Annotated in this window: 60 protein-coding genes and 1 tRNA gene (2 of these 61 running past the window's edge); 27 read left to right on the forward strand and 34 right to left on the reverse strand. The window is 61.6% G+C overall.

All coding sequences use genetic code 11. The features are described from left to right. The 9 genes from BLS51_RS13285 to gpmA all read right to left on the reverse strand — a co-directional run. Positions 1-30, reverse strand: the 5' portion of a protein-coding gene (locus BLS51_RS13285) for a PulJ/GspJ family protein (RefSeq protein ID WP_090189154.1). Its footprint begins 624 nt before the window's first position; the window shows 30 of its 654 coding nt (coding positions 1-30); the start codon lies at positions 28-30; its stop codon lies off the left edge, out of view. After that, positions 27-398, reverse strand: a complete 372-nt coding sequence (gene gspI / locus BLS51_RS13290) for a type II secretion system minor pseudopilin GspI (protein ID WP_139168701.1) — start codon at positions 396-398, stop codon at positions 27-29. The genes BLS51_RS13285 and gspI overlap by 4 nt, the downstream gene beginning before the upstream one ends. A 1-nt stretch (position 399) precedes the next feature. Beyond that, positions 400-870, reverse strand: a complete 471-nt coding sequence (gene gspH / locus BLS51_RS13295) for a type II secretion system minor pseudopilin GspH (RefSeq protein ID WP_090189150.1) — start codon at positions 868-870, stop codon at positions 400-402. Between the two features lie 21 nt (positions 871-891). Beyond that, positions 892-1,347, reverse strand: coding sequence for a type II secretion system major pseudopilin GspG (gspG, locus tag BLS51_RS13300; protein WP_090189148.1), 456 nt, complete (start codon positions 1,345-1,347; stop codon positions 892-894). Between the two features lie 143 nt (positions 1,348-1,490). Further along, positions 1,491-3,608 (reverse strand): amidohydrolase family protein, encoded by a 2,118-nt coding sequence (locus BLS51_RS13305; RefSeq protein ID WP_090189146.1) that lies wholly within the window; start codon positions 3,606-3,608, stop codon positions 1,491-1,493. Between the two features lie 23 nt (positions 3,609-3,631). Further along, entirely contained in the window at positions 3,632-4,381 is a 750-nt protein-coding gene (locus tag BLS51_RS13310; RefSeq protein WP_090189144.1) for a HesA/MoeB/ThiF family protein, read from the reverse strand. Between the two features lie 27 nt (positions 4,382-4,408). After that, complete coding sequence (locus tag BLS51_RS13315; protein WP_090189142.1) at positions 4,409-5,854, reverse strand: S41 family peptidase; 1,446 nt, start codon at positions 5,852-5,854, stop codon at positions 4,409-4,411. 15 nt (positions 5,855-5,869) lie between these two features. Further along, on the reverse strand, positions 5,870-7,312 hold the full coding sequence (locus tag BLS51_RS13320; RefSeq protein ID WP_090189307.1) for a murein hydrolase activator EnvC family protein: 1,443 nt from the start codon (positions 7,310-7,312) through the stop codon (positions 5,870-5,872). 40 nt (positions 7,313-7,352) lie between these two features. Beyond that, positions 7,353-8,099 carry a 2,3-diphosphoglycerate-dependent phosphoglycerate mutase gene (gene gpmA, locus BLS51_RS13325; protein ID WP_090189140.1) on the reverse strand — a complete coding sequence of 249 codons (747 nt, stop codon included), beginning with the start codon at positions 8,097-8,099 and terminating at the stop codon, positions 7,353-7,355. A gap of 99 nt (positions 8,100-8,198) precedes the next feature. Between gpmA and BLS51_RS13330 the strand changes: the two genes are divergently transcribed. The 5 genes from BLS51_RS13330 to BLS51_RS13350 all read left to right on the forward strand — a co-directional run bounded on the left by BLS51_RS13330 (position 8,199) and on the right by BLS51_RS13350 (position 11,059). Further along, positions 8,199-8,600: a rhodanese-like domain-containing protein gene (locus BLS51_RS13330; RefSeq protein ID WP_090189138.1), complete on the forward strand. Its 402-nt coding sequence runs from the start codon at positions 8,199-8,201 to the stop codon at positions 8,598-8,600. A gap of 13 nt (positions 8,601-8,613) precedes the next feature. Continuing rightward, positions 8,614-8,874: a glutaredoxin 3 gene (gene grxC / locus BLS51_RS13335; RefSeq protein WP_090189136.1), complete on the forward strand. Its 261-nt coding sequence runs from the start codon at positions 8,614-8,616 to the stop codon at positions 8,872-8,874. 137 nt (positions 8,875-9,011) lie between these two features. Further along, a complete protein-coding gene (gene secB, locus BLS51_RS13340; protein WP_090189134.1) occupies positions 9,012-9,485 on the forward strand; it encodes a protein-export chaperone SecB in 474 nt (157 codons plus the stop codon). A gap of 63 nt (positions 9,486-9,548) precedes the next feature. Further along, on the forward strand, positions 9,549-9,992 hold the full coding sequence (locus tag BLS51_RS13345; RefSeq protein WP_090189132.1) for an SH3 domain-containing protein: 444 nt from the start codon (positions 9,549-9,551) through the stop codon (positions 9,990-9,992). Positions 9,993-10,033: 41 nt separating this feature from the next. After that, positions 10,034-11,059, forward strand: coding sequence for an NAD(P)H-dependent glycerol-3-phosphate dehydrogenase (locus BLS51_RS13350; protein WP_090189130.1), 1,026 nt, complete (start codon positions 10,034-10,036; stop codon positions 11,057-11,059). An 86-nt stretch (positions 11,060-11,145) separates the two neighbouring features. Here the strand turns inward: BLS51_RS13350 and BLS51_RS13355 are convergent, their stop codons facing one another. From BLS51_RS13355 to mscL, 3 genes are read right to left on the reverse strand one after another with little or no spacing between them, the layout of a single operon-like run. Continuing rightward, positions 11,146-11,835 (reverse strand): DUF2461 domain-containing protein, encoded by a 690-nt coding sequence (locus BLS51_RS13355; RefSeq protein ID WP_090189128.1) that lies wholly within the window; start codon positions 11,833-11,835, stop codon positions 11,146-11,148. 8 nt (positions 11,836-11,843) lie between these two features. Beyond that, positions 11,844-13,004 carry a Do family serine endopeptidase gene (locus BLS51_RS13360; protein ID WP_090189127.1) on the reverse strand — a complete coding sequence of 387 codons (1,161 nt, stop codon included), beginning with the start codon at positions 13,002-13,004 and terminating at the stop codon, positions 11,844-11,846. Between the two features lie 36 nt (positions 13,005-13,040). Then, positions 13,041-13,478, reverse strand: a complete 438-nt coding sequence (gene mscL, locus BLS51_RS13365; protein WP_090189125.1) for a large conductance mechanosensitive channel protein MscL — start codon at positions 13,476-13,478, stop codon at positions 13,041-13,043. A gap of 345 nt (positions 13,479-13,823) precedes the next feature. On the opposite strand from mscL, the gene petA reads away from it, so the two are divergent. From petA to BLS51_RS13400, 8 genes are all read left to right on the forward strand, one after another. Continuing rightward, positions 13,824-14,432: a ubiquinol-cytochrome c reductase iron-sulfur subunit gene (gene petA, locus BLS51_RS13370; protein ID WP_090189124.1), complete on the forward strand. Its 609-nt coding sequence runs from the start codon at positions 13,824-13,826 to the stop codon at positions 14,430-14,432. Position 14,433: 1 nt separating this feature from the next. After that, a complete protein-coding gene (locus BLS51_RS13375) occupies positions 14,434-15,846 on the forward strand; it encodes a cytochrome b (protein WP_090189122.1) in 1,413 nt (470 codons plus the stop codon). Positions 15,847-15,867: 21 nt separating this feature from the next. Continuing rightward, entirely contained in the window at positions 15,868-16,632 is a 765-nt protein-coding gene (locus BLS51_RS13380) for a cytochrome c1 (protein WP_090189120.1), read from the forward strand. Between the two features lie 112 nt (positions 16,633-16,744). After that, positions 16,745-17,356, forward strand: coding sequence for a glutathione S-transferase N-terminal domain-containing protein (locus BLS51_RS13385; protein WP_072788101.1), 612 nt, complete (start codon positions 16,745-16,747; stop codon positions 17,354-17,356). 89 nt (positions 17,357-17,445) lie between these two features. Beyond that, on the forward strand, positions 17,446-17,919 hold the full coding sequence (locus BLS51_RS13390) for a ClpXP protease specificity-enhancing factor (RefSeq protein WP_090189305.1): 474 nt from the start codon (positions 17,446-17,448) through the stop codon (positions 17,917-17,919). A 26-nt stretch (positions 17,920-17,945) separates the two neighbouring features. After that, positions 17,946-18,021: transfer RNA gene (locus tag BLS51_RS13395), tRNA-Thr, on the forward strand. Positions 18,022-18,170: 149 nt separating this feature from the next. Then, positions 18,171-18,374 carry a DUF3800 domain-containing protein gene (locus BLS51_RS30215; protein ID WP_229207695.1) on the forward strand — a complete coding sequence of 68 codons (204 nt, stop codon included), beginning with the start codon at positions 18,171-18,173 and terminating at the stop codon, positions 18,372-18,374. A 34-nt stretch (positions 18,375-18,408) separates the two neighbouring features. Next, positions 18,409-18,951, forward strand: coding sequence for a DUF3800 domain-containing protein (locus BLS51_RS13400; protein WP_229207703.1), 543 nt, complete (start codon positions 18,409-18,411; stop codon positions 18,949-18,951). A 277-nt stretch (positions 18,952-19,228) separates the two neighbouring features. On the opposite strand, the gene BLS51_RS30570 is transcribed toward BLS51_RS13400, so the two are convergent. After that, positions 19,229-19,426, reverse strand: a complete 198-nt coding sequence (locus BLS51_RS30570) for a recombinase family protein (protein WP_307188151.1) — start codon at positions 19,424-19,426, stop codon at positions 19,229-19,231. 531 nt (positions 19,427-19,957) lie between these two features. Further along, positions 19,958-20,269 (reverse strand): carboxymuconolactone decarboxylase family protein, encoded by a 312-nt coding sequence (locus tag BLS51_RS13415; protein WP_090189116.1) that lies wholly within the window; start codon positions 20,267-20,269, stop codon positions 19,958-19,960. Between the two features lie 218 nt (positions 20,270-20,487). Here BLS51_RS13415 and BLS51_RS29330 point away from each other — a divergent pair, with 218 nt between their 5' ends. Further along, positions 20,488-20,691: a hypothetical protein gene (locus tag BLS51_RS29330; RefSeq protein WP_139168702.1), complete on the forward strand. Its 204-nt coding sequence runs from the start codon at positions 20,488-20,490 to the stop codon at positions 20,689-20,691. Positions 20,692-20,695: 4 nt separating this feature from the next. Here BLS51_RS29330 and BLS51_RS13420 read toward each other — a convergent pair whose 3' ends face one another. After that, entirely contained in the window at positions 20,696-21,484 is a 789-nt protein-coding gene (locus BLS51_RS13420; protein WP_139168703.1) for a substrate-binding periplasmic protein, read from the reverse strand. 63 nt (positions 21,485-21,547) lie between these two features. On the opposite strand from BLS51_RS13420, the gene BLS51_RS13425 reads away from it, so the two are divergent. Beyond that, on the forward strand, positions 21,548-22,429 hold the full coding sequence (locus BLS51_RS13425) for a dienelactone hydrolase family protein (RefSeq protein ID WP_090189111.1): 882 nt from the start codon (positions 21,548-21,550) through the stop codon (positions 22,427-22,429). Positions 22,430-22,494: 65 nt separating this feature from the next. Continuing rightward, positions 22,495-22,872 (forward strand): HVO_A0114 family putative DNA-binding protein, encoded by a 378-nt coding sequence (locus BLS51_RS13430; RefSeq protein ID WP_090189109.1) that lies wholly within the window; start codon positions 22,495-22,497, stop codon positions 22,870-22,872. Positions 22,873-22,905: 33 nt separating this feature from the next. Here the strand turns inward: BLS51_RS13430 and BLS51_RS13435 are convergent, their stop codons facing one another. Together BLS51_RS13435 and BLS51_RS13440 are read right to left on the reverse strand one after the other, a co-directional pair. Further along, a complete protein-coding gene (locus tag BLS51_RS13435) occupies positions 22,906-23,895 on the reverse strand; it encodes an alpha/beta fold hydrolase (protein WP_090285747.1) in 990 nt (329 codons plus the stop codon). Between the two features lie 128 nt (positions 23,896-24,023). Then, positions 24,024-24,998, reverse strand: coding sequence for an alpha/beta fold hydrolase (locus tag BLS51_RS13440; RefSeq protein WP_090285750.1), 975 nt, complete (start codon positions 24,996-24,998; stop codon positions 24,024-24,026). Positions 24,999-25,151: 153 nt separating this feature from the next. Here BLS51_RS13440 and BLS51_RS13445 point away from each other — a divergent pair, with 153 nt between their 5' ends. The 3 genes from BLS51_RS13445 (at position 25,152) to BLS51_RS13455 (ending at position 27,143) form a co-directional block, all read left to right on the forward strand. After that, positions 25,152-26,054: a LysR family transcriptional regulator gene (locus BLS51_RS13445; RefSeq protein WP_090189107.1), complete on the forward strand. Its 903-nt coding sequence runs from the start codon at positions 25,152-25,154 to the stop codon at positions 26,052-26,054. Positions 26,055-26,167: 113 nt separating this feature from the next. Next, positions 26,168-26,350, forward strand: a complete 183-nt coding sequence (locus tag BLS51_RS13450) for a hypothetical protein (protein ID WP_090189105.1) — start codon at positions 26,168-26,170, stop codon at positions 26,348-26,350. A gap of 25 nt (positions 26,351-26,375) precedes the next feature. Further along, positions 26,376-27,143, forward strand: a complete 768-nt coding sequence (locus tag BLS51_RS13455) for a GIN domain-containing protein (RefSeq protein ID WP_090189103.1) — start codon at positions 26,376-26,378, stop codon at positions 27,141-27,143. A gap of 90 nt (positions 27,144-27,233) precedes the next feature. Here the strand turns inward: BLS51_RS13455 and BLS51_RS13460 are convergent, their stop codons facing one another. From BLS51_RS13460 to BLS51_RS13505, 10 genes are all read right to left on the reverse strand, one after another. Beyond that, entirely contained in the window at positions 27,234-28,139 is a 906-nt protein-coding gene (locus BLS51_RS13460; RefSeq protein WP_090189101.1) for a type II secretion system F family protein, read from the reverse strand. A 12-nt stretch (positions 28,140-28,151) separates the two neighbouring features. Next, positions 28,152-29,129, reverse strand: a complete 978-nt coding sequence (locus tag BLS51_RS13465) for a type II secretion system F family protein (RefSeq protein WP_090189099.1) — start codon at positions 29,127-29,129, stop codon at positions 28,152-28,154. A gap of 5 nt (positions 29,130-29,134) precedes the next feature. Next, positions 29,135-30,478, reverse strand: a complete 1,344-nt coding sequence (locus BLS51_RS13470) for a TadA family conjugal transfer-associated ATPase (RefSeq protein ID WP_090189096.1) — start codon at positions 30,476-30,478, stop codon at positions 29,135-29,137. A 2-nt stretch (positions 30,479-30,480) separates the two neighbouring features. Continuing rightward, the gene (locus BLS51_RS13475; protein WP_090189093.1) at positions 30,481-31,653 is read right to left on the reverse strand and encodes a CpaE/TadZ family protein; all 1,173 of its coding nucleotides are present in this window, start codon (positions 31,651-31,653) and stop codon (positions 30,481-30,483) included. Next, on the reverse strand, positions 31,650-31,904 hold the full coding sequence (locus tag BLS51_RS13480; RefSeq protein WP_090189089.1) for a hypothetical protein: 255 nt from the start codon (positions 31,902-31,904) through the stop codon (positions 31,650-31,652). The genes BLS51_RS13475 and BLS51_RS13480 overlap by 4 nt, the downstream gene beginning before the upstream one ends. Continuing rightward, positions 31,904-33,340: a type II and III secretion system protein family protein gene (locus tag BLS51_RS13485; protein WP_090189087.1), complete on the reverse strand. Its 1,437-nt coding sequence runs from the start codon at positions 33,338-33,340 to the stop codon at positions 31,904-31,906. The genes BLS51_RS13480 and BLS51_RS13485 overlap by 1 nt, the downstream gene beginning before the upstream one ends. A 7-nt stretch (positions 33,341-33,347) precedes the next feature. Continuing rightward, the gene (cpaB, locus tag BLS51_RS13490; RefSeq protein ID WP_090189085.1) at positions 33,348-34,199 is read right to left on the reverse strand and encodes a Flp pilus assembly protein CpaB; all 852 of its coding nucleotides are present in this window, start codon (positions 34,197-34,199) and stop codon (positions 33,348-33,350) included. Further along, positions 34,196-35,563, reverse strand: coding sequence for an ATP-binding protein (locus tag BLS51_RS13495; protein ID WP_090189082.1), 1,368 nt, complete (start codon positions 35,561-35,563; stop codon positions 34,196-34,198). The genes cpaB and BLS51_RS13495 overlap by 4 nt, the downstream gene beginning before the upstream one ends. Positions 35,564-35,648: 85 nt before the next feature. Beyond that, a complete protein-coding gene (locus BLS51_RS13500; RefSeq protein ID WP_090189079.1) occupies positions 35,649-36,179 on the reverse strand; it encodes an A24 family peptidase in 531 nt (176 codons plus the stop codon). A 56-nt stretch (positions 36,180-36,235) separates the two neighbouring features. Then, the gene (locus BLS51_RS13505) at positions 36,236-36,415 is read right to left on the reverse strand and encodes a Flp family type IVb pilin (RefSeq protein ID WP_090189076.1); all 180 of its coding nucleotides are present in this window, start codon (positions 36,413-36,415) and stop codon (positions 36,236-36,238) included. A gap of 256 nt (positions 36,416-36,671) precedes the next feature. On the opposite strand from BLS51_RS13505, the gene BLS51_RS13510 reads away from it, so the two are divergent. Continuing rightward, positions 36,672-37,715 (forward strand): GGDEF domain-containing protein, encoded by a 1,044-nt coding sequence (locus BLS51_RS13510; protein ID WP_090189074.1) that lies wholly within the window; start codon positions 36,672-36,674, stop codon positions 37,713-37,715. Here BLS51_RS13510 and BLS51_RS13515 read toward each other — a convergent pair. Further along, a complete protein-coding gene (locus tag BLS51_RS13515; protein ID WP_090189072.1) occupies positions 37,712-38,932 on the reverse strand; it encodes an HD-GYP domain-containing protein in 1,221 nt (406 codons plus the stop codon). The two genes, BLS51_RS13510 and BLS51_RS13515, sit on opposite strands and share 4 nt — an antisense overlap. Positions 38,933-39,017: 85 nt before the next feature. Between BLS51_RS13515 and BLS51_RS13520 the strand changes: the two genes are divergently transcribed. The 4 genes from BLS51_RS13520 (at position 39,018) to icmF (ending at position 48,209) form a co-directional block, all read left to right on the forward strand. After that, positions 39,018-39,950 carry a LysR substrate-binding domain-containing protein gene (locus tag BLS51_RS13520; protein WP_090189068.1) on the forward strand — a complete coding sequence of 311 codons (933 nt, stop codon included), beginning with the start codon at positions 39,018-39,020 and terminating at the stop codon, positions 39,948-39,950. Positions 39,951-40,004: 54 nt separating this feature from the next. Then, positions 40,005-41,135: a hypothetical protein gene (locus BLS51_RS13525; RefSeq protein ID WP_090285753.1), complete on the forward strand. Its 1,131-nt coding sequence runs from the start codon at positions 40,005-40,007 to the stop codon at positions 41,133-41,135. A gap of 173 nt (positions 41,136-41,308) precedes the next feature. Next, positions 41,309-44,827 carry an indolepyruvate ferredoxin oxidoreductase family protein gene (locus tag BLS51_RS13530; RefSeq protein ID WP_090189063.1) on the forward strand — a complete coding sequence of 1,173 codons (3,519 nt, stop codon included), beginning with the start codon at positions 41,309-41,311 and terminating at the stop codon, positions 44,825-44,827. A gap of 88 nt (positions 44,828-44,915) precedes the next feature. Then, positions 44,916-48,209 carry a fused isobutyryl-CoA mutase/GTPase IcmF gene (gene icmF, locus BLS51_RS13535; protein ID WP_090189061.1) on the forward strand — a complete coding sequence of 1,098 codons (3,294 nt, stop codon included), beginning with the start codon at positions 44,916-44,918 and terminating at the stop codon, positions 48,207-48,209. Between the two features lie 19 nt (positions 48,210-48,228). Here icmF and soxR read toward each other — a convergent pair whose 3' ends face one another. Next, positions 48,229-48,660, reverse strand: coding sequence for a redox-sensitive transcriptional activator SoxR (soxR, locus tag BLS51_RS13540; RefSeq protein WP_175472573.1), 432 nt, complete (start codon positions 48,658-48,660; stop codon positions 48,229-48,231). 68 nt (positions 48,661-48,728) lie between these two features. Here soxR and BLS51_RS13545 point away from each other — a divergent pair, with 68 nt between their 5' ends. Then, on the forward strand, positions 48,729-49,133 hold the full coding sequence (locus tag BLS51_RS13545) for a RidA family protein (protein WP_090189059.1): 405 nt from the start codon (positions 48,729-48,731) through the stop codon (positions 49,131-49,133). On the opposite strand, the gene BLS51_RS13550 is transcribed toward BLS51_RS13545, so the two are convergent. After that, positions 49,127-49,408 (reverse strand): SH3 domain-containing protein, encoded by a 282-nt coding sequence (locus BLS51_RS13550; RefSeq protein WP_090189057.1) that lies wholly within the window; start codon positions 49,406-49,408, stop codon positions 49,127-49,129. The genes BLS51_RS13545 and BLS51_RS13550 overlap by 7 nt on opposite strands. A gap of 247 nt (positions 49,409-49,655) precedes the next feature. On the opposite strand from BLS51_RS13550, the gene BLS51_RS13555 reads away from it, so the two are divergent. Beyond that, entirely contained in the window at positions 49,656-49,895 is a 240-nt protein-coding gene (locus BLS51_RS13555; protein WP_090189054.1) for a hypothetical protein, read from the forward strand. Further along, complete coding sequence (locus BLS51_RS13560) at positions 49,879-50,310, forward strand: putative toxin-antitoxin system toxin component, PIN family (RefSeq protein ID WP_090189051.1); 432 nt, start codon at positions 49,879-49,881, stop codon at positions 50,308-50,310. Before BLS51_RS13555 ends, BLS51_RS13560 begins: the two co-directional genes overlap by 17 nt. On the opposite strand, the gene BLS51_RS13565 is transcribed toward BLS51_RS13560, so the two are convergent. The 4 genes from BLS51_RS13565 to BLS51_RS13580 all read right to left on the reverse strand — a co-directional run. Further along, the gene (locus tag BLS51_RS13565) at positions 50,291-51,310 is read right to left on the reverse strand and encodes a substrate-binding domain-containing protein (RefSeq protein ID WP_090189049.1); all 1,020 of its coding nucleotides are present in this window, start codon (positions 51,308-51,310) and stop codon (positions 50,291-50,293) included. The two genes, BLS51_RS13560 and BLS51_RS13565, sit on opposite strands and share 20 nt — an antisense overlap. A 97-nt stretch (positions 51,311-51,407) precedes the next feature. Beyond that, positions 51,408-53,219 carry a glycoside hydrolase family 15 protein gene (locus tag BLS51_RS13570; RefSeq protein ID WP_090189047.1) on the reverse strand — a complete coding sequence of 604 codons (1,812 nt, stop codon included), beginning with the start codon at positions 53,217-53,219 and terminating at the stop codon, positions 51,408-51,410. Next, positions 53,216-53,992, reverse strand: a complete 777-nt coding sequence (gene otsB, locus BLS51_RS13575) for a trehalose-phosphatase (RefSeq protein WP_090189045.1) — start codon at positions 53,990-53,992, stop codon at positions 53,216-53,218. Before otsB ends, BLS51_RS13570 begins: the two co-directional genes overlap by 4 nt. Before the next feature lie 2 nt (positions 53,993-53,994). Then, positions 53,995-54,819: the 3' portion of an alpha,alpha-trehalose-phosphate synthase (UDP-forming) gene (locus BLS51_RS13580; RefSeq protein ID WP_090189042.1), read on the reverse strand. The gene runs 1,443 nt beyond the window's last position; 825 of the gene's 2,268 nt are visible here — the last part of the coding sequence; the start codon falls outside the window, past its right edge; its stop codon occupies positions 53,995-53,997.

Consider the following 54,819-nt stretch of genomic DNA (forward strand, 5'->3'; position numbering starts at 1 on the left):
GCCGCGCGCTTTCGTGGAACGCGCCATCATGAGTTCAGCACCAGTTGCACCAGCTTGATGATGCGGCGTTCCGGATTGCGCGCGTCATACACGCTGACCTCGACCCGGCGGAAGCGCGGATTCGGGCTGGCGATGACTTCTTCCTCGCACATCAGTTGCAGCTCGCCCTGCGGGCAGTCGTAGGTGGTCTTGCCGATCGCCGGGAACACGCGCGACAGGCGCAGTTGCACCAGCCGGTTCTCGGCCGACCAGGTGGCCATCATGTGGGCGCGCAGGCCGTCGCTGTTGGAAGTCAGGCTGCCGACTGCGCGCAGCGACGCGATCAGCGCGGTGGCCACGATCATCAGCGCGACCAGCACTTCCAGCATGGTGAACCCGGGGGAGGAGCGGCGGCGCATATCAGTCCACCGTGAAATGGCCGATGCCGTCGGCGCGGATGGCGACACTGCTGCCGTCATTGGCGGCCATGGTCAGCACAAAGGGTTTGTCGACCGGCTCGCGGCCGAAGATGATGCGCAGCGAGCCATCCGCCACCGCCGGTTGTGGGTCCAGCATCAGCGTTACCGGCACGCGCTTGAAGTCGCGCTCGCGCAGCAAATCGTCCTGCGTCACCTGCTCCCATTCCTTGTTGTCGTTGCGGACCATGAAGCGGTATTTGTCGCTGCCGGCTTCGAAGGCGATCAGGCGATTGCGCACAATGGCTTCATCGCGCGCCAGTTGCAGCAGCAGCGCGATGCGCTTGGCGTCCTGCTCCAGCGACTGTTTCTGGCTGGGGGCGGCGCTAAGCGTGGCCACGCCCAGCGTGATGCCGAGGATGACCATCACTACCAGCAGTTCAATCAGCGTGAAGCCACGCTGCCTCGCGCCCATGATGCCAGCTCCCTTCTGTGATCAGTTGTCCCAGGAGCCGATGTCGGCGTCGTCGCCGGTGCCGCCAGGCTGGCCGTCGGCGCCATAGGAGAACACATCGATCTCGCCCTTGATGCCAGGCGACAGGTACTGATACTGATTGCCCCACGGGTCTTTCGGCATTTTCTCGACGTAACCGCCGGTCTTCCAGCCGTTGGCGGCCGGGCCGCCGCTTGGTTTCTCGATCAGCGCCTGCAGGCCCTGGTCGGTGGTCGGGTAGCGCTGGTTATCCAGCTTGTACAGTTTCAGTGCCTGCATGATGGTCGCGATATCGACCTTGGCGGCGGCGATCTTCGATTCGCCAGCGCGGTTCAGCAGCTTGGGCACCACCAGCGCGGCCAGCACGCCCATGATGACCACAACAACCATGATTTCGATCAGCGTGAAGCCGCGTTGAAGACGTTGCGAGGCACGGCGGCGAAGGTTCAGCTTTTTCATAATCTGATAACAAATTTAAAGAGTGCAGAGTATAAGACGGAATCACGGCGATGGCGACATCTGGCCACCATTTGGCCGTGATTTATCCGCTTTGGCGCTTAATGAACCCTTAATATGACAGTTTCTTTACAAGACCTTACGCCTTAATCGTGTTTTCTGGCGCTGCCTTCGATACGTACGCGCGCACCGTCATTGCTGCCGCCATACGTGTCGGCAACCGGCGTGGTGCTTTTGACCACCTTGGGCGCATCCGTCACGAACGGCGCGATGCCCAGCGTGGCGTCGATCTCCTGCGGATAGATCAGGAAGCCGCGCGTGATCACCGCCGCTACTTTGCGCACGTCGGCGATGTCCTTGGTCGGGTCGCCGTCCACCAGCACGATGTCGGCCAGCTTGCCCGGCGTGATGCTGCCGCGATCATTGCTGGTCAGCGTGTAGCGCGCGCCGTTGCGGGTCGCCACCTGCAAGGCTTGTGCCGGCGTCAGGCCGGCCTTGACCAGCAGCGCCAGCTCCGAATGCAGCGTGAAGCCGGGGATATCGTCGGTGCCGGCCACGATCGGCACACCAGCCTTGTACATGACGCCGACAAACTGCACCATCTTGGCATAGGATTTCTCGTAGCGCTTCAGCTGCGCGTCGCCATCGATCTTCATGGTGCCGACCTTGAAGCCGCGCGCCACGTCCGGCGGCATATGCGCCTCCACCGCCGCATACGGCTCGTTGATGTCGCCGTCACGCTGCTTGAGGAAGGCAAAGGTGGCCAGCGTCGGATCGATGGAGATCTGCTTCTTCGCCAGGTAGGAAACGAAGTCCTTCACCGGCCTGGAGTTGAAGTCCAGGTCCGCCACTTTTTCGGCCGGCAGCACGAAGCGGTTGAGATTACGGGTTTCAGTATCGGGCTTGACCAGGAAATTCAGCAGTACCTGATTGATGTGCTGGATCTCGTCGTAACCGGCATCCAGCGCTTCCTGCGCGCGCAACCCGGCCGGAATGTGGCCGGAAACGCGCATGCCGCGGCTGTGCGCGTACGCCACCGTGTCCTTCAGAATCGCTTTCGGGAAGGAGTTATAAATCTTCAGCTGCGGATAGCCGCGCTCCGCGTACCAGTCAATGGCGTCCTTGGCTTCTTTCAGGTCCTTGATGACAAAACCGTTGTTGGCGCTGAACGGGCTTTCGCCTTCCAGGAAACCGGCAGGCACCACCTGCGGCGCCAGCAGCTTGCCGGCGGCGGTTTCGTCCAGCATGGCCTGCAGCTGCTTGTTGTCGTTGCCCATGTCGCGCACGCTGGTGACACCGGTCGACAGGTTCAGCGCGCCGGACCAGCGGTCGACGTGGCCGTGCATGTCGAACAGGCCAGGCAGCACGATGCGGCCGGCGGCGTCAATCACGTTATCGGCTTCGCGCACCGGCGAGCCGGCCGGCTGCACCGAGGTGATACGGCCGCGCAGCACGTAGATGTCGGAAGGCTGGCCGACAGTGGCTTTCTCGCTGTCGAAGATGCGCGCGTTGCGCACCACGGTCAGGCCGGTCAGCGGATGCTGTAATTTGGCGGCGACATCGGCCAGCATCTGGTTCTCGGCCGCCTTCTGGCGTGCGGCCAGCGTGGCCGTGGCGTCCTGCCAGCCCTCTTCCAGCATGCTGGCGAAGCCAGGGATGATGACACCGAACAGGCGCGGTTGCTCACCCGAGGTGGCCCAGTAATAGGAAGGGGAGAGGCCAACGCCGGTCTGCGCCACCAGGCGCACCGTCTGCTTCTGGCCGGTGGCGCTGGTGATGTCAACCTTGTCCAGCTCACGTTGCGACAGCGTGCCGGATGGCAGCAGCGCCAGCTTGCCCTGCGGGTCTTTCGCCAGCGCGGCAATCGCCACCGAGGCGATTTCGAAGGAGCTGTTCAACGGCAGGTAGGCGGCCGGGCCGCTGACTTGCTTGTTCCCTTGCTCGCTGGTGGACTTCCATTCCGCGTGATTACCCTTGCGGCTGAACCGCTCGTCGACCACCGCGCCAAAAGTGGAGTTGCCCTTGACCGCGTACTCGGTCATGGTGCCGTCGGCACTGACACGGAATTGCTCCGTCAGTTCCGGGCCACGGCCATTGTTCTTGTAGATGAAGCGCACCTTGGTCAGGCCATCGTCCAGGCGTTCGACAAGCTGCTCGCCGATCTGCTTCTGGTTTTCCGAGATGATCAGGTATTTGGTGGTGGTGGCAGCTTGCGCGCCAAAGGCGGCGGCCAGCGCCAGTGGAATGACGGCCAGTCGTTTCATCAGCAAGATTGTTTCTCCCTTTTTTATTGATCAGCGCAAACCGGGCAGGCGCCGTTGCGGCCGACGCCTATGCTGGTCCACTCCATGTGCAAACCATCCAACATCATCAGGCGCCCGGACAGCGAGACACCCACGCCCATCAACAGCTTGAGCGCCTCGGCCGCCTGCATGGCGCCCACCACCCCCACCAGCGGCGCGAACACGCCCATGGTGGAACAGGCCACATCTTCAAACGCCTGGTCCTGCGGGAACAGGCAGGAATAGCAGGGCTGCGTTCCGCCGCGCGGATCGAAGACGCTGACCTGGCCATCGAAGCGTATCACGGCGCCGGACACCAGCGGCTTGCCGGCGGCGACGCAGGCACGGTTGACGGCATGGCGCGTGGCGAAATTGTCGGTGCAGTCCAGCACCACGTCGGCAGCGGCCACCAGTTGCGCCAGCCGCGCGTCATCGACACGCTCATTCAGCGCGGTGACGGTGATGTCGGGATTGATTTGCTGGAGTGTGATGCGCGCCGATTCGGCCTTGGGCTGGCCCACGCGCGCAGTGGTGTGGGCGATCTGGCGTTGCAGGTTGGTCAGGTCGACCGTGTCGTCGTCGACCAGCGTGATGTGGCCGACACCGGCCGATGCCAGGTACATGGCGGCCGGCGAGCCGAGGCCGCCGGCGCCTATGATCAGCGCATGCGCGGCCAGCAGCTTTTGCTGGCCCTCGATGCCAATTTCGTCCAGCAGGATGTGGCGCGAGTAGCGCAGCAGTTGTGAGTCGTCCATCTTCTCTATGCGGCGTCGCGCAGTGCGTTATTTGGTGTTGGGCGGCGTATCGGGCTTGCTCTCGCCGACGTCGTTGGCGGGTTTCGGCTCCGACTTCGACTGCTTGACCGGCAGGCCCTTGAAATGATTCAGCGCCTGCGCCAGCTGGAAGTCGTCCTTGGAGCCGAATTCCACCGGCTTGTATTTCTTCGACAGCGCGGCGATGCGTTGTTCATCTTCCAGCACATCGCGTTTGGCTTCGCCTTCCGGCTCCTTGTCGTTGCCCAGGTGTTTTTGCAGGTCCGCCTCGCGCACGCGCAGGCCGTTCAGGCCATCGCCCTCGGCGGTTTCATCGACCAGCAGGTCGGGCGTGATGCCGCGCGCCTGGATGGCGCGGTTCTTCGGCGTGTAGTAACGGGCGGTGGTCAGCTTGACGGCGGTATCGGCGGTCAGCTGGCGCAAGGTCTGCACCGAGCCCTTGCCGAAGGTCTGCTGGCCCATGATGGTGGCGCGCTTGTAGTCCTGCAGCGCGCCGGCGACGATTTCCGACGCCGAGGCGGAACCGGCGTTCACCAGTACCACCATCGGCACATCCTTCAATGCGGGCGGCAGCTTGGCCAGCGGATCGACCTTGGCGCGCGGCGCGTAGAATTCCTGGCGGCCGTAGAAGGTTTCCTTGGACGTTTGCAGTTGGCCGTTGGTCGACACGATGACCTGGTCTTTCGGCAGGAAGGCCGCAGAGACGCCGATCGCGCCCGGCACCACGCCGCCCGGATCATTGCGCAGGTCCAGCACCAGGCCCTTGATGTGCGGGTCTTGCTGGTACAGCGCGGCGATCTTCTTCGCCATGTCGTCGACGGTCGGTTCCTGGAACTGCGCAATGCGCACCCACGCATAGCCCGGCTCGACGATCTTGGCCTTGACGCTCTGGATGCGGATTTCCTCGCGCGTGATGTTGAACACCAGCGGCTTGTCCTCTTCCTTGCGGCTGATGGTGACGCTGACCTTGGAGCGTGGCTCGCCGCGCATCTTCTTCACCGATTCATCCAGCGACATGCCCTTGATCAGCGTACCGTCGATGCGGGTAATCAGGTCGCCAGCCTTGATGCCGGCCTTGAAGGCAGGCGTATCCTCGATCGGCGAAACAACTTTGATATAGCCGTCTTCCAGGCCGACCTCGACGCCGATGCCGACAAACTTGCCGGCCACCGTCTCGCGCATTTCGCGGAAGGCTTTCTTGTCCAGGTAGACCGAGTGCGGGTCCAGCGACGACACCATGCCGGAAATGGCTTCCGTCAGCAGCTTCTTGTCGTCGACGTTTTCCACGTAATCGGTCTTGATCAGGCCAAACACGTCTGACAGCTGGCGCAATTCTTCCAGCGGCAGCGGCGCGGCCGTGACTTTTTGCGCGATGGCGGAAAACTGGAAAGAGGCGGCAACACCCGCCACCATACCGAGGCCGATCAGGCCGATGCTCTTGACTTTGTTGCCCATGTTTTTCCGCGAACCTTAAAACTTGACCCAGCCAGCCGGATCGAATGCCGCGCCCTGATGGCGCAGCTCAAAGTATAGCCCCGATTCCTCGTTGCCGCCGCTGTTACCTGCGCTGGCGATGGCATCGCCGGCCTTGACGATGTCGCCGGCCCGCTTCAGCAGCGACTGGTTATTGCCGTAAATGCTCATGTACTGGCCGCCGTGGTCGACGATGATCAGGTTGCCGAAGCCACGCAGCCAGTCGGCAAACACCACGCGCCCGCCGGCCACCGAGTGCACGTCGGCGCCCTCGCTGGTGCGGATGAAGACGCCCTTCCAGCTCGGGCCGTCGCCGCGCTTGGAGCCGAACTTGGCAGCCACCTTGCCGCTGACCGGCGCCCGCAGCTGGCCTTTCAGCGCGGCAAAAGCACCGGCCGGCGCGGCGGGCGCCAGCGCGATGTCGGCCGCCTTGGCCGGCGGCGGCGTGTCCTCTGCCGGTGCCGGCGCTGGACGGACGGCGGCCACTTTCGGCTCGTCGGCGTCGATGGCGTCGGCAGGATTCGGTCGTGCCGGATTCGGCTGTGCCGGCTTGATGGTGCCGGACTTGCTGTTGTTGGCCAGGCGCTTGCGCTCGGCTTCGGCAGCGGCCCTGGCTTTGGCCAGTGCGCGCGCCTCGGCATCCGCCTTGGCCTTGGCGGCGCGGGCGGCTGCCAGCTGTTCCTGGCGTTTCTTCTCGGCAGCAGCAGCAGCGGCCTGTTCGGCGATCAACTTGTTCAGCTTGTCGACCAGGCCAGCCATGCGCTGCTCGTCTTTTTCCAGGTTGCCCGCTTCCTTGCGCTGGGCCACCAGTTTCTTCGACAAGGTGGACAGCAAGGCCGCGCGGCGGCCTTTTTCCTGCTCCAGTTTGGTTTTCTGCTGCAATTGCTCCTGGGCGATCTCTTCCAGCTCATCCTTGGCGTTCTGCGCCGCCTCCTGGTTGACCTCGACGGCCTTCAGGTTGCTGCGCAGCGACTCCAGCAGCCGCGCCTGCGCCTGCGAGACGTAGGCCAGCATTTGCAGCTCGCGGTTGATGCGGTTGGGATTGTCGCCGGACAACAGCAGCTTGATGCGGTCTTCATTGCCCGCCACGTACTGTTCGCGCAGCAGCTTGGACAGCTGCTGCTTCTGCTGCTCGACCGTGGCGGCCAACCGGTCGTGCTCGGACGACAGCTGCGTCAGCTTGACGTTGGTGTCGCCCTGCTCCTGTTGCAGGTCGCGCAGCGCGCGGTTGGCGTCGGAAATCGCCTGTTCGGACTCGGCCAGCGTGTCGGCCGCGTCGTCCTTGGCGCTTTCGGTCTTGCTGATGTCCTTCTTCAGCGTCGACAGTTTTTGCTGCAAGCCGGCGCGCTCGGCCTCGGCCGCCGCTTTCTGCTTGCTGCGCTCGGTGGTCTTGCCGAACGGCGCCGCCGATGAAACAGGCGCGGCGCCGAGCGACAGCATCAGCAGCAAGGCTGCTACGTGGCGGTGCAAAGAAGACAAATTACTTGGCCTTGCCCTGGTTGGCGACAGCCGCTTGCGCGGCAGCGATGGCATCGGCGTCACCGAGGTAGTAGTGACGGATCGGTTTCAGGTTCTCGTCCAGCTCGTAGACCAGCGGCGTGCCGTTAGGAATGTTCAGGCCGACGATGTCGCTGTCGCTGATGCCGTCCAGCATCTTGATCAGCGCGCGCAGGCTGTTGCCGTGGGCCGAAATGATGATTTTCTTGCCAGCCTTGATGGCCGGGGCGATTTCCTCGTCCCATACCGGCACCACGCGGGCGACGGTGTCTTTCAGGCATTCGGTCAGCGGAATCTGCTGTTTCGACAGGCCGGCGTAGCGCGGATCGTTGAACGAGGCGCGCTCGTCGGTGGCTTCCAGCGCCGGCGGCGGCGTGTCATAGCTGCGGCGCCAAACCAGCACTTGCTCGTCGCCGTACTTGGCGGCGGTCTCGCCCTTGTCCAGGCCTTGCAGCGCGCCGTAGTGGCGTTCGTTCAGGCGCCAGTCGTTCTTGATCGGCAGGTACATCGCATCCATCTCGTCCAGCGCCAGCCACAGCGTGCGCACGGCACGCTTCAGCACCGAGGTGTAGGCCAGGTCGAAGGTGAAACCGCCGTCTTTCAGCAGCTTGCCGGCCTGTTTGGCCTCATTGATGCCTTTGTCGGTCAGGTCCACGTCAGTCCAGCCGGTGAAGCGGTTCGACAGGTTCCAGGTGGATTCGCCATGGCGCATGAAAACGATTTTGTACATATAGCCTATCTTTTCAGGAAAAGTTGGAAAACCGGTAGTAAGAACTTCTAACAGCTTCTATTTTATAATGCGCGGATTAAGTTCAACCATTGGATTCCTGTGAAATTCTTCATTGATAACATTTTTCTGATCGCCATCGTGCTGGTTTCCGCTGGCGCCCTGCTGTGGCCGTCGCTGACAGTGCGCGGCAAACGCGGCAGCCCGCAAGATATCACCATGTTGATAAATCGCGGTAAAGCCACCATCTTGGATGTACGCGATGCCAAGGAGTATGCTGAAGGCCACCTGCCTGAAGCCCGAAACATCCCGCTGGCGGAACTCGACAAGCGTATCGGCGAACTGGACAAGTTCAAAAGCCGTAGCCTGATCGTGGTCGGCAAGAGCGATGCGCGCGCTTCGTCCGCTGCTGCCAAGCTGGGCAAGGCGGGCTTCGCCGATGTGGTCAATCTGGAAGGTGGCGTTGCCGCATGGCAAAAAGCCGGCCTGCCACTGGCCAAATAAACAGGAGGTCAACATGACTGCCGAAGTGATTATGTACACCACCGCTGTCTGCCCATACTGCATCCGCGCCGAGCGCCTGCTGGAATCCAAGGGCGTTACCGGCTTGAAGAAGATCCGCGTCGACCTCGACCCGGAGCAACGCATGACCATGATGCAAAAGACGGGCCGCCGCACCGTGCCGCAAATTTACATTGGGGAAACCCACGTCGGCGGTTTCGACGACTTGTATGCGCTGGATCAAGCGGGCGGGCTGTCTCCCTTGTTAAATGGCTAACGGACCTCATAATACAACGCGGGGCGGTAAAACCTTTAATTTCATAATGGTTTTGATACAATTGCCCTCGCGTTTGATTTGCGCTGTCTTCTCGCCATGCCAAGCAAACATCATTGAAACTACAACGAAAGCGTTCCATGTCTGAAGAAAATCTGCAACCAGTATTCCAAATCCAACGCGTCTACCTGAAAGACCTGTCGCTGGAGCAACCTAATTCGCCGGCGATCTTCCTGGAACAGGAAGCACCGACCATCGAAGTAGCGCTGGACGTTGGCGCCGAGCCACTGGCTGACGGCATCTTCGAATCGACCGTGACCATCACCGTGACCGCCAAAGTCAAAGACAAAGTAGCGTTCCTGGTAGAAGGCAAGCAAGCTGGCATCTTTGAAGCCCGCAACATTCCAGAAGACCAGCTGGACCCACTGCTGGGCATCGGCTGCCCGAACATCGTTTACCCATACCTGCGTTCGAACATTGCTGACGTGATCACCCGCGCCGGTTTCCCGCCAGTGCACCTGGCGGAAATCAACTTCGAAGTGTTCTACCAGCAGCGTCAACAAGCGATCGCTGAAGCAGCTGCCGCTGCCCCAGCCGCTGACGCGACCCACTAAGCAGTTGCCTGATCGCCGCCGGGCGCCTGTCCGGCGGCAGTTTCATCCTCTCAAGGTAATACCATGACATTTCCCCGTTTGATCGCTGCTCTGACCATGACGCTGGCCGCTGCCGGCAGCCAGGCATACGACTTCAAAACGGTCGGCACCGCGCCGGTGATCCTGTACGACGCGCCGTCCACCAAGGGGGGCAAACTGTTTGTCGTGCCGCGCGGCGCCCCGCTGGAAGTGGTGCTGGCTTATGGCGAATGGCTGAAAGTACGCGACGTCAACGGCGAGCTGGCGTGGACCGAGGCCAAGGGCCTGAGCGCCAAGCGCAACGTCATCGTCAAAGCACCCAATCTGAAAATCCGCGCCACGCCGGATGATGCCGCCACCGCAGTGTTCACCGCCGACAAGGGCGTGCTGCTGGAGCTGAGCGAATCGGTGGCTGGCGGCTGGGTCAAGGTCCGTCACCGTGACGGCCTGGTCGGTTTCGTCAAACAAACCGAAGTCTGGGGCATATAATTGCCGTAGCGGCGCCCTCCCTGCGCGCCGAATGAGATCCCATGCAAGAAAAGACTAGCAAACGTGCGGACAGCGTCCGCAAGGTGAGCGTGCTCGGCGCAGGCGCCTGGGGCACGGCCGTGGCCATGGCGCTGGCGCAGCGCCACGACGTGCTGCTGTGGGGGCGCAACGCCGCCGCGCTGGAGACCATGCGCACCGAGCGCGAAAGCAGCTACCTGCCCGGCTACCGCTTCCCCGAACGCCTGCAAGTGGCCGCCGATTTCGACGCCGCGCTGGCCCACGTCGCCGAGCCGGGCAGCCTGCTGATCGCCGCCTGCCCGGTGGCCGGCCTGCGTCCGCTGCTGGGGCAGTTGAAGGGTCGCGCGATTCCCAATGTGGTGTGGCTGTGCAAGGGCTTTGAATACGACACCGGCCTGTTGCCGCACCAGATCGTGCGGGAAGTGCTGGGCGACGCGGTGGCGGGCGGTGCGCTGTCCGGCCCCTCGTTCGCGCAGGAAGTGGCCAAGGGCCTGCCGTGCGCGCTGGCGATCGCCTCCAGCTCGGCCGAACTGCGCGCCTGCGTGGTGGAGACCGCGCACGGCGGCAATATGCGTGTCTATTCGAGCGAAGACCTGGTTGGCGTGGAAGTCGGCGGCGCGGTGAAAAACGTGCTGGCTATCGCCACCGGCGCCGCCGACGGCCTTGGCCTCGGCCTTAACGCGCGCGCCGCGCTGATCACGCGCGGCCTGGCCGAAATCACCCGCCTGGGCGTGGCCCTGGGCGGCAAAAACGAAACCTTCATGGGCCTGACCGGCATGGGCGACCTGATCCTGACCTGCACCGGCGACCTGTCGCGCAACCGCCGGGTCGGTCTCGGCCTGGCGCAAGGCAAGCCGCTGGACGTCATCGTCCAAGAGCTGGGTCACGTCGCCGAAGGCGTACCGTGCGCCAAAGCCGTGCGCGAGCTGGCCGCCAAGCTGGGCGTCGAAATGCCGATCACCAACGCCGTCGCTGGCGTGCTATTCGACGGCGACCAACCGCAAGCAATGGTCGCCCGCCTCCTCTCCCGCGACCCGCGCGGCGAATAAACTCCGGGGTCAGTTCTGCCAAACGTACACGGGCTCAACAGCAAAGCTGTTGAGCCCGTGTACGTTTGGCAGAACTGACCCCGGTTTTATGCTTCGGGCTCTTCCGATTTGGCTTCGCGCATCCACTGGACTAGCGGGTAGGCGTCTTTCAGGCCGGCAGCCAGGAGAGGGGCCAGCTTTTCCGGCTGATTCAGCGGCAGCTCGATCTCAGTCCAGATGAAGAAACTCTTCAGCTTGATGTATTCGATGTGCTCGTGCTCCGGGTCGAAACCTTTCGGCGGGCGCATCAGCTTGCCTTCGTTCTGGATGTCGCCGTAAGTGGCCACCAGTTTCTTGTTCTTCAGTACCTTGCGGAAGCCGGCCGCGTCCTCGACCATGTGCTGGCGCAGCGCTTTCAGGCGGTGCGGCGGCGGCATGTATTCGCCGGCGCCAAACAGCATCTTGCCGGTGCCGTCGATCTGCATGTAGTAGGTCGGGCCGCCGGCCTTGCTCGGGCGGCGCATGTCGTTCGGCGCCACTGCGGCCGAGAAGCGCGTCTTGTACGGCCGCTTGTCATGCGCAAAACGCACGTCGCGGTTGATGCGGAACATCGCTTTCTTCGGATTGCTGAACTTGACTTGTGCATCAAACTTGCCCAGTTCAGCAATCATCTGCGTCACCACCTGCAGGAATTCTTCGCGCAGGATGTCGTAGCGCGGCTTGTTCATGATGAACCACGGACGGTTGTTGTTTTCTTCCAGCTCACGCAGGTATTGGGTCAGGTCGCGCAGATGCATTGTGTTCCTTATTTCTGATTGGCCGGCCGCTTGCCGACCGTGACGTCCAGCGTGGTTTCCTTGTTTTTACGCAGGACCGTCATTTTAGCTTTTTCGCCCGGCGTCAGCTGGGCGATGAGATTCAGCATGCTGTTGGTGTCGGCCACCGGCTTGCCGTCTACCGTCAGCAGGATGTCGCCCGGCTTGACGCCGCCCTTGTCGGCCGGCCCATGACGCACCACGCCGGCGATGATGGCGCCGCTCTGGCGCTGCAGGCCGAAGCTGGCCGCCAGCTCGGGCGTGATTTCCTGGCTTTCGACGCCGATCCAGCCGCGCACCACGTGGCCGGTCTTGATGATGGCTTCCATCACGTTTTTCGCGGTCGATACCGGGATGGCAAAGCCAATACCCACCGAACCGCCGCTCTGCGAATAAATCGCCGAGTTGATGCCCAGCAGGTTGCCGCTGACATCCACCAGCGCGCCGCCCGAGTTGCCGAAGTTGATGGCAGCGTCGGTCTGGATAAAGTTCTCGAAATGGTTGATGTGCAGATTGTTGCGCCCCAGCGCGGAGATGATGCCCATGGTCACCGTCTGGCCGACGCCAAACGGGTTGCCGATCGCCAGCACCACATCGCCGACTTGCGCCTGCTCGGCCTGGCCCAGCACGATCACCGGCAGCTTGTCCAGCGAGATCTTGATCACCGCCAGGTCGGTCTCCGGATCGGAACCGACCAGCTTGGCGGCAGCCTTGCGGCCATCCGGCAGCACCACCTCGATTTCATCGGCAGCCTCCACCACGTGGTTGTTGGTCAGGATGTAGCCCTGCGCCGAGACGATCACGCCCGAGCCGAGGCTGGACTCGTCATCGTCGCTGTCCTCGCGCTCGCCGAAGAATTTCTTGAAGAAGGGATCGCGCAGCAGCGGATGCTTTTTGCGCTTGGTCAGCTTGCTGGTGATGATGTTGACCACCGCCGGCATGGCGCGCGACGCCGCCGCGCGATAAGAACCGCCAGCCGTCACCGGCGGCTTCGACGGTCCGGCCTCCAGCATTGCCGCCGGATGGTCGGTGCTGCCCATTTGCTGCACCCGCACCGGCGCCGGACGCTCGCCGCCCACCGCCTTGTAAACAAAATACAGTGCCAATACGACGGTCACCGTTTGCGCAAACAATAACCAGAGTCGTCGCATCGCAGTCCAGCCTGCCGCTCGTGAGGCGGCTTTCAATTATTTTTTCAGGGAATCGCGAATTTCGCGCAGCAGCACAATATCTTCCGGTGGTGGCGGTGGCGGCGCCGACGCGGCAGCGGCCTCTTCCTGCTTGTGACCCAGCGTGCGCGCCTTGTTCATCAGCCGCACCATCTGGAAGATCACAAACGCCAGGATGATAAAGTTCAGCAGGATAGTAGCAAAATTCCCGTAAGCGAACACGGCACCCAGTTTTTTGGCTTCCAGCAGGCTCAGATTGGGCGCCTGGCCATTCAGCGGAAGGTAGTAGTTGGCGAAGTCCAGGCCGCCAAACAGCTTGCCGATCGGCGGCATGATGATGTCGGCCACCAGCGAATCGACGATCTTGCCGAAGGCGCCGCCGATGATGACGCCAACCGCCAGATCGACCACATTGCCCTTCATCGCGAATTCTTTAAATTCCTTCATCATTGCCATATTTTTACCCTCGCTGTGTGGTCAATTGTGAACAAAACTGCGCTTGGATCATACTATTTTTTCAATTGGATTCCAAACACCCTTGTTGTTTACGCATTTACAAGCCGAATTACGATATAAATTGACCTACATCAATTTCTGCTCATCGCCCCAGCCTCTATCATCGCACCGGGAACGGTGTAAACCTGGACAAACTTGGGAACCGGGCAACGTTGGTGTAAAGAGTTGCATCGTGCATACCTTATAAGGTAAGGTGGCTCGATTTCGTGCTATCCAAGTTTTCAGCATTCAGGTTTGTACACAGTTCGCAAGATTTTGTTCGCACTTTGACTGATTGGGGTTTGTATGAGTAACGAAAAGCAGGTCGATTCGGGCCGTCGCGGCATATTGGTCGCGACCGGCGCCGCAGGCGGCGTGGTAGGCTTGGCCACCGCCGGCGCATTGGTAAGTACCTTCCAGCCGTCGGAGCGCGCGAAAGCGGCCGGCGCACCGGTCGAAGTGGATATCTCCACGCTCAACGCCGGCGAAATGACCACCGTCGAGTGGCGCGGCAAACCCGTCTGGATCATCAAGCGCACGCCGGAAATGATCGCGTCGCTGAAGAAAACCGACGGCAAAGTGGCCGACGCCGAATCCAAACGCAATCCCGAAGAATTCACGCCCGAATACGCCCAGAACGAATGGCGCTCGCGCAAACCGGAAATCCTGGTCGCGGTCGGCATCTGTACCCATCTGGGCTGCTCGCCCTCGTCGAAGTTCACTCCCGGCCCGCAGCCATCGCTGCCGGACGACTGGGAAGGCGGCTTCCTCTGTCCTTGCCATGGCTCGACGTTCGACATGGCTGGCCGTGTCTTCAAAAACAAGCCAGCACCGGACAACCTGCAGGTTCCGCGCTATATGTTTTTGAGCGACACCAAGCTGGTCATCGGCAAAGACGAGAAAGGCGAGGCATAACATGGGTGCATTCAAGGAGACCAAATTCCCGGCCGACGCACCGGCTGCACAAAAAGCCCTGGGCTGGGTCGATGACCGCTTCCCGCTGACCAAGCTGTGGAATGATCAATGGGGCAAATACTATGCCCCGAAAAACTTCAACTTCTGGTACATCTTCGGCTCGCTGGCAATGCTGGTGCTGGTGCTGCAGATCGTCACCGGCATCTTCCTGACCATGCACTACAAGCCGGACGCCAACCTGGCGTTCGCCTCGGTCGAATACATCATGCGCGAAGTGCCGTGGGGCTGGCTGGTGCGTTATATGCACTCGACCGGCGCCTCGGCCTTCTTCATCATCGTTTACCTGCACATGACCCGTGGCCTGCTGTACGGCTCGTACCGCAAGCCGCGCGAGCTGATCTGGCTGTTCGGCTTCGCCATCTTCCTGTGCCTGATGGCCGAAGCCTTCTTCGGCTACCTGCTGCCATGGGGCCAGATGTCGTACTGGGGCGCGCAGGTGATCGTCAACCTGTTCGGCGCGATTCCGCTGATCGGCCCTGACCTGTCGCTGTGGATACGCGGCGACTACGTGGTGTCGGACGCCACGCTGAACCGCTTCTTCGCCTTCCACGTGATCGCGATTCCGCTGGTGCTGCTGGGCCTGGTGGCTGCCCACCTGATCGCGCTGCACGAAGTCGGTTCGAGCAATCCGGACGGCATCGAAGTCAAAGAGAACCTGGGCCCGGACGGCCACCCGGTCGACTCGATTCCATCGCATCCGTACTACACGGTGCACGACCTGTTCGGCGTCTCGGTGTTCCTGCTGATCTTCAGCACGGTGGTATTCTTCGCGCCGGAAATGGGCGGCTACTTCCTGGAGTATAACAACTTCCTGCCGGGCGATTCGCTGAAGACCCCGCTGCACATCGCGCCAACCTGGTACTTCACCGCGTTCTACTCGGTACTGCGCGCCACCACCGCCGACTTCATGTGGGTGCTGATGTTCTTCGTCGCCGCCTACGTGGTGTTTGTCTGGCTGAAATCGCGCCTGGCGCGCACCACCAAGATCGCCATCGCGGTGATCGCGCTGGTGGCCATCATCGGCATGCTGCCGCAGATCCTCGACGCCAAATTCTGGGGCGTGGTGTTCTTCGGCGGCTCGGTGGTGATCCTGGCCTTCCTGCCATGGCTGGACAAGTCGCCGGTCAAGTCGATCCGCTACCGCCCGACCTGGCACAAATATGTGTACGCCGTGTTCTTCCTGTCGTTCCTGACGCTCGGCTACCTCGGCACGCTGGCGCCTACCGATGCCCGCACCATCGTTTCGCAAGTGTGCACCCTGCTGTACTTTAGTTTCTTCCTGTTCATGCCTTGGTGGAGCGCCGCCGGCACGTTCAAGAAGGTTCCGGACCGCGTGGTTTTCCACGCTCACTAATAAAGTACAAAAGGACAACACATGAAATTCCCGAAACGCCTGCTTGCCATTGTGGCATTACTGCCAGGTCTGGCCTTCGCCAACGAGGGTGGCATCGCCCTCGACAAGGCGCCGGACCGTTCCAATAACATGGCGGCGCTGCAGCACGGCGCCAAACTGTTCGTCAATTACTGCTTAAACTGTCATAATGCGTCCTCCATGCGCTACAACCGCCTGAAAGACCTGGGTTTGAGCGAGGAGCAGATCAAGGCCAATCTGTTGTTTACCGGTGAGAAGGTCGGCGAAATGATGACCACCACCATGAAACCGAACGATGCGAAAGCATGGTTCGGCGTGGTACCGCCGGACCTGTCGGTGATCCAGCGCGCGAAAGCGTCTGGTGCCGGCACCGGTAGCGACTACCTGTATACTTATTTGCGCACTTTCTACAAGGACGACACCCGCCCTACCGGCTGGAACAATATGGTCGTTCCCAATGTGGCGATGCCGCACGTCTTGTGGGAATTGCAAGGTGTACAGAAAGTGGTGATGAAAGAAGTGCCCGATCCGCATGCCCACGGCAAAATGATTCATCAGTTTGCTGGATTTGAGCAGGTCACTCCGGGTAAACTAAAGAAATTGGAGTTTGACACCGCCGTGGCAGACCTGGTCGGCTACATGGAGTGGATGGCGGAGCCTGCTGCGCAGACCCGCAAAAAACTGGGTGCCATAGTCGTGTTGTTTATGGCTGTGTTTGCCTTCCTGGCATGGCGCTTGAATGCGTCGTTCTGGAAAGAAGTGAAATAGACGAGAGCGCCGGCTGGTACGGCGCTTGTTTTGCGAAGCCCGCATTGACGGGCCGATATGGGGTGATCCGTTCGCGGCCCACCCCCTTTTGTTCTTCTAAGGAACGATAAACATGATGGTTCTCTACTCGGGCACGACCTGCCCATTCTCGCAACGCTGCCGCTTGGTCCTGTTTGAAAAAGGCATGGACTTCGAAGTGCGCGATGTCGACCTGTTCAACAAGCCAGAAGATATCTCGACCATGAATCCGTATGGTCAGGTGCCGATTCTGGTCGAGCGCGAACTGATCCTGTACGAATCGAACATCATCAACGAGTACATCGACGAGCGCTTCCCGCACCCACAACTGATGCCGGCCGACCCGCTGATGCGCGCGCGTGCCCGCCTGATGCTGTTCAACTTTGAAAAAGAACTGTTCGTCCACGTGCACACGCTGGAAAGCGAACGCGCCAAGGGCAACGACAAGAGCCACGACAAGGCCCGCGCAGAAATCCGCGACCGCCTGACCACGCTGGCGCCGCTGTTCCTGAAAAACAAATACATGCTGGGCGACGAGTTCTCGATGCTGGACGTGGCGGTAGCACCGCTGCTGTGGCGTCTGGATCACTACGGCATCGAACTGTCGAAGACCGCAGCGCCGCTGATGAAGTACGCCGAGCGCATCTTCTCGCGTCCGGCCTACATCGAAGCGCTGACGCCATCGGAAAAGGTCATGCGCCGTTAATCGGACGCTGGCTGTTTAGTCGAAGTATGACGGCGCGTTTGCCGGCCTTGGCCGGCGGCGCGCCGTGGTTCACCGCAGTCTGGAATCCCATGCCTGAAATCTCAACCAAGCCCTACCTGCTGCGCGCCCTCTACGAATGGTGCACGGACAGCGGCTACACCCCCTACCTCGCCGTCAAAGTCGACGCCGGCACCACCGTGCCGATGGAATACGTGAAAAAAGGCGAAATCGTGCTCAACATCAGCTTCGGCGCCACCTCCGGCCTGAAGATGGACAACGACAGCATCCGCTTCCACGCCCGTTTCGGCGGCGTTTCGCGCGAAATCTACATCCCCGTTAACAACGTGATGGCGATCTACGCCAACGAAAACGGCCAGGGCATGGCGTTCGAGCCGCAACTGGGCGAATCGTCGGCGCCAGCGCCGCAAGCGGTCGAAGAAGCGCCTGTCGCACCGGTATTGTCGGCGGTTCCGCCAGCCTCCAGCGAGACGCCAGGCACCCCGGACGACAACAACGAGCCCCCCAAAAAGGGCGGGCGCCCCACCCTTACGCGTATTAAATAGCGTATAATTCGCCCCGTAAAAGTTACGCCGGCTTAGCTCATTTGGTAGAGCAGTTGATTTGTAATCATCAGGTGGCCAGTTCGAAACCGGCAGCCGGCACCAGTAAAATCAAGCACTTAGCCCAACCTTGACAGGTTGGGCTTTTTGTTTTTCAGGGTCATGTAGGCGCTGTGTAGGCATTTTCCCGAATTCAAGGTACCTGCCTCGGGTGGCCTTATAATTGTCGAGAGATTTGATAATTTGAGGAAATAATGGCTGCTGATTTTGTCGCTTACATCGATGAGGCTGGAGACGAAGGATTTAAATTTCTCGAGGGCGAGCGCGGCAGTTCCCGGTGGTTCGTTTTGTCAGCGACGATTATTCGAAAATCAAACGACTTACAAATAGTGAGGGCCGCCCGTGAGGTGAGGCAGCTGCTAGGGAAGCCGGATAAAGTACGTATTGCACTTCCGTGAATTAAAGCACGAGCAGCGGGTTCCATACGTCCGCATGGTGGCTGGCTTGCCTGTACGAACGGTGAATATCCTCGTTCATAAGCCATCTATCAGAAATCCGGAAAATTTTCAGCAAGAGGCGCACAAACTCTACCGTTACTGCACTCGGCTGCTGCTAGAACGGGTAAGTTGGGTCTGTAGAGACCATGCAGTGGGCGGAGCGTGCAATACAGATTTGGTGTTTTCGAACAGGTCCGCGATGTCCTATGACGACCTAAAAGCTTATTTAGATGTGCTTCACAAGCAATCACAAGCCGGCGCCGACATCAACATCCACTGGCCTGCAATCAACTGTGACAACGTACGCGCGGTAAACCACGACAAGCTGGCCGGCCTGCAGTTAGCAGACGCTGTGGCATCAAGCATTTTCTTCGGGGTGAACAAAACACAATATGGTGAGGTAGAAAGTCGGTACTTGGAAATGTTGAAACAAACAATTTACCGAAGAGACCGCCGTGCGGATGGCTACGGTCTGAAGATGTGGTGTAACGATAACGTCGAAAAACAAAGGCTCACCGAATTGGTGAGCCTTGAGTAAAAGTAGACCCCAGGTTCGAGGTTCCCACCCGTTCGGGCTGCCGCCGTGAGGCGACCTCTACAACTCCTGCGCTTGTCTACACCCAAATAGTAACAAACTACTCAAAATTGAGCAATCGGCGTTTAAATCGAACACTGCGCACAAAAAGGTACATCGCTAAGCTTTCATGACGCCCAGAATGTTCGCGCGTTATACCGAATATATGCGCGCAAGCGAGCTGATGCTCTCGCCCGCGCTGTACTTGACGATAATTTCCGCCCGCTGCTCTGCCGTGGTCTTAGACGAGCGACCCAGCACCTTTGCCCTCGCTCTTCGCACGAGCTAAGCCGGCTTGCGTATGCTCCAAGAGCAAATCACACTCCATCTCCGCCACGGCGGCAAGCATCGTCAGCATCATCTTGCCGGTGCAAAACCTGGAGTGGAGCAGGAGGCGGGGCTGCGATAGGTGGCGGAATGGGCTATGCCGGCACCGCATATGACTATGGTTGGGAATGGGATCAATTCTAAAACCAGAGCCGAGTTCTAGTCTGGACTTGTCGCGGCGTGCAGACAGGGCAATTTGCTGAGCAACAGCATTGCAGTGGCAAACGGATGACTGATTGGAAGTGGCCCGGCAAATAAGGCGAGGGAGGCAGCGTTTCGCGCCACCTCTACAATCCAGCACCAGCGGTGGCTACACACACATGCGCCACTCGCCGCACGCGCGCTGGCCTTCCAGTACAGCTCCACAATGCGCTGCAGATAGTCCAGCTGACCTTTTATAACCGCCGCGAAGGCCACAGGGCCATGGATCTGTAGAACAATGCCCGGGTCAGCTGCGCTGACATCCAATGCGGAGACATGCATTCCGTGACTGACCTTCTACTTCTGCTTAGCCGAGAGCGCTTGCAGTATCGACTGCGGGATTTCGCGACAGCCGCAAGCTTTCGAGTGAGCCACGTGCCACTCGACGCGCTGCTGCAACGTCGGATTTTTCGGCATACGATGTTGCTCATGCCAAGCCCTATTAGTTTTCCCCATCGTAAGCCTCAAGAGCGGCGGGAAGTGCGCTAATCGCAACAGCGCCAACTGCGGGCAATCCAATCAACACAGCACTCAACACCTCCTGCCTCGACGCGCCGTGGGTCTTCGCTGACAGTACATGAAAAGGAATTCCCGAGGTATTGCCTGTCGCAGCAAGGACTGCAATATAGGCCAGTTCTTCGGTTTTCTTATCCAGGGTACTGGCCTCATCCAGGCCTTTTACCGCCTGCATCCACGCCTGTGCGTGCGCCGGCGCTTCCTGCATAAACAATGAAAATGCTTTTGATATGCTCATCGTTGTTCTCCGTTGATTATTCTCGTTACCGTAATTCCATCATCACCGCTTTTGCTATCCAGATCACTTTTGTGATTGAAACGATAAATTGTGCTCGTCTGAAAAGTTGTTATAGTCACTTTTCCTGACGTAGTCACTGGCGCCCAGCCATTGCGCCCCACTGTGACTTCTGATTCTCACCCAAGCCCGTGAGCATTTTTTGATACGAGGTGAGAATCATGCAACCAAGACTAAACCATCAATTCGCCCAAGTGGTAGAGCAGGCCATCGTGCTCGAAGCACTCAGTGGCGCCGCGACCGCGTGGGCCTATCTGGCTGCTTACGGCGTGCCGAAAGAAACCATCCTGCGCGTGCTGTCCACCGCATCGGTCCGGCGCAAGACAGACAATCCTTCCTCCAACGCCATCGAAAACTGCCGCTGAGCGCTCATGGGCCGATCGCGTATTTCTTCGACAAGGCGTCCACCTGCTGCGCGCCGTGGGCGCCGATCCAGTTCCACACCGCTTCCACTTGCTCGCGGTTGCGCTGATAGTAGTGGCGGTTGGCGCCCAGCCACATCGATGAGACGCGTACCGGCTTGTCCAGCCGCGTCACCTGCTTGCCGTAGCGCTTGGCGACGTAGGGATCGAGCGCGGCCGGCGTCATCAACGCCAGCGTGAAGCCGTCTACCCGCTTCAGGCGCAGCTTGTCCAGATTGTTCCAAGAGCTGAAACTGCCGTCGTCGACATGCAGGCCGGCGGCCTTCAGATATTCGGCCAGGATGGTGCCCTGGTTCACCGCCAGCACATGCGTCTTGAAATAGCTGGCCGGATCAGTATCGGCTGACAATCGATCACTGGAACGCACAAAGACATACGCCATGGTCCGCAATGCGCGGCGATGATCGGGTTCGCCGTTGACACTGGTGGCAATCAGATAACCAGCCTTATCATCAGCCGGCGTATCGGCTGGGGCGATGTCGATCACGCCACTGGTCAGCGCCAGGCGCACGCGCGCCACCGGTAGCCGCACCAGCTCGACCTGGCAGCCGACGCTGCGGAAAGCCTCACGGAACAATTCCACCAGCACGCCGGGCTTGACCGGGACGTCGCCGCCGTTGCCCATGTAGTATGGCGCGCGCTCACGGTCGGAATAGCCGATGCGCACCGGCATGCAAGGCGCTGCGGCGCGTGCACCGGTGCAGGCCAGTAACAATAAAACGATGCAGTACTTCATGCCACGAGTATAGCGGCTGATAGGCTACACTTGTCAGATCTTTATTCTTGACGGAGATGCCAGATGAACCGTAAGACTGCTGCCGATTTCGATCCGGAAGTGCTGAAGCTGTTCGATCAATACGTACACGGCCGCATCAGCCGTCGTGACTTCCTGTCGTCGGCCACGCGCTACGCGGTGGGTGGCGTGACGGCGGCCGGCCTGCTGACCGCGCTGAGCCCGAGCTTCGCCGCGCCGGTGATTACGTCGGACGACAAGCGCGTCAACGCCCGCTATGTCGAACTGCCTTCGCCGCAGGGCAATGGTACGGTGCGCGGTTATCTGGTGTCGCCGGCGGGCGCCAAGGGCAAGCTGCCGTTGGTGCTGGTGGTACATGAGAATCGCGGCCTGAATCCGCATATCGAGGATATCGCGCGCCGCGTTGCGCTGGACGGCTTTATCGCATTCGCGCCGGATGCGTTGCATACGCTGGGCGGCTATCCCGGCGATGAAGACAAGGCCCGCGCGCTGTTCGGCAAGCTGGACCAGGTCAAGACGCGCGCCGATTTCATCGCGGCCGCGCAGTGGCTGAAGCAGCAGCCGGAGGGCAATGGCAAGCTGGGCGTGGTGGGCTTCTGCTACGGCGGCGCCATCGCCAACTATCTGGCGACGCAGATGCCGGACTTGCTGGCGGCAGTGCCATTCTACGGATCGCAACCAAAGGCTGAAGAGGTGTCGCGCATCAAGGCCCATCTGCTGATCCACGACGCCAGCAAGGATGAACGCATCCTCGCCGGCTGGCCGAGCTATGAGGCGGCGTTGAAAGAGGCGGGTGTGAAATACGAGCACCACGTCTACCAGGGCGAGCACGGTTTTAACAACGACACCACGCCGCGCTACGACGAAGCCGCCGCCAAGCTCGCCTGGCAGCGGACCATTTCCTTCTTCCGCACCCGTTTGGCCTAAAACAAAGCTGCCATGACTTGGCCGCTATAGGCTGGGTCATGGCGGACACTGGCTCTGGAGCAAGCATGAAAACTCTCACCACCATCACAACTTGCGATGAAGATCAGTTCATCCAATACAGCCGTCGGGTTGCGCGGCTTATCGATCAGGGGAGCGAGCTGCCGGAGGAAAGCCACATCATGTTTGGCGATCCGGCCGACTTGCTTAAACTTTTACGCGCCGATAACCGAGCCTTGTTTAGTGCGATTAAAGATCATCCTGGCTCTGTCAGCGATATCGCTGAACATCTTCAGCGTCAGCCGAACGCGGTGCAGAGAGACATCAATGAACTGGAGCGCTTTGGCATTGTGGCGATAGAAAAGCGGCTCATACCAGATCACGGTTATGTGGAAGAAGTCCACCTCACTGCCAAACGATTCAAACTCGAAGCCGACTTGATTTGAAAAGCCCCGCCTTGTGGGCGGGGCCTGTGCACATTACGATTTGGCGAAGGCCAGGAAGTCGTTGTGGAACTTGTCTTTGTGCGTGTCGGTCAGACCGTGTGGTGCGCCTGGGTAGACGATCAGTTTCGAACCTTTGACGATCTTGGCCGAGGCGATGCCGGCGGCTTTGATCGGCACGATCTGGTCATCATCACCGTGGATGATCAGCGTTGGCTTGTCGAACTTTTTCAGGTCTTCGCGGAAGTCGGTTTCCGAGAAGGCTTTGATCGAGTCGTAGGTGTTTTTGAAGCCACCCTGCATGCCTTGGGCGTACCAGGCCTGGATGATGCCTTGCGACGGTTTGGCACCGGGACGGTTGTAGTTGTAGAACGGGCCGGAGGCGATATCCAGATACAGCTGGCCACGATCCTTGACCTGGCCGGCGCGGATGCCGTCGAACACTTCCAGTGGCAGGCCGTCGGGATTGTCAGCAGTTTTCAGCATCAGCGGAGGCACGGCCGAGATCAGGCCCAACTTGGCGATGCGTTTGGTGCCGTGACGGCCGACATAGCGTGCCACTTCGCCGCCGCCGGTTGAGAAGCCAGCCAGAATGATGTTCTTCAGATCCAGCGCTTCGATCAGTTGCGCCAGGTCGTCAGCGTAGTGGTCCATATCGTTGCCTTCCCAAGGCTGGCTCGAACGGCCGTGCCCACGGCGGTCATGGGTGATGACGCGGAAACCGTTATTCGCCAAGAAGAAGGCTGCCGATTCCCAGCTATCTGCATTCAGCGGCCAGCCGTGGCTCAGGATCACTGGCTGGCCGTTACGTGGGCCCCAGTCCTTGTAGTAGATCTCAACGCCGTCACGGGTGGTGATGGTGCTCGCGGTCTTAGTCACTTTGCCTGCCACAACCGGTGCGGCCTCAGCGCTGCCGCCAACCAGCGCAGCCAGAGGAATGGCGACAGCTGCCGCTGCGGCGCCAGCGCCACCAAACATTGCCGAACGACGGGACAGGCTGACTTGCTCTTGGGTATTTTTGCTCATGATAGGCTCCGAATTAGTTAGTTAACGATTTAATTGCGAACGACATGTACTCAATATATATCGCACACAATCCAATAGCAAGCTATTTTTAGAATTTTTATGGGGCCGCCCGCAGGCGGCCCACCTGATTACGACTTGGCGAAGGCCAGGAAGTCGTTGTGGAACTTGTCTTTGTGCGTGTCGGTCAGACCGTGTGGTGCGCCTGGGTAGACGATCAGTTTCGCACCTTTGACGATCTTGGCCGAGGCGATGCCGGCGGCTTTGATCGGCACGATCTGGTCGTCATCACCGTGGATGACCAGCGTTGGCTTGTCGAATTTTTTCAGATCTTCGCGGAAGTCGGTTTCCGAGAAGGCCTTGATCGAGTCGTAGGTGTTTTTGAAGCCACCCTGCATGCCTTGGGCGTACCAGGCCTGGATGATGCCTTGCGATGGTTTCGCGCCAGGACGGTTGTAGTTGTAGAACGGGCCGGAGGCGATATCCAGGTACAGCTGGCCACGATCCTTCACCTGGCCGGCGCGGATGCCGTCAAACACTTCCAGCGGCAGGCCGTCCGGATTGTCAGCAGTTTTCAGCATCAGCGGCGGCACGGCCGAGATCAGGCCCAGCTTGGCGATGCGTTTGGTGCCGTGACGGCCAACATAGCGTGCCACTTCGCCGCCGCCGGTTGAGAAGCCAGCCAGAATGATGTTCTTCAGATCCAGCGCTTCGATCAGTTGCGCCAGGTCGTCAGCGTAGTGGTCCATATCGTTGCCTTCCCAAGGCTGGCTCGAACGGCCGTGCCCACGGCGGTCATGGGTGATGACGCGGAAACCGTTATTCGCCAGGAAGAAGGCTGCCGATTCCCAGCTATCCGCATTCAGCGGCCAGCCGTGACTCAGGATCACTGGCTGGCCGTTACGCGGGCCCCAGTCCTTGTAGTAGATCTCAACGCCGTCGCGGGTGGTGATGGTACTCGCGGTCTTGGTCACCGGACCGGTGGTGGCGGCTTGCGCTTCGGAAGCGTTGCCCAGCGCGGCCAGCGGCAGGGCCACGGCAGCAGCAGCGGCGCCGACAGAGCTGAAGAATGCGTTGCGGCGGGACAGGTTGACGGTTGTGTTCATGATCTTCTTCCTTTTAGTCTATGTATGGATATGCAGTAGTTGTGCTACAGTCATTTCGTTCTGCAGCTGCGATGGAGTGAATCTTAGGCCCCGCAAAACGTTTGTGGAACAGACAACACTGCAAGCCCACTTTGCAAAAATGCAGACCCCCTCATGCCAACTAGCAACGACTTCGACTGGAATGACATCCCGCTGATCCTCGCGCTCGCCCGTAGCGGCAGCATGAGCGCCACCGGCCGCCAGTTGGGCGTCGATGCCTCGACCATCAGCCGCCGCATCGCCGCCGCCGAGAAGGCGCTGAAACTGCGCCTGTTCATCCGCGACAACACCGGCTACCAGCTGACCGACGCCGGCCAAGTCTTCGTCGAGCATGGCGAGGCGGTCTACGGCAACGTCCAGAGCATGCTGCAAGCCTCGTCGCAGGAGGCCGACGCCACCGCCGGCCCGGTCAACATTACCTCGATCGACTTCCTGTTCGATTACTGGCTGCTGGAACACGTCCCTGCCCTGCACGTCCAGCATCCCCATCTGCAACTGACGCTGCAGGCGGAAAACCAGAATCTCTCCTTCACCCGCCGCGAGGCCGATTTCGCGCTGCGTCTGGGCAAGCCAAGCGAAGACGCAGCGCTGGTGATGCGCAAGCTGGGCGACATGGGCTTCGCTGTCTACGGCCATGAAAAGTTCGCCGGCACGCCGCGCGGCTGCTGGGGCACGCAGCCGTGGATCGCCTATGACGACGCGCTGTCCGGCACCGGCGAGATGCAATGGCTGGCAGCGATGGAACCACAGCCACGCAAGGTGCTCAAGGTGAACAGCCTGAGCACGATGGTGCGCGCCGCCCGCGCCGGCGTCGGCATGGCGCTGCTGCCGTGCATCATGGGACAGCAGGAAGGCCTGCTGCGCATCGGCGCCACGGTCGAAGTGCAACGTGATATCTGGCTGCTCAGCCACCGCGACGCCGGTGGCATCGCCCGCTTTAAAACCGTCTCCGCCTGGCTGTCGCAGGTCTATACTGCCAACGAACACCTGTTGTGCGGCGCAGCTTTAAACCCTTAAAACGCATTCTGCCCCCCGTTTTTTGCAGTTCGTCACATCCCGGTGGATGGACGGATAGCCCTTGTCTATAGTTCACTCAACGCAACGAACTAACCACCCACAAGGAGCTCAAAATGAACATCGCAAAAAACATGGAAATCATCTTCGCCGCTGCTGTCGTTGTTGTCAGCGCCACCTCGTTCGCTACCGCTGCGGTCAACCCGCCAGTCATCAACATCAAGGCTGACTCGGTGAGCATCCCTAGCGTGACGGTCACTGCCAAGCGCCTGACCGCTGCTGAAAAAGCAGCCCTGTAATTCACACCCGACGACGGAGCGCATCATGAAAAAATATCTGAAGGCCGCGATGCTGGCGACGGTACTGGGCAGCGGCGCATACGCCGCGCAGGCCGCCGAGGTGATCAGCGAGAGCCGCAGCGTTGATGCGCGCGCCGTGAAAATCGAACTGGACGGCGTCATCAGCCTCAAGGTAAAGCAAGGCCCGACTGCGTCGCTGACGATCTACGGTGAACCGGACGCAGTAAAAAAAGTGGTGGTCGAACAGAGCGGCGAAACGCTGCACATCGGCACCAGCAAGATGAACAACATCAGCTTCGGCAACAAGCGCGAACTGCGCGCCGAACTGACGCTGCCGAATCTGCGCACACTGACTTCCGGCGGTGTCGGCGCCACCGAAATCAGTGGCTTCAACGGCGACAATCTGCGCCTGGCACTGGAGGGCGCGGGCTCGGTGAAAGTCGATGCGCAGTACCGCAATATCGATGCGCGTCTCGGCGGCGTGGGTGGCATGACCATCAACGGCGGCAAGAGCGACAACGTCGACTTGCAGTTGAACGGCGCCGGCCGCATCGAGGTGGTCGGCCAGACCAGGCAACTGAACGCCAGCCTTGGCGGCGTAGGCAGCCTGGATGCGGAGCAGCTGCACGCGGACGCCATCGACGTCCGGATGAGCGGCCTGGGTAGCGCGGCGCTGTACGCGAAAACCAGCGCCAGTCTGAAATTAACGGGCATGGGTTCGGCCAAGGTGTATGGCAACCCTACCAATCGTAACGCCAGCGCACGCGGCATGGGCAACGTGAGCTGGCAGTAAGGAACGCTCCGGCCTGCGTGGCCGGGCTATCGGAAACACATGGGTGTGTTTTTACCGTCCAAAAGGGGCCTCCCTTTCGGACGGTTTTTTTTAGTGCGCCTGCATCATGCGGTAGACCTGTATGGCAGCGGGGCCGATCAGCACCAGCATCAGCGTCGGGAAGATGCAGAAGACCAGCGGGAACAACAGCTTCAGCGCGATCTTGGCGGCGGCTTCCTCTGCCAGCACGCTGCGCTTGCCGCGCAGATTATCGGAATGGATGCGCAGCGAATCGCCCATGCTGGTACCGAAGCGCTCCGACTGAATCAGCATCGCCACCAGCGTGTCGACATCCTCCACGCCGCTGCGCAAGGCCAGGTTGCGCAAGGCGCGTTCCTTGGTGAATCCGGCGCGCATCTCCATCAGCACCAGTTGCAGCTCCTGCGCCAGCGCCATGCTCTTGATGTGGATCTCGCCCGCCACCTTGGCCAGCGCGCGTTCCAGGCTCAGGCCCGCCTCCACGCAAACGGTGAGCAGGTCGAGCGCATCGGGAAAGTTTTCGAATATCTCGCGGCTGCGCGTCGCCGCCTTGTGCGCCAGCACCGCGTTGGGCAGGTAGTAGCCTATGCCAGCAAACATCAGCAGCAGGGGCATCCATCCCTTTTGCAGCGCCAGCGCACCGATGGCAGGCAACACGAGCGCCAGCAAGGTCTTGGTGGCGAAGTACAATGATGGCGCCGATGCGCTGCGCCAGCCGGCGTTCATGAAGCGTGTGCGTAGCGGCGACTTCTCCCAGCCGTCCTCCGGCAGCGACAAGCGTGAAAACGGCTGCGCCACCTGTGCCACCTTTTCCACCCAGCCGGTGCTGGCCACATCGGGCGTGGCAGCGGTGGGTTCGATCACCTCGTTCAGCCGCTCGCGCAAGGCCACCGGCGAAAACGCCAGCAGCGCCGCCACCGCAATGCCAGCAGCGACCACGAACACTATCGCCAGGAATATGATCTGCGAGCCACCCATGCTGTCCTCCGTTCAGACGCGGATGCGTATCAGCTTGCGCATCCACAGCACGCCACTCACTGCCACCGCCAGCGAATACCACATCAATTTGACACCGACAGGATCTGTCCACAACACGCGCACATAGGCCGGATTGGCCAACGCCATCAGCGCCATCACGCCAAGCGGCAGCAGGCACAGCACCCAGGCCGACATGCGGCCTTCGGCAGACATTACCCTCACCTGCGACAACAACTTCAGGCGCGCGCGTATCAGGCGGCTGATATTGCCGAACACCTCGGCCAGGTTGCCGCCCGATTCGCGCTGGATCAGCACCGCGATCACCAGGTAACGCAGATCGGTCAGCGGCACGCGCAATGCCAGGTTGTGCAAGGCTTCATTCATCGGCACGCCATAGTTGATTTCCTCGTAGGCGAACTTGAATTCGGCGGCGATAGGATCGGGCATCTCTTCGCCGACCATCTGCATCACGTTGGCGAAGGAATGGCCGGCGCGCAGCGCGCGGCCGAGGAAGTCGGCCGCTTCAGGCAATTGCTCCTCCAGTTTGTGCAGGCGCGCGGCACGGATGCGCATCAACGTCAGCCAAGGCAATCCGGCAGCCAGCAGCAGTGTGCCGATGGCGGGCAACCACGGCATGCCGATGATCTTTGGCAGCAGCAGGCCTGCCGCCATCAGCATGAGCGAACAGCCAAGGAACTGCGCCACCGACCAACGCACACCAGCCTGCAATAGCAGGCGGTCCAGCGCTGCCAGGCGGCCAATGCGGCGCAGCTGTTTTTCCAGCGCGGGATGGCGGCTGTAGGTGCGGCGCTTGAGGATATCCACGCGCTCGATACCGCCCTGCCCGGACGCAGCCATCATGCGCAAACGCCGCGATATACGCCGCGCGGCGCCGCCATGCGCACCGGACCACCACAGCCAGCCGCCCTCTATCATCAGGATCACAGCCGCAAACAGCAGCACGACGAATGCGGTGAAGATGCCGTCCATGGTGCTTACTCGTAGATCTTGTCGGGATCGAACACCGCGTCCGGCACCGGCACGCCAAACATGCGCAGGCGGTCGGCAAAGCGGGGCCGCACACCGGTGGCGGAAAACTGTCCCTGCACCTTGCCATGCACGTCCACACCTTTCTGCTCGAAGCGGAAAATCTCGTGCATGGCGATCACCTCCCCTTCCATGCCGGTGACCTCTTGCAGGCTGACTAGCTTGCGCGTGCCATCGGTCAGGCGCGACACCTGCATCACCACCGTGACGGCGGAGCAGATCTGCTGCCGTGTCGCGCGCGGCGTCAGATTCACACCAGCCATGCCCACCATATTCTCCAGCCGCGACAGCGCATCGCGCGGCGTGTTGGAGTGGATGGTGGCCAGCGAGCCTTCATGGCCGGTGTTCATCGCCTGCAGCATATCCAGCGCCTCCGGCCCGCGTACCTCGCCGAGGATGATGCGGTCCGGCCGCATGCGCAACGCGTTGCGCACCAGCGAGCGCTGATTCACTTCGCCCTTGCCTTCGATATTCGGCGGCCGCGTTTCAAGCCGCACCACATGCGGCTGGCGCAGCGCCAGTTCAGCCGCATCCTCAATCGTGACGATGCGCTCGTGCGCGGGAATAAAGCCGGATAGAACATTCAACATGGTGGTCTTGCCGGAGCCGGTGCCGCCAGATACCAGGATATTGATCTTTGCCTGGCCCAGCGCTTTCAGCACCTCCACCATCGGCGGCGTCAGGCTGCGGAAGTCCAGCAGGTTGTCGATGCTGAGCGGGTTGACCGCAAAGCGGCGTATCGACAGGATCGGTCCATCGATCGCCAGCGGCGGAATGATGGCGTTGACGCGCGAGCCATCCGGCAAGCGCGCATCGACCATCGGGCTGGATTCGTCCACCCGCCGGCCCACGCGCGAAACGATCTTTTCAATGATCTTCATCAGGTGGGCGTTATCGTTGAAGGTCGTCTCGGTCAGTTCCAGCTTGCCCGCGCGTTCGACATACACCCTGGCCGCCGTGTTGACCAGGATGTCGGACACGCCAGGGTCGGCCAACAGCGGCTCCAGCGGCCCAAAGCCCAGCATCTCGTGCTGGATGTCCAGCACCAGGTTGTGCCGCTCATGCTGATTGAGCACGATGCGCTCATCCTCGATGATGCGCTGGACCAGCAGCGCCAGCTCGTGCTTGAACTGCTCCGGTGTCAGCCGCTTCAGCCGTTCCAGGTCGATGCGATCGAGGATAGTCTGGTGCATGCTCTTCTTCAGATCCTGGTAGGCTGCGGCAGCCAGGCCCGGAAGGCCATTGGCGGCGCGGCCCTCGTCCGCATGTGACAGGCGTTCGCGTAAGCTCATCATCATCCTCCATCGTTGCGGCCAAAGATGCGATCAAATAGCCCTTTGCTCTCGGCGACGCGACGTGCCGCCACCAGTTCCACCAGTTCCGCCAGGCTGCGCGCCACGGCGCTGGCGCGCGACAGCTGCAGCACCGGTATTCCCTGATTGACGGAGTCCGTCGCGGACAGGTAATCATTGGGCACCGTGTGCACCACATCCGCGCCCAGCGCCTGCTCCAGATCCATCAGGCGCAGCTTGCCGCCCTTCTCGTAGCGGTTGACGATGAGCCGCGTGCGCTCGCTCGGATAGCCCAGCGAGCGGAAAATGTCCAGCAGGCGGCGGCCGTCGCGGATATCCGGCAGCGCCAGTTGCAGCACCGGATAGATGGTGTCCGCCTGGTCCAGCGCACGTAGCGAAATGGCGTCGATCTGCCGGCCGACATCCAGCACCACGAAGTCATAGTGCTGGCGCGCGATGCGCAGGATGGTATCCATATGTTCCGGCTTCATGTCGACCGTGCGGTTGGGATCATCCGCTGCCGCCAACACGCCGAAATTGGAGGCCACGTGAACCAGGCAGGAATCGAGGAAGGCGCCATCCATGCGGCTGATCTGCGCGCAGATGTCGGACAGCGTCATCGCCGGCTTCTGGTCCGACACATACAGCGTGGCGTCGCCGAACTGGCCGTGCAGGTCGATCAGCAACACCTTCTTGTCCGCCAGCGCGGCCAGCGCGTAGCCGAAGTTGGTCGATAAAAAGGTCGCGCCGCTCCCCCCCTTGCAGGAAATGAAGGCCAGCACCTTGCCCTCGCGGACGGGACTCAGGCCGGTCGCCACCTCGATCCGGTCCATCGCCTCGTGGAAAGCGCGGTGTACCAGCGGCAGCGGCAGCACTTCGCGCATGCCGGCGCGCATGGCGCGTATCAGCAAGTCCTGTTGCGGGTCGCGCGTCAGCAGCATGAAAGTGGCCGATGGATACTGCTTGCCCAGGCGTTCAACCAGGTCGCCTTCTTCGCCGGCGATGTCGCTGGCGTCCAGCACCACCAGCTCCGGCATTTCGGACAGCGGGCGTTCCACCGCATCGCGCAGGCCGTTGCGCGACGCTACCAGTTGCACCGCCGGCATGCGTGCCGATCCTTGCGCCGCGAGCTCCGCGTGCAGCAGGCTGTCCTTGCTGACCATCAGCGCTTTCATTTGGCGGCTCCACTCACCAGCGCTGGCTGCTGTGCCTCGCCGCTGGCTTTCTGATAGCGTTCGTAAGCGGCACGCGCGGCGCGACCGTCCATGCCCGCCACCGGATCGGTGTTATGGGCGGCGGCGGGATCGGCCACCTGTTGCATCAGCGCCGTGCGCGTATCGAGGCCAAAGCGGCTGTCCCAGTGTGGCGTGGTGCTGGTGCAGGCGGACAAGGCGCCGGCCAGCAGTATCGGTAGGTAACGCATCATCACTCCTTGCTGGAAGGTTCCGGCGCGCCTTCCATGCGGCCGCCCAGGAACAGGCTGGTACGGCCTGGCGTGGTGACGCTGTCAGTCGGCAGTTGGTAGTTGGCGGGTAGCGGCCGCACCAGATGCGGCGTTACGACAAACAGCAGCTCGGTGCGGTCCTGCTGGAAGTCGGTGCTGCGGAACAGCGCGCCCAGCACCGGCAGTTCGCCGAGAATGGGCAGACCGTGGATGTTGGAACTCTGGCTGTTCCTGATCAGGCCACCAATGGCGAAGCTTTGGCCGTCGTACAACTCCACCGTGGTGCTGGCGCGGCGCGTGGTGAACAGCGGCAGCACGGCGGTGCCGGAGAAGCCTGCGGCCGAGATGCCGATGCCTTCACGCGATATCTCGGACACTTCCGGCGCCACGCGCAGATTGATGCGGCCGCCCGCCAGCACGGTGGGCGTGAAGCGCAAGCCAACACCGAATTCCTTTTCATCCAGCGTGACCTTGTTGTTGTCCTGCGCGACCGGCACCAGGATGCGGCCACCGGCGAGGAAGCTGCCCTCCTGGCCACTGACCGCCATCACCGTCGGCTCGGCCAGCATGCGCACCAGCGCATCTTTCTTGTCTGCGGCGATGGCGCCGCGTGAGCCGATTCTCAGCAGGCCTTTCAGCGTGTCACTGACAAGGCTGGTGGTCAGACTGCTGGCCCAGCTGCCACCGCCAAAACGCAGCGACACATTGGCTTCCAGCTTGTCCAGCAGTGACTTGGACACTTCCGCGATTTTCACCTCCAGCATCACTTGCTGCGGCGCGCCGACATTGAGGAAATTGACGATGCGGGCGCTGGCCTGCGCGGCGGCGCTGCTGGCCGATTGCGCCGAGGCGGACGTACCCTCGCTGCGCTTGCCATCCAGCGCCAGCGGCTGGGCCGGACGCCGCACGAAGGCGGTGGCCAGTTCCAGCACGCGCGCGGCGGTGGGCGCATCATCGACGGTGCCGCTGATGACCAGCGTGTCACCGGCGGCGCTGACGTGGATATCCTTCTGCTCAGGCATCAGCGCGGCAAGGGCCTGCTGCAAGGCACCGGGATCGATACCGACGATCACTTCCACAACGTTGCACAAGCCGCTGCGACCCTGCACGATCATATTGCTGCTGCCGATGTCGACGCCAACCACATACAGCGTATCCGGCGCCACCAGCATCGCCTGCAGCACCGCTGGGTTGCCGATGCTGCGTGCCTGCACTGTTTCCGGCATGCGCATCAGCGTTGATTTTCCGGGTTGCAGCGTCAGGTTGATCGGCTGCGCCGCCTGGCCGGTGCAACGCAGGCTGCCGCTATCGGCAGGCGCCGGCTCGGGCCGGGGTTGCGCGGCGACCGGTGCCGCCCGTAATGGTGCGGCCAGCGTCAGGGCGGCGCATAGCGCCCAAGCATGGAGGTGGCGGTCCATGGCGCGCTCACAGGCATTCCTGCGAGCGCTGCGCGCCCGCGATGACACCGACACAGAACTGTGTACGTTGCGCTGTGGCCGCGACCTGCACCTGCGGCCGCGCCACCGGCGTCAGCGCAGTTGCAGTGGCCGGCGACGCCGGCGCAGCAGCAACCGCTACCTGCTGCCGCGCATGCGTGCCAAGCAGCGTGCCCTTGGTAGCGCCATCCGTGGTACCGGGGCGGGGATCGACCTGGTTGCGCAGCACCAGTGACAAGGTGCCGACGCTGCGCGCCAGGTCCAGGTTCTCGGCCTGTTCCGGCGTCACCTCCAGCGTCACCGCGTTGACCACGCGCGGCCTGGTCTCATCGCGTCCCACTTCCTGCGCTACCGCCAGCACCAGTATCCGCTCCAGCACGATCTTGGAGATGGCGCTGTCATTGGCCTGTGTGTTGACAATGATGTCGACGAAGTTCCCCGGCAGCGCGAATCCCGCCACGCCCACCACATCGTTGACGCGCACAGTGATGGCGCGCTTGCCCTCTGCAATCAGCGCCGACAGGCCGCCCAGCGTGCCGGAAGGCGCCAGCTTGGCGTCGCTCAGCGGCTCGTCACGCAGCACGCTGGTTTTCAGCACGCGGCCAACCAGCTTGCTGGTATCGGTCAGCGCGCCGCGCGGCAGACTGTCCGCCGGCCAGTCGATCTGCCGGAGCATCTCTGGCGTCAGCCGCTGGCCCAGGCTGACGTCTGCTGCCGCCACCACAATCTTGTTGGATGCGCCCGGCGTCTGCCGCAGCAGCCAGCGCGAAGCCAGCGCCACCGCCGCCAGTCCGAACACGATGGCCAAGGCCATCATCAACACTGCGCGCCGGTTCTTCATGCTATCCGAGGCTCCACAACATCGTCCACCGTACGCGTTCCGGCATCGGCAAACATGCTGACCCAGGCCTGCTCCAGCGTCGCCACCGACAGCCGCGCCGGTTCGCCGAGGTAGCCGGCAAAGTCGGCCACGCGTCCGATAATCTCGCGCGGGTAGCAGGCCAGCAGAGGCAGGGCGCTGCCCGCGTGCAGTTCATCGAGCAGATAGCGCAGCGCTGTCTCGTCATACGCCACGCCCATGCTCAGGCACTGCTGGCGGAATAGCGTGCGATAGCTGGCGGTGCCCAGCGCGCCAACTGGAATCTTGTAGCCGACGCGACGCAGCGCTGCCTCGTCCAGCAGCATCGATGGCGACTGGCTGGTGGCAAATACCAGCCGCAGGCGGCACGGTACATGGAAATGATAGCTGCCCGCCAGCGACAGCACGCTGCGGCCCGCCTCCTGCGCTTGCGCAAAGCGGTCCAGCAGTTCGGCGGCCGGCATGCGCTGGCGCCCCAGGTCGTCGACGATCAGCAGGCCGTTGTTGGCCTTCATCTGCGGCGGCGCGCGGTAGCAGCCGCTGGCCGCATCCAGTTGCAGGTCCAGCATGGCCGCATCCAGCGCGCCATCCAGCACCACCACGGGACGCTGGCACAGTACCCAGCGCGGATCGCTGCTGCGCCGCTCAGGCGACGGTTGCGACAAGCGCGCCTGGCGTGGCGACGGCGGACGATGCACCGCCGCGTCATGCACCTGCACGATATCCTGTCCCACCACCACGGCGTGCGGCACCGCCACCAGGCCTTGCAGCAGGCCGCCCAGGCGGCGCGCCAGCAGCGACTTGCCGCTGCCGGAGGGACCGTACAGCAGCATGCTGCGGCCGGCGTGCATGGCAGCGCCCAGCATGCGCTGCACCGCTGGCGCCAGGAAGTCGTCGGAGAATTCAGCCGCCAGTTCCTCGGCGCCCGGCGGTGGCGCCTGCAAGGCCTGGCGTTCGACCATGGCGCGATAGGCTTCCAGCGTCACCGGCGCCGGCCCCGCATACGGGCAACGTTCCAGCCACGCACTGGCGCGCTGCTTGCCGGTGCTGGTCAGCTGATATTGAACGTCGATGTCGGAGTCGCCGCGCCACGCCACTTCCGCCACGTGTTCGGCCACCATGAAATCGAGCACTTCGCGCAGCACATTGATTGACAGGTGCAGCCGGGTGGTCAGCACCGGCAGGTGGCTCTTGCCGCCCAGGTACAGCGCCTTCGCGGCCAGTTCGACAATCAACTGCTGCGGCAGGCCGGTGTCGCGCACCGATTTCGGCTGCGGCGGCAACACGGACTCCGGCTCGGCGTCAAGCAGCTGGGTGTAAGGGAATGGTGGTTCCAGGGCAAGCATCGTAATCTCCGCAAGGAAATAGTTCGGCGTGGAATCAAGTCTATCCACCTGTGCCGTGTGGACATTGACTTGAAGCAAGCTCTGTTCAGCGATGCGTCGAGACGATGAAACCGACCGTGGCCAGCGCCACCGCCACGCCATATGGGATGCCGCCCGCGCTGGCTGACGGCGGCAAAGGAACCGGCAGCAGCGGCACGCCGAGCAGGCGCAGCAGCAGTGGCTTGCAGATCAACGCCAGGTTGCGCATGCCCTGCCGCCAGCGGCCGCTGAATAGCAGCAGTGTCAGCGCCATCACGCCGCCGGTGACATACGCCAGCGCGGCGATTTTCAACGCCGCGCCCGGCCCGGTAAAGCTGCCAACCATGGCCATCAGCTTGACATCACCGGCGGCCATGCCGCGCAGCAGGTACAGCGGCAGGAATAAAAAAAAACCGGCCATGGCGCCGGCGAACCAGTGCGATAGCGGCGCCCACGGTGGTCCGGCGAGCAGGTGCAGCAGCAGCGCCAGCACCAGGCCGCTGAGGATCAGCACGTTAGGAATCTTGCGCATGGCCAGATCGGTCAGCGCCGCCTGGGCAACCAGGCAGATCAGGATTACTTCGATGGCGTTCAACATGAGGAGGCTCCGCGAAAAGGCTTTCCAGCCTGGCTGCGACTGGAAAGCCCTGGTGCTTACGGATTCTTGATGTGATCGGCGATGGCCTCGAAGGCATCGCCCAGCGCCGGCCCCAGATAGGCAAACGCCGTCATCACGGCGGTTACCATGGTTGCCGCGATCAGGCCGTATTCGATGGCCGTGATCCCATCTTCGTCACGCGCAAACTCCTTTGCCATTGCAATCAGCGAGTTCATGTCGTACTCCTTGGGTTAGTCCATAAAAAAACCTCTGGCGCGTTCCGCTGCACCATTGCTTTCAACTATACGGACGCTGCATTTATTGGAGTTGATGAGACGCAAGTTTTCCGTGTGGAATCTTTTTTAGTCTATGATGAAGATGAGTGTCGGAAAAAGATCGCATTCTTTCGGAATGTAAGTTTTTTTTCGCACACATGAATTGCCTCAATTGCAAAAAGCTATTATCCTGATCAGCTGTTTTTTGGAAAGGCAAATGGATTCCCTACTGAAACACATGGTGGACATGACCGGTCACCGTGATCACACGATGCTCGACATCTCGGTGATTTCGGCGGTGCAGGAGCTTGCCCGCGCCAGTCAGGTCCGTGTGCTTACTCTGGCGACAGTCAGGGGAAAGGTGTTTGTCCGTCCGCGCGCTGTCATCCGTAACGGTGAACCGGCACGCATGGTTGATACCACCGACCAGCAACATCCCGGCGATCCGGTCGAGCGTTACCCGGCGCTGGCGCAATGCATCGCCCGCCATGAATCCGGCGCCGATGTCGCCAACGAAGCCGACGAGCACACGCTGTGGCTGCCAATCTGGTTGGGTGACAAGGCGGATACCTGCCTGGAAATCGTCAATCCGACGCCATACACCAGTGAAACCATCCACGTCATCGGCGGCATCGTCAGTGTCTACCGCAATTTCCAGAACCTGCTGGATTACAGCGAACGCGATTCGCTGACCGGCCTGCTGAACCGCAAGACGTTTGACGACCAGCTGTCCAAGATGCTGGCCGCCAGCACCGAGCAGGACGCCATCACGCTGCCGGGCGAGCCGGAACGCCGGGCCCACTGTGACGAAGAAAAGCAATGGCTGGCCGTGGTGGACGTCGACCATTTCAAGCACGTTAACGACCGTTTCGGCCATTTGTACGGCGATGAGGTGCTGATCCTGATCGCCAACCTGCTGACCTCGTCATTCCGCGCGCAAGACCGCGTGTTCCGTTTCGGCGGCGAGGAATTTGTCGTGCTGCTGCGTTCGGCCACCTTGGACAATGCCAAGAAAATCATCGAGCGCTTCCGCATGAACGTGGCGGCGCATGACTTCCCGCAAGTTGGCAAGGTGACGGTGAGTGTGGGCTTTGTCAGCATCAGCGCGCTGGAAGCGCCGGTGATCATTCTTGGCCACGCCGACCAGGCGCTGTACTACGCCAAGAGCCATGGCCGCAATCTGGTGTGCCACTACGACGAGCTGGTCAGCGGCGGCCTGCTGCAGGCCATCGAATCCAACGATACCGCCGAATTCTTCTAAGCGACGCTGAGGAAGCGCATCGGATCGACATTCCACTTGGCCGGCGATTCGTGGCCGACAATCTTGTCGCCGCCGCCAAAGCCCAATCCGCGCGACAAATCAATGGTTTCCGGCTTGATGTAGACGTTCTTCTTGGTGTGGAAGAACACATTGACCTTGGGCGCCAGCAGATTGGTTTCATGCGGCTCGATCACCACGCCCAGGCGCCCCGATTCCAGCAGCACCATCGTGCCCACCGGATAAATCCCCACGCAGCGCATGAATTCCTGCGCATATTGCGGATTGAAATGGAACTTGCTCCACTCATAAATCTTGCGTAGCGCCGCTGCCGCCGGCATGCCCTTGTGATAGCACCGATCGGCGGTAATGGCGTCGTACACGTCGACAATAGCGGCCATCTGCGCCAATTCGCTGATCTGGTCATTGGCCTGCTTGCCCGGATAGCCGCTGCCGTCGCGGCGCTCGTGGTGGTGCAGCGTGATATCCAGCGGAATCGGGCCGATCTCCGGCGATTGCTTCAGGATGTTGTAGCCATCTTCCGGATGCTTCTTGATGACGGCGAACTCCTCGTCGGTCAGCGGCCCCGGCTTGTTGAGGATGTGATCCGGCACCAGCGCCTTGCCGGTATCATGCAGCAAGCCGCCCAGGCCGGCCTGGTGAGTGATGTCGGCCGGCAGGTTGCGTGAGCGGCAAAACGCCACCAGCAGCGTGCACACGCTGACCGAGTGCAGGAAAGTGTAGTCGTCCTTGTTCTTGATGCGCAGCAGGCCGACCAGCGCGCCCGGATTGCGCAGGATGGACTCGGTAATATTTTGCACCACCGGTTGTACCTGGTCCAGCTCGATGGCCTTGCCGAGGCGCGCATCCTGCATCACACTACGCACCAGCGTCGACGCCTGGTGGCGGATCTGCACCGCGCGCTGCATTTCTTCGCCCAGCGACACGCGCGTCTGCACCGGCGCCTTGGCCACCATCTCGACGATTTCGCGCTCGGTGGCAGCTTGCGCTTCGGCCAGCGTCGGCGCATCCTCAATGTCCAGGCCCTTGGAACTGTCTATGACAACATCGTGGATGCCAGCGTTGAGGATCTTGCGGATTTCATCGTCGCTGGACAGCAGAAAACGGTTGCGGACAAATGGGTGGGTCATCCAGTCGCAGCTCAGGTCGTGGATATACATGCCGATTTTAAGCTGGGAGGAATCGACTTTCTTTAACATACGAATACCCATCAAATAGAAGCTGGACACTACCCCGTCATGCATCCAGTATAACAAAACGTTTCCTACCGAAATTTAAATTTACATGGAACTACGCCAGCTGCGTTATTTTGTTGCTATCGTCGATCACGGTTCGCTGTCGCGCGCGGCGCTGATCCTGCACGTCGCCCAACCCGCGCTGACCCAGCAATTGCGCCAGCTGGAGGCGGAATTGGGCGTGCAGTTGCTGCACCGGACCGCCCAGGGCGTGCTCAGCACCGATGCCGGCAAGGTCTTCTACGAACACGCCCAGGCCATCCTCAAGCAGGTGGCAGACGCGCGCTCGGCGGTGGCGCAATCGGCCGAGCGGCCCAGCGGCAGCGTCACGCTGGGACTGCCGCACAGCATCTCCGGCGCGCTGGCCCTGCCCTTGCTGACCGCGACCCGTGCCCAATATCCCGAGATCACACTGCAGCTGACCGAAGAGCTGACCGGCAATCTGAGCGACCAGCTGAAGTCCGGTCGCGTCAACCTGGCCGTGCTGTTTGACGATGGCCAGCTGAGCCAGTTCGCCACCGCGCCGCTGGCGGAAGAGGAACTCCATTTCATCTGCCGCGCCGATGCAGCGTACGCCAGAGGTGAGCATTCACTTACACTACAACAGGCATTGGCGACCACATTAATCTTGCCTGGCCTGCAACACGGCGTGCGGCCACGGATCGAAAGCGTGGCGCGCGCGGCCGGACTCAGCGTCGGTAATGTGATCGAAATCAACTCCATTGCCATCCTCAAGTCCGCGCTGCTGGCGGACATGGGCGCGACCCTGCTGCCATCGGCACCTGTCCTGGACGAATTGCAGCGTGGCGCCTTGCGCGCGCAGCGCATCCATACCCCCTCGATTTCCCGCACAGTTGTATTGTGTTCTTCACGCAACATTCCGCTGACCAACGCTGCCGCCGCAATCAGCAAGCTGGTGGGACAGGTCAGCGCGCAACTGATCAGTTCCGGAACGTGGCCGGGAACGCACACGCTGGAGTAGACGGTAAATTTCCATATGGAAATATAATAGTGAGGTTAATCAGAAAGGAACCTCATGTCCCACCGTCTCCGCCTGCTGGCGCTGAGCCTACTTTGCAGCAGCGCCCACGCCGCCACGCCGTACAATCCCTATTTAATGAAGCAGCCGTTTTTCGAGCTGATCGAGCGCGAAGCTACCGACCCGCTCGAACTTGGCGACATTGACGTTGCTATCCTTACCACTGCCGACCAATGCGATCCGAAGATCAAGAAAACCTTCTTCGGCAGCTCAGCGGGCAGCAACCAGCAACTGGTGCAGTCATGGATCTGCACCGGCTTCGCCGCCAGCGCCACCGATCCTGAACAGAAGCTGGCGATGCACCCGATTACCATCGACACGTATCCAGACCAGCCATCCCCGGTACCGGCCACGGTGGCCGAGCTGGGCGAGCGCGCTGGCACGCGGCGCTATATCGCCCTGGTCGACTGGCGTGTGAGTGATTTTGTCACCCCGGTCAATTGCGGCTTCTTCTGCACATTCCGTCTGAATACGCCGATGGAGATCGCGGTGGTCGACCGCCAGCGCGGGAAAACCGTCTGGCATGCGCGCTATGTCAACCAGGGCGGTTATTCAGGCACCAAGTACGACCCGAAAGAAGCGTTTTATGCCGGCGCCGCCAACATCCAGCATGCGCTGAGCCAACTGGTCAGCAGCGAAAAAGCCCGCCGCGCACTGGCCGATGCCGGCATCAGCTCGGTCCCTGCGCTGCAACCTGGCGCGCTGGCGCTGGCCCCGGCCGCCAACCTGATCTTCATCAATGACAGCCGCAGCAGCCCGCGCCACGAAACCTATATCCACGAGATCCCCACCACCTTCTCGTTGAAAAAGATGGATGACAGCGACGACAAGGCCGCACGCTTCATGCCAAGCTATCACGGCTATCTGGCGTTCACGCTCCCGCCCGGAAAATACAAGCTGAAGGTTGGCAAGAGCGAACGGCTGATCGATGTCACCGCCGATAGCAAGCCGCTCTACTTGAGCGAAACCAAGGACTTGTTCGGCGGCGGCTCCTCGACCGATGAAGTAGCGGAAGCCAAGTTGCTGAACCTGTTCGGCGATGCGGCCAACTGGGCGTTGCCCGAGGCTACGCCGGCAGCGGCCAGCAAGAACCGTCCGCTACGCTGGGCGCCACAGATCGCCCCGTAGAGCCATCACTTTTTCTTATACCCCTATCGGCATTCGGTATTTCCGTATACGTCAACTCGCGCCCATACTGGGAGTCAGCCGCCAACCAGGCGGCATGACGGCTTGAGCCTGGCACGTCCACCCGGCGTTTCCCTGTTCGAGCACGATCCAATGACAAAAACGGAGACACCGCCATGCCAGACGGCACCAGCTCGCTCACGTCCGTGAGCCTCGACGACAAATACACTTCCACCAACGGCAAGATCTTCCTGTCCGGCATCCAGGCGCTGGTGCGCCTGCCGATGATTCAGCACGTGCGAGACAAGACCGCCGGCCTGCATACCGCCGGCTTCATTTCGGGCTATCGCGGTTCGCCGCTGGGCGGCCTGGATGAGAACCTGTGGAAGGCCAAGCCGCACCTGGAAACGCACAATGTGCAGTTCGTGCCGGGTGTGAACGAAGACCTGGCGGCGACAGCGGTGTGGGGCTCGCAGCAGGTGGACCTGATTGGCGAATCGAAGTACGACGGCGTGTTCGCGATGTGGTACGGTAAAGGCCCTGGCGTCGACCGGTGCGGCGATGTATTCAAGCACATGAACCACGCCGGTACGGCGAAACACGGCGGCGTGCTGCTGGTGGCGGGCGACGACCACGGCGCGTATTCGTCCACGCTGCCGCACCAGTCGGACCACATCTTCTCGGCCTGCATGGTGCCGGTGCTCTACCCTTGCAATGTGCAGGAATACCTGGACCTGGGCGTGCATGGCTGGGCCATGTCGCGCTTCTCCGGCTGCGCGGTGGCTTTCAAGGCGCTGGCGGACACGGTGGAATCGTCGGCCTCGATCGACGCCGATCCGTTCCGCGTCGACGTCAAGATACCGAAAGACTTCGTCATGCCGCCCGGCGGCCTGAATGCCCGCCTGTCCTCCGTGCCGCTGGGCCAGCAGGCACGCAATCAGGAAGCGCTGATGCAGGACTACAAAATCTACGCCGCGCTGGCCTATGCGCGCGAGAACAAGCTGAATCACACCACCATCGATTCGAAGGATGCGAAGCTGGGCATCATCGCCTCCGGCAAATCGTATCTGGACGTGCTGGAAGCGCTGGAAGAACTGGGCATCGATGAAGCGATGGCCGCCGAGGTTGGCCTGCGCCTGTTCAAGGTGGCGATGCCATGGCCGCTGGAGCCGGACAGCGTACGCGAGTTTGCCCAAGGCCTTGATGAGATTCTGGTGGTGGAAGAGAAGCGCCAGTTCGTCGAATACCAGCTAAAGGAACAGCTGTACAACTGGCGCGACGATGTGCGTCCACGCGTGATCGGCAAGTTCGACGACAAGGGCGAATGGGTGGCGCCGCGCGGTGAATGGCTGCTGCCGCCGAAGGCTGACTTCTCGGTATCGCAGGTGGCACGCGTGATCGCCAGCCGCGTCGCGCGCTACATCAGCGATGCGCACATCGAGCAGCAGATCAAGGCTCGCCTGACCTTCCTCGATGAGAAGGATGCGGTGCTGAAGAAGGCCATCAATACACCTTTCCGTCCAGCGTTCTACTGCTCCGGATGCCCGCACAATACCTCGACCAAGGTGCCGGACGGTTCGTTCGCATTGGCCGGCATCGGCTGTCACGTGATGGCCACCTCGATCTACCCCGAGTACAACAAGCTGACCACGCACATGGGCGGCGAAGGTGCGCCATGGATCGGCCAGGCCGCGTTCTCGAAAGTGCCGCACGTGTTCCAGAATCTCGGCGACGGCACCTACTTCCACTCCGGCTACCTGGCGATCCGCGCGGCGGTGGCGGCGCGCGTGAACATCACTTACAAGATCCTCTACAACGACGCGGTGGCCATGACCGGCGGCCAGCCGGTGGACGGCCAGACCTCGGTGCCGATGATCGCGCAACAGATGGCAGCTGAAGGCGTCAAGCGCATCGCGCTGGTGACGGAAGACCTGGCGCGCTACACCGACCGCAGCGCCCTGCCCGCCATCGTCTCGCTGCACGACCGCAAAGACATGGATGCAGTGCAGCGCGAGCTACGAGAAATTTCCGGCGTATCGGTACTGATCTACGACCAGACCTGCGCCGCCGAGAAACGCCGCCGCCGTAAAACCGGCGCGTATCCGGACATCGCCAAGCGCATGGTCATCAACGAAGCCGTATGCGAAGGCTGCGGCGACTGCGGCATTCAATCGAACTGCGTGTCCATCCTGCCGAAGGAAACGGAATTCGGCCGCAAGCGCACCATCGATCAATCGTCCTGCAACAAGGACTACTCGTGCGTGAAAGGCTTCTGCCCAAGCTTCGTCACGGTGGAAGGCGGCGCGCTGAAAAAAACCAAGGCTGGCGCCACGCAAACCGATGACGGCTGGGATGCGCTGCCCGCGCCTGTGCTGCCGGAGTGCGATCATCCGTACAACATCCTCATCAACGGCATTGGCGGCACCGGCGTCATCACCGTCGGCGCGCTGATGGGCATGGCCGCGCACATCGAAGGCAAAGGCGCATCGGTGCTGGACATGACCGGCATGTCGCAGAAAAACGGCTCGGTCACGTCGCACGTGAAGATCGCGCGCACGCCATCGCACTTGCGTGCGCAACGGATCGCCACCGGTGAGGCGGACGTCATCCTCGGCTGCGACATGCTGACTGCCGGCGCCGCCGACGCGGTATCGAAGATGCGTCCGGGCCGCACGCTGGCCATCGTCAACCTGCACGAACAGCCACCCGGCACCTTCGCGCAAAACGCCGACTGGCAATACCCGGCCGCCGATGTGCGCGCGCTGATCGAGGAATCGGTCGGCGACGGCGCGGCGGACTTCATCGACGCCACCAAGCTGGCCACCGCCTTGATGGGTGATTCGATCGCCGCCAACCTGTTCATGCTGGGCTACGCCTGGCAACGCGGCCGCATCCCGCTGAAAGAAGAATCGCTGCTGCGCGCGATTGAACTGAATGGCGTGGCCGTCGGCTCGAACAAGAAGAGCTTCCTGTGGGGCCGCCGCGCCGCCGTGGACCTGAAGCGCGTCGAACGCGTGGCAACGCCAGCGCAGCCTATCGTGCTGCAAATGCCGCAAAGCCTGGACAGCATCGTCGCCAAGCGCATGGAATTCCTCACCGCGTATCAGAACGCCGCCTATGCCAACACCTATTCGGAACTGGTGGCACAAGTACGCGCGCGCGAAACGGCGCTGGGCCTGAACAACAAGCTGTCCACCGCAGTCGCCAAGTACTATTTCAAGCTGATGGCCTACAAGGACGAATACGAAGTGGCGCGCCTGTACACCGATGGCCGCTTCGTCGAACAGCTCAAGCAGCAATTCGAGGGCAACTTCAGCGTGAAGTTCAACCTGGCGCCACCACTGTTTGCCAAGAAGGACGGCAAGGGCCATCTGGTAAAGGCGGAATTCGGCTCGTGGATGTGGGGCGCTTTCAAGCTGCTAGCCAAATTCAAGGGTCTGCGCGGCGGCGCCTTCGACCTCTTCGGCTACACCGAAGAGCGCAAGATGGAGCGCGCGCTGATCGCCGAATACCGCGACATGGTGATGACGCTGACCGGGCAGCTGAACGCGGACAACCACGCCACCGCTGTGGACCTGGCCTCGCTACCGGAGAAGGTGCGCGGCTTTGGCCACGTGAAGGAAGCCGCCGTCGCCACCTTCCGCGCCGACAAGACCCGCCTGCTGACGCAATTTGCCGAACAGCGCGCCGCCTGAGCCGTCTTCCCGCGCACGCGGGAACCCATACACATTTGACGTTTACGTAAACGTCATATAATGAACAAAAAAATTATCAGGGACACCAATGAACGACCTCTCGACTCCGAACATCGCGGCCGTCGCTGACCAGCCGCCGCGCGTAGCGAACAAAATCCGCTTCGTCACGGCGGCCTCGCTGTTCGACGGCCACGACGCCTCGATCAACATCATGCGCCGCATCCTGCAATCGAACGGCGTGGAAGTCATCCACCTCGGCCACAACCGCTCGGTGGATGAAGTGGTCACCGCCGCACTGGCGGAAGACGTGCAAGGCATTGCCATCTCCAGCTACCAGGGCGGCCACGTTGAATACTTTAAATACATGATCGACCTGCTGCGCCAGCGCGGCGGTGCACACATCAAGGTGTTTGGCGGCGGCGGCGGTGTCATCGTCCCGCATGAAATCGAAGAACTGCACGCTTACGGCGTCACCAGGATCTTCAGCCCGGAAGATGGCCAGCGCATGGGCCTCGTCGGCATGATCCAGTGGATGGTGCAGCAGTGCGACATCGACCTGTCGCAATACTCCCCTACTTCGCTGGCACCGCTGCGTGAAGGCGACGACATCGCCACCCACCACCGCCCATTGGCGCAACTGATCACCGCACTCGAAAACGAAAAGGCCGCGCCGCCGCTGCGCGCCGAACTGCTGGCCGCTGCCGAAGGCCTGCCAGTGCCCACGCTGGGCATCACCGGCACCGGTGGCGCCGGTAAATCCTCGCTGACCGATGAACTGATACGCCGCATCCGTCTCGACCAGGGCGATGCCTTGAACATCGCCGTGATCTCCATCGACCCATCGCGCCGCAAATCCGGCGGCGCATTGCTGGGCGACCGCATCCGCATGAACGCCATCAATCCTTGGGCCGGCCAGTCACGCGTATTTATGCGCTCGCTGGCCACGCGCGAAGCCGGCTCAGAGATTTCGCAAGCGCTGCCGGACGTCGTCGCCGCCTGCAAGGTGGCCGGCTTTGATCTGGTCATCGTTGAAACCTCCGGCATCGGCCAGGGCGACGCCGCCATCGTGCCGCACGTCGACGTGTCGATGTATGTGATGACGCCGGAGTTCGGCGCCGCCTCGCAGCTGGAAAAAATCGACATGCTCGATTTCGCCGACTTCATCGCCATCAACAAGTTTGACCGTAAAGGCGCGCAGGATGCGCTGCGCGACGTCGCCAAGCAATACCAGCGCAACCGCGAACTGTGGAGCAAACGTCCGGAAGAAATGCCGGTCTACGGCACGCAAGCCTCGCGCTTCAATGACGACGGCGTCACCGCGCTGTATCAAGGCTTGCTGCCCAAGCTGGCGGAATTAGGCCTGCGCGCGCAGCCATCGAAGCTGCCGGTCAGTGATATCCGCCACTCCAGCGGCAAGAACGTCATCGTGCCGCCGGCGCGCGCACGCTACCTGGCGGAGATCGCCGACACCGTGCGCGGCTACCATCGCCATACGCGCAAGCAGGTCACGCTGGCGCGCGAGCGTCAGCAGCTCAGCGAAACCAGGCGCATGCTGGCCATCGCCAACAAGACCGCAGACCTGGACGACCTGATCGCCGAGCGCGACACCGATATGGACGCCGGCGCCAGGAAACTGCTGGCGCAATGGCCCGACATGCAAGCGGCCTACAGCGGCGACGACTACGTGGTCAAGATCCGCGACAAGGAAATCCGCACACGTCTGGTGCAGCACACGCTGTCCGGCACGCGCATCCGCAAGGTAGCGTTGCCACGCTATGAAGACCATGGCGAAATCCTGCGCTTCCTGATGCTGGAAAACGTGCCGGGCTCCTTCCCCTTCACTGCCGGCGTGTTCGCCTTCAAGCGCGAAGGTGAAGACCCGACCCGCATGTTCGCCGGCGAAGGCGACGCCTTCCGTACCAACCGCCGCTTCAAACTGGTCTCCACCGGCATGGACGCCAAGCGTTTGTCGACCGCGTTCGACTCGGTGACGCTGTACGGCGCCGATCCCGCGCTGCGTCCGGACATCTACGGCAAGGTCGGCAACTCCGGCGTCTCCATCGCCACGCTGGACGACATGAAAGTGCTGTACGACGGCTTCAACCTGTGCAGCCCAAGCACCTCGGTATCGATGACCATCAACGGCCCGGCGCCAACGATTCTGGCGATGTTCATGAACACTGCGATCGACCAGCAGATCGCCAGATTCGCCGAAGAGAACAAGCGCCAGCCGAGCGCCGACGAAGCCGCCAAGATCAAGGCATGGGTGCTGCAAAACGTGCGCGGCACCGTGCAGGCGGACATCCTCAAGGAAGACCAGGGCCAGAACACCTGCATCTTCTCCACCGAGTTCTCGCTGAAAGTGATGGGCGATATCCAGGAATACTTCGTCCACCACCAGGTGCGCAACTTCTACTCGGTATCGATCTCCGGCTACCACATCGCCGAAGCCGGCGCGAACCCGATCTCTCAACTGGCGTTCACGCTGTCGAACGGCTTCACGTTCGTGGAAGCCTACCTGGCACGCGGCATGCACATCGACGACTTCGCGCCCAACCTGTCGTTCTTCTTCTCCAACGGCATGGACCCGGAATACACGGTACTGGGCCGCGTCGCCCGCCGCATCTGGGCTATCGCCATGCGCGACAAATACGGCGCCAACGACCGTTCGCAGAAACTCAAATACCACGTGCAGACCTCGGGCCGTTCGCTGCACGCGCAGGAGATCGACTTCAACGACATCCGCACCACACTGCAAGCGCTGATCGCCATCTACGACAACTGCAACTCGTTGCACACCAACGCCTACGACGAAGCCATTACCACACCGACCGACGAATCGGTGCGCAGGGCATTAGCAATTCAACTGATCATCAACCGCGAATGGGGCCTGGCCAAGAACGAAAATCCGAATCAGGGCTCGTTCATCATGGACGAACTGACCGACATGGTGGAAGAAGCCGTGCTGCAGGAATTCGAACGCATCGCCGAACGCGGCGGCGTGCTGGGCGCGATGGAAACCGGCTACCAGCGCGGCAAGATTCAGGAGGAATCAATGCTGTACGAGCACCAGAAGCACGACGGCACCCTGCCCATCATCGGCGTCAACACCTTCCGCAATCCGAAAGGTGCGGAAGCACCGGCGCAGATCGAACTGGCACGCTCCACCGACGACGAAAAGCAATCGCAGCTCAACCGCCTGGAAGACTTCCACAAGCGCCACGCGGCAGAAGCCCCGCAAGCACTGGCCGCCTTGCAGCAAGCCGCCATCGACAACGCCAACGTATTCGATAAACTGATGGAAGCCGTCCGCGTCTGCTCCCTCGGCCAGATCACCACCGCGCTATTCGAAGTCGGCGGCCAGTATCGCCGCAATATGTAGGACCTCTCGCCGGACTACATTATTTGAAATGTGGCCCGGCACCTTCTTCTGCCATCGCATCCTGCGCGTTACGCAACGGGCAGGCTTTCAGTGACAGGCATCCGCAGCCGATGCAGCCATCAAGCTGGTCGCGCAGCTGGGTGAGGGTCTTGATACGGTCTTCCAGCTCCTGTTTCCAGGCTGCGGATAAGCGGCGCCAGTCGGCGACGGTGGGTGTCCGGCCGGACGGTAGCGCGTCAAGCGCTTTGGCGATTTCGGCCAGCGGCAGGCCGACGCGTTGCGCGACCTTGATGACGGCCAGCCGGCGTAGCACCGAGCGCGCGTAGCGGCGCTGGTTGCCGCTGCTGCGGACCGACTGTATCAATCCCTTGGCTTCGTAAAAATGCAGCGCGGAGACGGCGACGCCGGAGCGTTCCGCCAGCTCGCCTACACTCAGTTCGTTTGGAATCATGAAATCCCTTGACCTCAAGTTAAGTTGAGATTTTATAGTGTCCACACATTTACTGCACAAAGGACACCATGAAATTCATCAATCCTGAAGATTTGTATGATCCACGGCCAAATGGTTATAGCCATGTTGTGGTCGCGGATGCACCGGCGCGCATTATCTATATCGCTGGACAAGGCGGTGAAAACGCACATGGCGAGTTATCAGAGGAATTTGGCGAGCAGGTGGAACAAGCCCTGCACAATCTGCGTGCCGCGCTTGCAGCGGCCAGTGCGGCGCACACCGATGTGGCGAAGGTCACGGCACTGATCGTGGACCATAGCGAAGCACGTCTCGCCATCTTCAGCAAGGCTTTGCGCGCAATGTGGAGCGAGCACCCGGCACCGGCGTGCACGCTGATTCCGGTGCCGCGCCTGGCGCTGGACGGCATGCTGTTCGAAATAGACGCGACTGTCGTTCAGCAGGAGATTTATTGAGCGTGGCAGCGCTCGGCGCGATAGAAGTAGAAGTTATCGAAGTTGATAAACTCCGTCGATGCGTCAAAGCGGTAGCTGATCTCGCGCCGCTTCTCGTTATAACCGGTCAGGCCACCGATATGCTTGGGCAGCTGTTCCTTGTATAACTCCGCAGGGAACGGCGCTTTGCCGCCGACCGTAACGATCAATACATCGCCGTCGCGCCGCCAGGAACCGGGATTGTAGAAATCGAAGCCACCCTTGAATACCAGGCTGCCGTCGGACTGCAACAGCATGCACATGGTCGGAAACTCCGTACCGGTATTTTCCAGAACCTGCGTAGTACGAACGGAAGGCATGCTTGAGCAGCCGCTCAACAGCAAGAGAAAAGATCCATACGCCAGATAAGGTTTCATGCATCGGCCAGAAAAAAGTATCAAAGCATTACTTTACCTTATCAGAACTGATCTGAATCAAACAGAAAGCCTATGATTTCCCGCCTGGCTTCCTATACTGGCTGAATAGGCTAAGCAGGAGGCATACATGGTCACGATACAAATTTCCCTTCCAGACGATTTGGTGCGGGACGCCACTGAGCTGGGGCTGCTGGATGCAAGCAATCTGGAAGCGATCTTACGGAGCGAAATTCGAGAACACGCTTTTCAAAGCTTATTGAGCATTGCACCAAGATTAGCAGCAGCCGGCGTGCAACCCTTGAGTGAAGAAGAGGTGGTCGCAGAAGTACGCGCGGCAAGGGCAGAGCAATATGCGTCTGGTACTTGACACAAATGTCGTCGTCTCAGCATTTGTGGCGCAAGGTGCGCCACACCATTTACTGCAAATGGCAGCCAGAAATCATATTGCAATCTGCGCGAGCGTAGAACTCTTGTCCGAGCTGAAGGTGGTGCTTGGTCGAAAAAGGATCGTGTCACGGCTACAGCGTATGCAGCGCCATCCAGATGAGGTGATGCGAAAATATACGGCGATCTCCTCCATCGTACGCGCGCCGCCGCCATACCCTCACATTGCACGAGATCCCAAAGATGATATGGTGCTCGCCTGCGCACTCGCTGCAAAAGCAACAGCAATCGTCACGGGAGACAACGATCTTCTAGTCATCCAACAATATCAGGGTATGCAGATACTGCGACCCAGGCAAGCCTTGCAAAAAGTGATGTTTAGAACCGGCTTTCCATGATCTGGCCCACAGTGGCGCCTTCCAGCAATACTGGTTGCCACAGTTCCTGCAATTCGCTGGCGGGCGTGCCGTCGACCAGTGCCAGCAGCATGTCGACCATGCGCGCGCCGGCTTTGCGCGGGTCCGGCTGGTCGATGGTGGTGACGTTGGCGCCAGCCAGCGTATCGGCCATGCTGCCCCAGACGATGACGGAGATGTCCGTGCCAATCGCCACACCCGCATCAAGCAAGGCGCGCACCGCGCCAACGCCGGACAGGTGGTTATCGACGATCACCGCCGTCGGACGCGGCGCGCACGCCAGCAGTTGCTGCATGGCCTGGTAGCCGCTGCGGCGATCCAGCGTGTTGTCGATCAGGTAGCGTGGATCGGCACTGAGGCCCGCCTCCGCCAGCGAGGCGACAAAGCTGTCCTTGCGCTGACGGGCGAAGTTCAATTCCAGCGGTGCGCTGATCAAAGCCAGGCGCTGATGGCCCAATCCCAGCAACCGCTGCATCGCCAGACGAACGCCGGCGTCGTTGTCGTAGTCGAACCACGCATACGGCGCTTTCAGCGCCGTGCGGCCATGCGCGACAAACGGGAATTTGGCTTTGCTGAGGAAGGCGATGCGCTCGTCGTGCACCAGCGTGCGCCCCACCACCAGGCCGTCGACGCGGCGTCCGCGCACGATCTGCTGATATGCGGGCTGCTCCGCCGCCGGCGACACCGGCGCGATGATCAGGCTTTTGCTGACGTCCTCCAGCGCGGCCGACATGCCAGCCACCACGTCGAGGAACATCGGATCGCCCAGGTCCGTCGGCAGCAGCGGATAAATGATGCCGAAGACGTTGGTGCGTCCCAGCGCCAGCGAGCGCGCCATCGGATTCGGCTGGTAGCCGACCTCCTGGGCCGCTTTCAGCACGCGCTCGCGCGTGCGCACATTCACCTCGGGGTAACCGTTTAACGCGCGGCTCACCGTGGTCTTGGACATGCCAAGGTGATGTGCGAGATGCGCGAGGTTCATAGCTGATTGTTCAATGTTGACCGCTGATTATAGCGTTCGCCTCGAACCCGCCGCCACCTGATCGGCTCACCTTGTAAAGAAATACAACATCATAAGGCTATACCACGCTGTCCCACGGAACTGACAGCCGCATGGCGCAGTTGATCAGCCCCACCATCGAGTAGGTCTGCGGGAAGTTGCCCCACATTTCACCGGTCACCGGATGGGTGTCTTCGGACAGCAGGCCGAGATGGTTGCGCGCCTTCAGCATGGTCTCGAAGATGGCGCGCGCCTCGTCCTTGCGGCCAATACGCGCCAGCGCGTCGATGCGCCAGAAGGTGCAGATATTGAAGGCGGTTTCCGGCTTGCCGAAATCGTCCGGTGCTTCATAACGGCGCATATAGGGGCCGTCGCACAGCGATTCCTCCAGCGCCTTGACGGTGGCAATGAAGCGCGGGTCTTTGGGATCGATGATGTTGACCTCGGCCATCAGCAGCACGCTGGCATCGAGATCGCGCCCGCCCAGGCTTTCGGCGAAGGCCTGGCGCTCCTCGCTCCACGAGTCGCGCAGCAGCGGCACGCGGATCTGCTCCGCACGCTCCTGCCAGTATGCATGGCGATCATCCAGACCCAGCGCCAGCGCGATCTTGGCCAGGCGGTCGCAGGCAGCCCAGCTCATCAGCATCGACGAGGTATGGACACGGGCACGCGTGCGCAGTTCCCACATGCCGGCGTCCGGCTGGTCGTGCACCCGGAACGCCTGTTCGCCCACCGCTTCCAGATGGCGGAACTCGGCCACGCCGGCGCGGTTCAGCAGGCGGTGATCGAGGAAGGCTTGCGCCGCACCCAGCACCACATTGCCATAGACGTCGTGCTGGAAGTGTTCCTGCGCCTGGTTGCCCACCCGTACCGGGCGGTGGCCGCGGTAGCCGGGCAGGTTGTCGACCGTTGATTCCGGCAGCAGTTCCTCCAGTCCGATGCCGTACAGCGGCTGGATATGGCCGCCCTTGGAGCGCGCCACGATGTTGCTCAGCCAGCGCAGGTATTCCTCCATGGTGCCGACCTCGGACAGGCTGTTGAGCGCGCGCACCACAAAGAAGGCGTCCCGCAGCCAGCAGTAGCGGTAGTCCCAGTTGCGGGCGCTGCCGGGCGCCTCAGGCACGCTGGTGGTCATGGCGGCGATGATGGCGCCGGTGTCCTCGTACAACGACATCTTGAGCGTGATGGCGGCGCGTATCACCACGTCCTGCCATTCATAGGGCAGCGCCAGGCGGCGGCTCCACGTACGCCAGTAATTGATGGTTTCCTTCTCGAAGCGACGACAGACGTCCTCGATGCCATCGTTCAGCGTTTCGTCCGGACCGAGGGTGAAATTCAGCCCGCCGTTGACCAGGAACCACGATTCGGACAGCAGGTGGCTGAGCGAGGCGTCGGTGTTCAGCCGCAGCGTCTGTTCCGCGCCGACATAGCGGATATGGTGGCTGCCGCGCGTAACCACCGGCGCCTCGCTGCCCCAGTTGAAACGCGGCCGCAGTTTGACACGGATGCGCACCGCGCTGTTCAGCAGGCGGATACGGCGGATCAGCATCAGGGGCCGGAACATGCGGTCGCGGCTGGTGAAGCGTGGCGCAAAATCGCTGATCTCGATGCCGGCGCCGCGTGCGTCGCTCAGGCGGGTGCGCAACACCGCGGTGTTGGGATCATAGAACTGTTCGGTCTTGACGCAGTCTTCCAGTTCAATGCTCCACAGGCCGCCTTTTTCGGTGTCGTCGAGCAGCGCGTTGAACACCGGGTCGCCATCGAAGCGCGGCAGGCAGCACCAGACGATGCTGCCGCGCTGGTCGACCATTGCGTTGTATGAACAGTTGCCGATGACGCCGCAGTTCAGCGAGGCTTCGGTCGGGAGGGCGGTGGCGGAATGGTCGGTCATATAGGGTCTCCTTGCAGAATGGCGGCTTGCGCCAGCAGCGCATGCAGCGCCTGCGGCTGGGCCAGACGGTGATGGGCGGCACTGTCGCCGGCGCCGACCTTGACGCCGATGCCGCCGACTTGCTGGGCGTAGATGATGGCGGCTTCATCGGTGGTGTCATCGCCGATGAACACCGGACGGTGGCCCTTGAATGGCGGCTCTTGCAGGAACGCGGCCAGCACCGCCCCCTTGTCGATGCCGGCCGGCTTCAGTTCCAGCACCATTTTCCCGTGCAGCAGCACGGTGCCCGGACAGGCCGCCAGCGCCGCGCGCATGGCCTGCAGGCAGACGGATTCCAGCGCCGGCGCCAGCCGGTAGTGCAAGGCCAGGGCGCCGCGCTTTTCTTCCAGCAGCAAGCCGTCGTGGGCGGCGACCAGCGACCGCAGATGCGGCCGGGCCGGCTCCAGCGACGGCGTGCTGGCGTAGTGCCAAACGCCGTTGGCGTCGCGCCGTTCGGCACCATGGACGCCCGCCGCCGCCAGCGTCAATGGTGCCAGCATGGCGTCGATCTGCGCCACCGGGCGGCCGCTGACGATGGCCAGCCGGCCGTCGAGTTGCGCCGCCACCGCAGCCAGCAGCTGCGCCAGGCCGGGTGCCACCACCACTGCATCCGGGCTGGCCGCCAGCTCGACCAGCGTGCCGTCGAAATCCAGGAACAGGGCGCAGTCGCGCCAGTCATCCGGCAGCGTGAAGTCGCGGGCGGGCTGACCGGGGAGGGACAGGGAGGCGCGCATGGTCAGCCCACCCGCCGCAGTCCGCCACGGCTGTGGGCGCGGATCTTCTGCATGACTTTTTCGCGCTTGCGCAGCCGTGCGGCGTCCAGCAGCATGTGGCCCGCCCAGCGGTAGACATTGAAACGGCGCACCCGGTCGCGCATGGCGCGCATGCGTTCACGCTGTTCGCTGACCGGCATGGTGAGGCCGCGGTACAAGGCCTCGGCGCCCTGTTCGATGTGGTAGGGATTGATGATCAAGGCCTCGTGCAGCTCGCGCGCGGCACCGGTGAACTGGCTGAGCACCAGTGCCCCGCCTTCATCATCGCGGGCGGCGAGGTATTCCTTGGCCACCAGATTCATGCCGTCGTGCAGGCTGGTCACCATGCACACTTCGCTGGCGCGGAAGTAGCGCTGCAGGTCCTCCTGTTCGTGATGCTCGATCTTGAGGATGATCGGCGGTGCACTGGCGCCGGCGTAACGCTCGTTGATGGCGGCCGCCAGCTGGCGCACGCGCTGCTCAAAGCTCATGTACTCCTCCAGGTCGGAGCGGCTCGGCGCGGCGATCTGCACCAGGCTGAAACGGCCCACCATGCCGGGATGCAATTCCAACATGCGCTCGACCGCCTGGAAGCGCTCCAGGATGCCCTTGGTGTAGTCGAGGCGGTCGACGCCAAAGCCCAGCAGGTGATCGCGCGGCACGCCGAGGTAATCGCGGATCTCGCGGTGGCACTGCTCCACCGGAGCGAGGTCGGGATAGTCCGGCCAGGCGATCGAGATCGGATAGTCTTCCACCTGCGTCAGTTCGCCGCCATAGGAGATGGTCGAGGCTTCCTGTTCGATGCGCGT

This window comes from Duganella sp. OV510 (assembly GCF_900100205.1).
In the GTDB taxonomy this organism is placed as follows: Bacteria; Pseudomonadota; Gammaproteobacteria; order Burkholderiales; family Burkholderiaceae_D; genus Rugamonas.

Excerpts from the sequence above, each read along its gene's own strand:
- cpaB (WP_090189085.1), bottom strand. The coding sequence starts at position 34,199 with ATGAAGAACCGGCGCGCAGTGTTGATGATGGCCTTGGCCATCGTGTTC.
- BLS51_RS13475 (WP_090189093.1), bottom strand. The coding sequence starts at position 31,653 with ATGAAAGCGCTGATGGTCAGCAAGGACAGCCTGCTGCACGCGGAGCTC.
- BLS51_RS13420 (WP_139168703.1), bottom strand. The coding sequence starts at position 21,484 with ATGAAGTACTGCATCGTTTTATTGTTACTGGCCTGCACCGGTGCACGC.
- BLS51_RS13305 (WP_090189146.1), bottom strand. The coding sequence starts at position 3,608 with ATGAAACGACTGGCCGTCATTCCACTGGCGCTGGCCGCCGCCTTTGGC.
- BLS51_RS13400 (WP_229207703.1), top strand. The coding sequence starts at position 18,409 with ATGGTGGCTGGCTTGCCTGTACGAACGGTGAATATCCTCGTTCATAAG.
- BLS51_RS30215 (WP_229207695.1), top strand. The coding sequence starts at position 18,171 with ATGGCTGCTGATTTTGTCGCTTACATCGATGAGGCTGGAGACGAAGGA.
- BLS51_RS13355 (WP_090189128.1), bottom strand. The coding sequence starts at position 11,835 with ATGCATCTGCGCGACCTGACCCAATACCTGCGTGAGCTGGAAGAAAAC.
- BLS51_RS13430 (WP_090189109.1), top strand. The coding sequence starts at position 22,495 with ATGAAAACTCTCACCACCATCACAACTTGCGATGAAGATCAGTTCATC.
- BLS51_RS13345 (WP_090189132.1), top strand. The coding sequence starts at position 9,549 with ATGACATTTCCCCGTTTGATCGCTGCTCTGACCATGACGCTGGCCGCT.
- BLS51_RS13455 (WP_090189103.1), top strand. The coding sequence starts at position 26,376 with ATGAAAAAATATCTGAAGGCCGCGATGCTGGCGACGGTACTGGGCAGC.
- BLS51_RS13550 (WP_090189057.1), bottom strand. The coding sequence starts at position 49,408 with ATGCTGTTGCAGTCCGACGGCAGCCTGGTATTCAAGGGTGGCTTCGAT.
- gpmA (WP_090189140.1), bottom strand. The coding sequence starts at position 8,099 with ATGTACAAAATCGTTTTCATGCGCCATGGCGAATCCACCTGGAACCTG.
- mscL (WP_090189125.1), bottom strand. The coding sequence starts at position 13,478 with ATGGCAATGATGAAGGAATTTAAAGAATTCGCGATGAAGGGCAATGTG.
- BLS51_RS13385 (WP_072788101.1), top strand. The coding sequence starts at position 16,745 with ATGATGGTTCTCTACTCGGGCACGACCTGCCCATTCTCGCAACGCTGC.
- BLS51_RS13310 (WP_090189144.1), bottom strand. The coding sequence starts at position 4,381 with ATGGACGACTCACAACTGCTGCGCTACTCGCGCCACATCCTGCTGGAC.
- BLS51_RS13565 (WP_090189049.1), bottom strand. The coding sequence starts at position 51,310 with ATGAACCTCGCGCATCTCGCACATCACCTTGGCATGTCCAAGACCACG.
- BLS51_RS13350 (WP_090189130.1), top strand. The coding sequence starts at position 10,034 with ATGCAAGAAAAGACTAGCAAACGTGCGGACAGCGTCCGCAAGGTGAGC.
- BLS51_RS13525 (WP_090285753.1), top strand. The coding sequence starts at position 40,005 with ATGTCCCACCGTCTCCGCCTGCTGGCGCTGAGCCTACTTTGCAGCAGC.
- BLS51_RS13505 (WP_090189076.1), bottom strand. The coding sequence starts at position 36,415 with ATGAACTCGCTGATTGCAATGGCAAAGGAGTTTGCGCGTGACGAAGAT.
- BLS51_RS13425 (WP_090189111.1), top strand. The coding sequence starts at position 21,548 with ATGAACCGTAAGACTGCTGCCGATTTCGATCCGGAAGTGCTGAAGCTG.
- BLS51_RS13320 (WP_090189307.1), bottom strand. The coding sequence starts at position 7,312 with ATGCTGTCGCTCGGCGCCGCGCCTGTTTCATCGGCGGCGCCGTTCGGC.
- BLS51_RS13570 (WP_090189047.1), bottom strand. The coding sequence starts at position 53,219 with ATGACCGACCATTCCGCCACCGCCCTCCCGACCGAAGCCTCGCTGAAC.
- BLS51_RS13500 (WP_090189079.1), bottom strand. The coding sequence starts at position 36,179 with ATGTTGAACGCCATCGAAGTAATCCTGATCTGCCTGGTTGCCCAGGCG.
- BLS51_RS13460 (WP_090189101.1), bottom strand. The coding sequence starts at position 28,139 with ATGGGTGGCTCGCAGATCATATTCCTGGCGATAGTGTTCGTGGTCGCT.
- gspI (WP_139168701.1), bottom strand. The coding sequence starts at position 398 with ATGCGCCGCCGCTCCTCCCCCGGGTTCACCATGCTGGAAGTGCTGGTC.
- BLS51_RS30570 (WP_307188151.1), bottom strand. The coding sequence starts at position 19,426 with ATGCGGTGCCGGCATAGCCCATTCCGCCACCTATCGCAGCCCCGCCTC.
- BLS51_RS13555 (WP_090189054.1), top strand. The coding sequence starts at position 49,656 with ATGGTCACGATACAAATTTCCCTTCCAGACGATTTGGTGCGGGACGCC.
- BLS51_RS13450 (WP_090189105.1), top strand. The coding sequence starts at position 26,168 with ATGAACATCGCAAAAAACATGGAAATCATCTTCGCCGCTGCTGTCGTT.
- BLS51_RS13485 (WP_090189087.1), bottom strand. The coding sequence starts at position 33,340 with ATGGACCGCCACCTCCATGCTTGGGCGCTATGCGCCGCCCTGACGCTG.
- BLS51_RS13530 (WP_090189063.1), top strand. The coding sequence starts at position 41,309 with ATGCCAGACGGCACCAGCTCGCTCACGTCCGTGAGCCTCGACGACAAA.
- BLS51_RS13315 (WP_090189142.1), bottom strand. The coding sequence starts at position 5,854 with ATGGGCAACAAAGTCAAGAGCATCGGCCTGATCGGCCTCGGTATGGTG.
- BLS51_RS13545 (WP_090189059.1), top strand. The coding sequence starts at position 48,729 with ATGAAATTCATCAATCCTGAAGATTTGTATGATCCACGGCCAAATGGT.
- BLS51_RS13470 (WP_090189096.1), bottom strand. The coding sequence starts at position 30,478 with ATGAGCTTACGCGAACGCCTGTCACATGCGGACGAGGGCCGCGCCGCC.
- soxR (WP_175472573.1), bottom strand. The coding sequence starts at position 48,660 with ATGATTCCAAACGAACTGAGTGTAGGCGAGCTGGCGGAACGCTCCGGC.
- BLS51_RS13415 (WP_090189116.1), bottom strand. The coding sequence starts at position 20,269 with ATGAGCATATCAAAAGCATTTTCATTGTTTATGCAGGAAGCGCCGGCG.
- BLS51_RS13375 (WP_090189122.1), top strand. The coding sequence starts at position 14,434 with ATGGGTGCATTCAAGGAGACCAAATTCCCGGCCGACGCACCGGCTGCA.
- BLS51_RS13510 (WP_090189074.1), top strand. The coding sequence starts at position 36,672 with ATGGATTCCCTACTGAAACACATGGTGGACATGACCGGTCACCGTGAT.
- BLS51_RS13480 (WP_090189089.1), bottom strand. The coding sequence starts at position 31,904 with ATGATGCGTTACCTACCGATACTGCTGGCCGGCGCCTTGTCCGCCTGC.
- BLS51_RS29330 (WP_139168702.1), top strand. The coding sequence starts at position 20,488 with ATGCAACCAAGACTAAACCATCAATTCGCCCAAGTGGTAGAGCAGGCC.
- petA (WP_090189124.1), top strand. The coding sequence starts at position 13,824 with ATGAGTAACGAAAAGCAGGTCGATTCGGGCCGTCGCGGCATATTGGTC.
- BLS51_RS13380 (WP_090189120.1), top strand. The coding sequence starts at position 15,868 with ATGAAATTCCCGAAACGCCTGCTTGCCATTGTGGCATTACTGCCAGGT.
- icmF (WP_090189061.1), top strand. The coding sequence starts at position 44,916 with ATGAACGACCTCTCGACTCCGAACATCGCGGCCGTCGCTGACCAGCCG.
- gspG (WP_090189148.1), bottom strand. The coding sequence starts at position 1,347 with ATGAAAAAGCTGAACCTTCGCCGCCGTGCCTCGCAACGTCTTCAACGC.
- secB (WP_090189134.1), top strand. The coding sequence starts at position 9,012 with ATGTCTGAAGAAAATCTGCAACCAGTATTCCAAATCCAACGCGTCTAC.
- BLS51_RS13495 (WP_090189082.1), bottom strand. The coding sequence starts at position 35,563 with ATGCTTGCCCTGGAACCACCATTCCCTTACACCCAGCTGCTTGACGCC.
- gspH (WP_090189150.1), bottom strand. The coding sequence starts at position 870 with ATGGGCGCGAGGCAGCGTGGCTTCACGCTGATTGAACTGCTGGTAGTG.
- BLS51_RS13390 (WP_090189305.1), top strand. The coding sequence starts at position 17,446 with ATGCCTGAAATCTCAACCAAGCCCTACCTGCTGCGCGCCCTCTACGAA.
- BLS51_RS13435 (WP_090285747.1), bottom strand. The coding sequence starts at position 23,895 with ATGAGCAAAAATACCCAAGAGCAAGTCAGCCTGTCCCGTCGTTCGGCA.
- BLS51_RS13520 (WP_090189068.1), top strand. The coding sequence starts at position 39,018 with ATGGAACTACGCCAGCTGCGTTATTTTGTTGCTATCGTCGATCACGGT.
- otsB (WP_090189045.1), bottom strand. The coding sequence starts at position 53,992 with ATGCGCGCCTCCCTGTCCCTCCCCGGTCAGCCCGCCCGCGACTTCACG.
- BLS51_RS13360 (WP_090189127.1), bottom strand. The coding sequence starts at position 13,004 with ATGCGACGACTCTGGTTATTGTTTGCGCAAACGGTGACCGTCGTATTG.
- BLS51_RS13465 (WP_090189099.1), bottom strand. The coding sequence starts at position 29,129 with ATGGACGGCATCTTCACCGCATTCGTCGTGCTGCTGTTTGCGGCTGTG.
- grxC (WP_090189136.1), top strand. The coding sequence starts at position 8,614 with ATGACTGCCGAAGTGATTATGTACACCACCGCTGTCTGCCCATACTGC.
- BLS51_RS13440 (WP_090285750.1), bottom strand. The coding sequence starts at position 24,998 with ATGAACACAACCGTCAACCTGTCCCGCCGCAACGCATTCTTCAGCTCT.
- BLS51_RS13445 (WP_090189107.1), top strand. The coding sequence starts at position 25,152 with ATGCCAACTAGCAACGACTTCGACTGGAATGACATCCCGCTGATCCTC.
- BLS51_RS13560 (WP_090189051.1), top strand. The coding sequence starts at position 49,879 with ATGCGTCTGGTACTTGACACAAATGTCGTCGTCTCAGCATTTGTGGCG.
- BLS51_RS13515 (WP_090189072.1), bottom strand. The coding sequence starts at position 38,932 with ATGTTAAAGAAAGTCGATTCCTCCCAGCTTAAAATCGGCATGTATATC.